The following is a 48,478-nucleotide window of genomic DNA, read 5'->3' on the forward strand; positions in this document are numbered from 1 at the left end:
ATCGCATCCTAGAAAGAGCACAACACCGATTAGAAACGATGACGCCTCTTCCGAAAAAAGCACTCGCTTTTGTTCGACGCCTTCAAAAACGAAAGGAAGAAGCGCTGCGTTTCTTACGTGAAGTACATGTTCCCTTTGACAACAACCAAGCCGAACGCGATCTTCGCATGGTCAAAGTCAAAGAGAACATTTCGGGTACGTTTCGCGAAGAAACATTCGCGCAGTCGTTTTGCATCGCAAGAAGCATCGTTTCCACACTGACGAAACACGAAAAAAACGTGTGGGATTCGTTATGTCTTCTGTTGGCAGGCGAAACGATCGATCGAGTTCTTTCCGCTACCTAGGGCATTTTCTATGACCGAAATGCCCTATTTGTGCTGGGCTTTTTTATACACTAGCACTGGGGTGAATAGTTACCGATTGTTTCTATATTATTAGTTGAATATTATATATTGAGAAGACAAAAAGTGAATGTTTCAGATTTATACAAAGAAGACGGCCCATTTGCCGGGTATAATCCAGCCGCAATCCTCGCTATGTTTATTGGTGCTGGCGCAGCGTTTATCGAAGTGGATTTGGCATGGATCATCGGCTTTGTTGTGGCTGGAATTGCTTATTTCCTTCTTATGAAGTTCGCTTTTAAAGATTCGAAATTCAAAAAGGGAACGATCTTCGAAGTAGAAGATCAGGATATTGCACCGAAAAAATTCTGAATATAATTAATAATATTTAAATTATCAAGGAGGGTTCGCATATGCAGTTTGATCTTATTATAAAAAACGGGCTGGTTGTTTTCCATGATGAAGTCAAAAAGGCTGATATTGCCATCCGGGACGAAAAAATTTGCGGTATCGGAGAAGAGATCAACGGGAACGGCGCAGAAATCGTCGATGCTAAAGGACAATACGTGCTGCCCGGCATGATTGACATCCACGTTCATATATGTGAACCCGGACGCACGGAATGGGAAGGATTCCGAACGGGATCCATGGCGCTCGCCGCCGGCGGCACGACCGCCTATGTCGACATGCCTTTAAATGCCCTTCCTGCAACTACCACAAAAGAGGCATTAGAGTTAAAGATCAAGGCAGCCGAGGGGAAAAACTATATAGATTATGCTTTTCATGGCGGCCTCATCCCTGGAAACCTCGCTCATCTTCAAGAACTCTCCGATAGCGGGGTCGTCGCGTTCAAATGTTTTCTATCCACTTGTGGCAGCGACATCCCCGGCGATTTTAAAAACGTAGACGACTACACGCTCTATCAAGGGATGAAGAAATTAGCCGAACTGGGCCATGTATTATTAATTCATGCTGAAAACCCATCGATCACAGATCGCCTGGCTGAAGAAAAAATAAAACAAGGAAAAGTGACGGCCAAAGACTACGTCGACTCGCGCCCCGTTATTGCAGAAGTAGAGGCGGTGAAACGCTCCTTGTTATTCGCAAGAGAGACGGGATGCAAGTTGCATTTTGTCCATATCAGCAGCAGAGAAGCGGTCGAAGAAATTGTGAAAGCACGAAACGAAGGCCAGGATGTCACGCTTGAATCATGCCCGCATTACTTTACATTGACGGTCGAACAATTCGAAGAGCTGGGCGCTATCGCCAAATGTGCTCCCCCTTTGCGGGATGAAGCAGAACAGAAAAAACTATGGGAAGCGTTGAAACAAGGAAAAATTGATATGTTGGCATCCGATCACTCTCCATGCCCACCGGAAATGAAACAGAGCAATACCAATAATATGTTTGAAGTTTGGGGCGGGATTTCCGGTTGCCAAAACACTGTGGACTTAATGTTTGACGAAGCCGTCAAAAGGCGCCATGTTCCAGTTCCTCTTTTTGCCCGGATGATTGCGACGAATCCGGCCAAACGGTTCAATTTAACGACAAAAGGCGAGATTGCTATATCGAAGGACGCTGACATCATCCTAATTGATCCGAACCGGTCCTATACTGTGTCTGACGAACATTTATACTACCGCCATAAGCATAGCCCGTATATCGGCCGCACCATCCATTGCCAAGTAACAAAAACATTTGTTCGTGGTCATCTCGTCTACGACGTTGAAAAAGGCATTTTGGGAAAACCGGTTGGACAGTTGCTGAGAAGCAGAAAAACATTGCAAAGCATAGGGTAAATGAGTGCATTTTTAGAAGGCTAGTGCAAAACAACCTTGTTCCTTAAATCGAGGGTTATTGCGTGAAGAAAGGAACAGATGTCGCATAGTTTCTCAAATAGAAAAACCTTACTGTTGAGCCATTCCGTTAAATCAGCGGCCTTTTAGATTTCAAATGACAAATCTATTTGCTCGCTTGTATGCGATTGCTCCATTTTCGACCATTCCAATACACCTTTTGTACAGGCCGACATCAAACTCGTCTAATAATTTTAGAGGGATAGCAAAGCAAAGGCAATGGTTGCAGAAAGCTATGGACAATATAAACACCCGCCCCTTAACGATGCAGGGCGGGTGTCGTTCCACATTCAACAGCAAGACGAAAATAAACGCCACCACCGAAATAATCGTCTCCATCGCCGTCCATGTCATGAGCGTTTCTTTCACCGTCATGCCGAAATACTCCTTGATCATCCAGAAGCCGGAGTCATTGACGTGCGACAAGATCAACGAACCCGCGCCGGTCGCCAAGACAAGCAGTTCCATATTCGTTCCCGGCATGGTAGCCGCGATGGGGGCAACGATGCCGGCAGCGGTCATCATCGAGACGGTCGCCGATCCCGTCGCTACGCGAATGAGCGCCGCAATGCCCCAGCCTAACAGGAGCGGAGAGAAGTGCGAGTGTTTCGCCACTTCCGCGATTTGTTCGCCGATGCCGGAATCAAGCAGCACTTTGTTGAATGCGCCGCCCGCCCCGATGACAAGCAGGATGTTCGCGACCGGGCCGAGGCAGTCGTTGGCAAATTTCAAGACAGCGTCGCGGTTGAAGCCGCGGGCGTAGCCTAAGCTGAAGAACGAATAAACCGTCGCGATCAAGAGCGCAACAATCGGGTCGCCGATAAAGCGCAACACTTTCGCCGCTTCTGACTTTTGATCAAGCGTCACGTTTGCCACAGAGGCAATCAACATCAAAATGACCGGAAGCAAAATCGTGAACAGCGTATTGCCAAAGCCAGGAAGCTCACGTGCTTCTTTATGCTGCACAAGCTGTTCGGCGATTTCCGCCGGCACTTTTTTATACATGCGCGAGCCAATCCATTTTCCGTACAGCGGGCCAGCAATGATCGCCGTCGGCAGACCGACGATGATTGAATAGAGAATCGTCTTTCCGACATCCGCCTTAAAAATGCCGACTGCCGCCATCGCCGCCGGGTGCGGCGGGACAAGGCCGTGCACGACAGACAAACCGGCGACAAGCGGAATGCCGATCGTGACCAGTGAAATGCCTGTTTCCATCGCAATCGTAAAAACAAGCGGAATAAGCAAGACAAACCCGACTTGGAAAAAGACCGGAATCCCGACTAAAAAGGCGACGACCATCATCGCCCAATGGACGCGTTTTTGGCCGAAGCGGTCGATCAACGTTTTCGCAATGCGCTCAGCGCCGCCCGATTCAGCCATCATTTTGCCAAGCATCGTCCCGAGCGCCAGAACGATCGCTAGAAAGCCTAGCGTATTGCCAAGCCCTGCTTTAATCGAATCGATGATGCCCGGCGTTTCCGGCGACGGCGCGATAAGCGGCATGCCCATCGCCAGCCCGACGCCGACGGACACTAAAATAAGGGCGACAAACGGATGCATTTTCGCCGCCGTAATGAGCAATAACAAGACAATAATAGCGGCCACAACAATGGCAATTCCCATCATGCACTCCTCCTTAGCTTTGAGATAAATCGATTTAGTATACAAAGCAAGCGGTTTCAAGCTTTCGGAGAAAAAGAGGGGGGATAAATCGATTTAGTCGCCCCCATTATAAGGCTACACCGATTTCGTTTCCGACCTCTTTTCCCCATTCCGCCGTTGAAACGCAGCGATGATGTCAAACTCCTCTTTCAATCGCTCATACAAGCGGGCATACAAATCAAACAGTTCAGCGTAAATGAGCGTATGTTCTTCCTTCGGCTCATGGCGGGCCGTTGTGTCGATCCACGTTTTCACCGTTTCCAGCGACGGCAGCTCGCCTAACGCGTAAAGCGCCACGGCAGCCGCCCCTAGCGCCGACGCCTCGTGCGTCTGCGGCGCGATGAGCGGTTTGCCGAGCATATCAGAAAGCATTTGCCGCCAAAACGGCGACTTGGCGAATCCGCCCGAGACACGGATTTCCGACATCGGCCCCGTGACATCGCGAATGGCTAAAGCGACTGAGAGAATGCTGAAGCAGACGCCTTCCATGACAGCGCGGATGAAATGCTCGCGCTTATGATGAAGGCCAAGGCCAAAAAACGTCCCACGCGCGTTCGCGTTCCAGTACGGCGCCCGCTCGCCCGACAAAAACGGCAAAAACACCAGCCCCTCGGATCCAGGCGGGACGCGTTCCGCGTATTTCGTCAACAACTCATACGGATCGATGCCGAGCTTTTTCGCCACTTCCCGCTCGTGGGCGCCGAACTCGTCGCGCAGCCAGCGAAGCAAGATGCCGCCGTTGTTCGTCGGCCCGCCGACGACCCAATAGCCAGGCGTCAACGCATAACAAAACGTCCGCCCTTTTTCGTCGGTTGTCGGTTTTGCCGCAATCGTCCGCACCGCCCCGCTCGTTCCGATCGTGATGGCCGCTTCACCTGGGAGCACCGCCCCGACGCCGACGTTGGCGAGCACGCCGTCGCTTGCTCCGATCACAACAGGCACATCCGGAGCGACTCCCATTTTTTCCGCCCATTCTCTTTTCATGCCAGTCATGATATGCGTGGCGGGAACGAGCCGCGGCAGCTGGTCGCGGCGGATGCCGACAAGGGCGAGCGCCTCCTCGTCCCAATCGAGCGTGTCCAATCGGAATAAACCCGTCGCCGATGCCATGGAATGGTCAGCGACATAGTCGCCATACAGACGGTGCAACACGTAATCTTTCACCGACACAAACCGCCGTGCTTGCTGAAATACGTCCGGCTGCTCTTCCTTGAGCCAAAGCAATTTCGATAGCGGCGACATCGGATGGATCGGCGTCCCCGTCCGCCGATAAATATCAAGCCCGTTCTGTTCTTTCAACAGCCGCTCCGTTTGAGCCACGCTTCGGTTGTCCGCCCAGATGAGAAGGCGGGTGAGCGGCCGGCCCGACTCGTCAAGCGCCATAATCGAGTGCATCGCCGCACTCAAACCTATCGCTTTCACTTGTTCTGGTCGGATGCCGTGGCGGACCATCACCGCCCCGACCGCTTGAACGACCGCCGCGAACAGTTCATCGGGATCCTGCTCGGCAAATCCCGGATGCGGCTGGATGATCGGATAGTCGACAGCGTGAGAAGCCAGCACCTTCCCCCGCCCGTCAAACACGACCGCTTTCGTACTTGTCGTTCCAATATCAATCCCAATGACGACGTCCCCATGAATCGCCATCGTTTCTCCTCCCTTCCTCATGCCTTCTCCCGTTTGATCGATGTCCGTTCCATCAATACCGGGGAGAAACGAAATACGCGCGGACCGTCGGCTTTTTTCGCTTTCATTTGTTCAAACACGCGCTCGGCTGCTTTCTTCCCCATCTCAAACGTCGGCTGGGCGATGGTTGTCAGCGCCGGCGTGTAAATGTCGGCAAACGGTACATCATCGATGTTGATGATCGCCACCTCATCCGGCACACGAACCCCTGCGTCTTTCACAAACCGCAAAACCCCCATCAACGTCAAGTCGTTAATCGCAAACAAGGCGTTCGGCCGCTCCGATTCCATGAACCGCTTCTTCAGCTCCCCAGGCAGCGCGGCAGGTTCAGCGGCGATGACGTTTTGATCGCCAACTTCAAATCCCCTTTTCTCCATGGCCGCCCGAAACCCTTCAAATCGCTCCATCCGCGGCACGTTGTAAGGGACAAGCGGCGGGGTGACAATGGCAATCCGCTCGTAGCCATAGGAAGCGAAATACTGAACCGCCATTTCCGCTGCACCTGCATTATCAAGCAGCACGCTGTCCACCTCCACTCCCGGCACCATCCGGTCGACAAACACAAGCGGAAACCGTTCCTCGACAAGACGGCGGTAGACGTCCTCGTTCTTCCCTGTCGGAAACACGATCAGTCCGTCCACTTGCTTCGCTAGCAGCGTATCAACATATGTTTTTTCCTTATCCGGATCATCGCCGGAATTGCAGACAATGACTTGAAACCCGCGCTTTTGGCATTCCTCTTCAATGGCGTGCAGCACTTGCGTTGTCATCATATGAAGCATATTAAAAACAATCACGCCAATGGTCGCTGTCGTCTTTTGCTTCAAACTGCGGGCGATGATGTTCGGCTGATACCCAAGCTCTTCAATCGCCTCGGCGATGCGCTTTCTCGTTTCCTCACTCATATATCCATAGCGTTTATTCAAATATTGCGAGACCGTGCTTTTGGACACGTTGGCCAATTTCGCGACATCGGCCATCGTTACTTTTTTCAAAAGGGATCCCTCTCTCGCACTAAATCGATTTAGTTCAAAAGCGCTTTCATAAACCGGTTTAGCTTTATTATAAACCAAGTGAAAGCGGTTTACAATAGTTTTGGATTGAAATCCTAAAGCGTCAGAGAAAGTTCGAAAATCCAATGTTCTTCTTCGTTTTCGCACCTTTTGAATCAAAACGTCTGGTCAATCGATGAGTTCTTTGATAAACGGAGAATACATGCGAATGTTCCTCCAATGGGTTGGTTTGGTCACCTTTACCATACAGGAACATTCGCATTTTTTGCACCCTCTATTTTTCCTATGCATACCTATCTTAAAATCTCAAGTACAACTTGTGGTGAAGAGCCGATATTGGTTCATCACCAAAAGATGTACTTGCACCTGCCATTAAAGTATGGTAGCTGTTTCTAACTGAACCTGCAATGTAAGCTGTAGGGTTTTGACACGAAAGCACATTGTCGTCGATCCCCCGGGGTTTTTGCACGATTGGAGGTCGACGACATTTGAAAGGCGGTCAGCTTTTGTTTTTCTTCATTCTTCCGTACTCGTCCTTCACCGCCGCCACAAGCGGGTGCGCACTCTCAAGCCCCGCGTATTGCCGAAGCGCGCCTTCGATTCCGTGGTGTGCGATCGTTTGTTGCAGAGCGGCGGCTTCTGCATCGCTCGCATCATCAAAGCGCAACAGCGCGGCAATTCCTTTGGCGAGACCAGCAGGAACGTTGCCAAATAGTGTGCAGTATTGCGTCGCCGGAGCGATGAGCCGGTCGTTCGGCCCGAGCTTGCGGATCGGCGAACGGGCGACGCGGACGATATCGTCGAAAAGGGACGGGTTGGTGAAACGCCCGATCGTCGTTTTGATATAGGAACGGTGCTCTTCCTCATGCCATCCGTGCTTTTTCACTAAGACGGCTCCCGACTCACTGAGCGCTTGCTCGACATTCAATCGAATACCTTCATCGTTCATCGCTTCCTGGACGGTTTTGTAGTTTCGCAGATACCCTAAGTAAGCGGCCAACGCATGGCCGGTATTGACCGTAAAGAATTTGCGCTCGATATACGGCTCTAAGTCAGCGACAAAATGAGCCCCTTGAATCGGCGGAACAGTGCCGATGACGTTGCGCGTTTCAATCGCCCATTCGAAAAACGGCTCGACCGTCACCGCCAGCGGATCATCGTTCGTTTGGTTCGGCACGATGCGGTCAACCGCACAGTTGAGAAAGCCAACCGATTCGCCCGCCAACTGTTGTTCCGCTTCAGAAAGATGGGCAAATACGTACTGCTTCAACGTCTCCGTACCGCCAATCATGTTTTCGCACGCGATGACATGAAGGGGAGTTTGCTGAACGCCCAGCCGCTGCTTGAGCCCATCGGCAACAAGGGGGGGCGATGGCCGGCAAAATGTGCGGGCCGACGGCGGTCGTGACCAAATCAGCGGCGGCGATCGCCGCGATGACTTGCTCCCGCTCTGTTTGGCTGTTCAGCGCCGAAACGCCGCGCACCCATTGCTCCTCTTGCCGCTCGCCGGCAACAATGACCCGATACTCCCCCCCGCTCCTTGAGCAGGCGGACGATTTGTTCGTTGACATCGACAAAAACGACCTTATATCCCGACGTAGCCAGCAGACTGCCGATAAAGCCGCGGCCGATGTTGCCAGCGCCAAAATGAACCGCCTGCATCAGCCGTTCACCTCATGGAGCAGCGCAAGAATGTCTTCTTCTGTTTTGGCGTTCGCCATCGCTTCGACATTGTCCGCTTCCGCACAGACGATCGCCAGTTTTGACAGAATATCCAAATGCTCCCCGTCTTTGCCGGCAATGCCGATCACGATCAGAGCCGTATTGCCGCCGCCAAAATCGACGCCGCCCGGGACTTGCACGATCGAAATGCCGGACTGTTTCACGAGCGCTTTGGCTGCTTCCGTTCTGTGCGGAATGGCAACGTTGTTGCCGATGTAGGTGGTTGTCAGTTCTTCCCGCTCAAGCATCGCATCCACATACGCCGGATCGACATACCCCTGCTTGACGAGCACTTCGCCAGCAAGGCGGATCGCCTCTTCTTTTGTTTTGGGTTGGGCATTTAGCACAATGTTTTCTTTGTTTAAAATCGAATGGGTTACCATCGTTTTCACTCCTTCGTTGATGTCCAGTAATGATCAAAAAATTGCTCCAAATGGGCGCTGACAAGTGAATATACTTCTTTCTAGCCGCCATGCGCCAAAACGGCAAGGATTTGCTCATCCTTCACAAGCAAGGAGCTGACTTCGCTTAACACAGCGAGCATCTCCTTATCGGTATCTGACGGCCCGAGCAGCAGCACAACCGTGTTGATCTCCATCGGCTCTCCGTCCATGCCGGGCACCGTTTGCGGCGCATCAAGCCGGTACATCGTAAGCGATGGGCGAAAAACTGCGAAGCTTCGGGCGTGGTACAGCGCCAATGTAGTGCCGGGGATGCCAAGCCCGCCAAGCGACTCGCGGCGCCGCAGCTCCTCGATGACGACATCGGCATCAACGATGACGCCACTTCGTTCAAGGCGGCGGCACGCGTCCGCCAATAGTTCATGAACAGAGCGCCTCTTGACCACCTCCAGGGAAAAACCGTCCAAAAGGTGGACGATCGTCTCGCTGATGCGCCGAACCGCCTTCATCGCCTCGAGCGCTGGCCTGTTTCTCTGTGCGGTTGACTCTTTCCTCATCCGCTTTTCAGCGGCCGATTTTCGCTCTAAAAATTCACGAATCGCCCGCGCTTCCTCTTCCGTCAGCATCGGGCTGACGGTGAAGTACGGGCCGCCTTCATCGGCCAGCGGCACGGTCGAGACGACAAGATCATACGCACTTGCATCTTTCTCTTTCCATTCAAACACGGACGCTTGTTCCAGCGAAACGATGTCCGGAATCTCTTTTTTCAGCCTCGTCGCCAAGATTTTCGCCGTCCCAAGCCCGCTCGAACAAATGACGAGCACCCGCCACCCTTTTCTCTCCCGCATAAGCGCGGCCGCAAAATGGAGCACCAAATAGCCAATCTCCTCTGAACACTCCTCACCCGCGCTCACGTAGAGAAGTAGGGGATTCTCGGGAACACCCTAACATACGGTAAGCGGTCAGCTAAGCCATCCGTGTGCATCCTACCGTTAAGCTTCCTCAAAAAGATCGCAATCGAAGCCCTTCCTTTGTTCTTTTGGTGCAAGGGGAAGATCGTTGGTGGAAGACGCCGGTTCATCCCCCACTTACGCTCATGCTTGGAAGTTGAGACCTTCTCGGTTCGAGGTGATAAAAAGGGGACTGACCCAAAAGGGTAATTTTCCTTAACAAAACACAACATATTGTCTATATACGGTAATAAGAAAGGGTGTCCCGATCCTTTTGGGACACCCTCACCTCTTTTACGCCAAAATCCCCTCAATTTTCTCGAGCACATCTTCGCTGAGCACGACATCGACCGCTTTGACGTTCTCTTCGACTTGTTCCGGGCGGCTGGCGCCGATTAAGGCGCTGGCGACGTTCGGCTGGCGCAGCACCCAAGCGAGGGCAAGCTGGGACAACGTAATGCCAAGCTCAGCCGCGATTTTTTCGAGTTGTTCCACTTTCGTTAACACTTCGTCATTGAGCAATCCTTGGATAAACGTATTCGCTCTTGGATCAGCGGCGCGGCTGTCAGCCGGCAACGCTTGACCTCGTTTGTATTTGCCGGTCAGCACCCCTTGGGCGAGCGGCGAAAAGACGATTTGACTGATGCCGTTTTGTTCGCACACCGGGATGACTTCCTTTTCAATATAACGGTGAAACATGTTGTATTGCGGCTGATTGACGACGATCCGATCGAGCAAGTAGCGGTCGGCCACGCCGAGCGCCTCTTGAATTTGCTGGGCCGTCCATTCGCTCACGCCGACATACAGCACTTTTCCTTGGCGGACGAGATCATCGATCGTACGCAACGTCTCATCGACCGGCGTTTCTTTGTCATAGCGGTGGCAGTAGTAGATATCGACATAATCCAGTTGCAGCCGCTTTAAGCTCGCATGGAGCTGCTCAAACACATGCTTGCGCGACAGGCCGCGGTCGTTCGGGCCGTCGCCCATCGGCCAAAACACTTTCGTCGCGATGACATACGATTCGCGCGGATATTTGCGCAGCGCCTCGCCGACGATTTTTTCCGCTTCCCCGCACGCGTAGACGTTCGCTGTGTCAAACGAGTTGATGCCAAGTTCGTACGCCTTGTCAATGACGCGGATCGCGGTTTCTTTTTCCACCGAATTTCCATATGTAAGCCAGCTGCCTAAACTAATCTCACTGACTTTCAGCCCCGTGCGGCCGAGTTTTCGATACTTCACCTTCGCTCCCCTCTCCTTTTGACGGCAATCAATGCCAAATTTTTCATGTCCTCATTATAATCCTCGATCGCTGATTTGCAAAGAGATTTGCCTTACTATTCAAAAAATGACTTCCCCTTCTTTGCGTCCATCATCGTCTTTTTCAATCGATTCACAAAATTTTTGTAGATTTCCGTAGATTTTCGTAGATGCGTATTTACAATCAATTCGAAAAACATTCACAAATTTGTCACAAAGGAGGGGGGCTATTGATTTATTTCCACCAAGTCAACAAATACTACGGCGATTTTCATGTGTTGAAAGACATTAACTTGACGATCAACCAAGGGGAAGTCGTCGTCATTATCGGGCCATCCGGCTCGGGCAAAAGCACGCTCGTGCGCTGCATCAACCGGCTCGAGACGATCTCAAGCGGTGAATTGATCGTAGACGGCATCAAAGTGAACGACAAACACATCAACATTAACGAACTGCGGCGCAATATCGGCATGGTGTTTCAACATTTCAACTTATACCCGCACATGACCGTCTTGCAAAACATCACGTTGGCGCCGCGCAAAGTGCTCGGCATGTCTGAAAAAGAAGCGAACGAGATCGCTATGTATTACTTGGAAAAAGTCGGAATCCCAGACAAAGCGAACGCCTATCCATCCGCGCTGTCCGGCGGCCAGCAGCAGCGCGTCGCCATCGCCCGCGGATTGGCGATGAAACCGAAAATCATGCTGTTTGACGAGCCTACATCAGCACTTGACCCGGAAACGATCGGCGAAGTGCTCGATGTCATGAAGCAGCTGGCGAAAGAAGGGATGACGATGGTTGTCGTCACCCACGAGATGGGGTTTGCCCGCGAGGTGGCCGATCGCATCGTCTTTATGGATCAAGGGCGCATTTTAGAGGAAGCGCCGCCTGAGGAGTTTTTCGCGGCCCCGAAAGAAGAACGGGCGCGCGTCTTTTTAAGCCGCATTTTAAACCATTAATTCCGGTCAATCAAAGGGGGTTTTGTTCATGAGAAAGAAAGCATGGAAATGGTGGATCGCCGTCGCCTTGACGGCCTTATTGAGCGCTGTTGCTTTAACGGGCTGCAGCACAACGGACAAAGGAGAAGGCGGAACATCGTCGGAAACCGCCAAAGCGACCAATACGCTTGAAAAAATTAAACAACGCGGCAAACTCATCGTTGGCGTCAAATATGATTTGAACTTATTCGGGTTGAAAAACCCGGAAACCGGAAAAGTCGAAGGATTTGACATTGATATTGCCAAAGGGTTGGCGAAAAAAATTCTCGGCGATGAAAACAAAATTGAATTGAAAGAAGTGACGTCAAAAACGCGCATCCCGATGCTGAACAACGGGGAAATTGACGCCATTATCGCCACCATGACGATCACCGAGGAACGGAAAAAAGAAGTGGATTTCTCGGATGTGTACTTTATGGCCGGGCAATCGTTGCTCGTCAAAAAAGACAGCCCGATCAACAGCGTGAAAGACTTGAAAAAAGGCATGACCGTTCTGACAGCGAAAGGATCGACATCGGCGGAAAACATCCGCAAAGTCGCGCCGCAAGTCAACGTGCTTGAATTTGAAAACTACGCGGAAGCGTTTACCGCATTGAAAGCCGGCCAAGGCGATGCGCTTACGACCGACAACGCGCTGCTTTGGGGGATGGCCAAACAAGATCCGAACTATCGCGTCCTTGATGAAACGTTCACCGAAGAACCGTACGGCATCGCCGTCCGCAAAGGAGACAAAGAACTGCTGCAAGTTATCAACGAATACTTGAAAGAAATTAAAGAAAACGGCGAATACGATAAGATCTACGAAAAATGGATCGGCAAAAAGCCGCAACAATAACAGGCGAAACGGTGGGCGGAACAATATCCGCCCACCTGTTTGCCCAAAGGACAGGCCATGAGTCAGCGAGGAAAGGAGGCGTTTAGCCTTGTTGCGCTATTCTATTTTAGTTGAACATTGGGATTTGTACATGCAAGGGTTTGGCCATACGATCAAGGCCAGCGTGCTGGCGCTGATCGGCAGCTTGGCCCTGGGGACTATCATCGCCATTTTCCGCATCGCGCCGATTCGCCCGCTCAATTGGATCGGAATGGCGTACGTGGAATTTATCCGCAACATCCCGCTTGTGTTGATCGTGTTCGTTTTTTTTATGGGCTTGCCCGCCGTCGGCATTCGTTTTGACTCGTTTACCGCTGGAACGCTCGGGTTGATGGTATATACCGCCGCCTTTATCGCCGAAGCGATCCGCTCGGGGATTCAAGCCGTTCCGAAAGGACAAATGGAGGCGGCGCGCTCATCGGGGTTGACTTACTTGCAGGCGATGCGTTACGTCATCTTGCCACAGGCGGTGAAAATCGTCATTCCGCCGCTTGGCAACCAGTTCATCAACTTGGTGAAAAACTCTTCGGTGCTTGGCGTCATCGCCGGGTTGGATTTAATGTATTACGGCGACTTGATTTCCTCGAAAACGTTCGTCACCTTTGACGTTTACATTTTCGTCGCCTTGTTTTACCTCGTCTTAACGATCCCGCTCAGCCTTGGCGTCGGCTACTTAGAACGCCGGCTGCTCAAGGCGCGGTAGGAAAGGAGGCCAAATGATGGATTTTGCCGGTGCCTATGCGCCCGCCCATTTGAAGTTTTTGCTTCAAGGGTTTCTCGTCACGTTGGAAGTGGCGTTCATTTCCATTGTTTTGAGTTTTATCTTCGGCATTGTCATCGGGGTCATTCGCTATACGAAAATCCCGGTGCTTTCCCAACTGCTGGCTGTGCTGGTCGAAACAATCCGGAACTTGCCGCTGCTCTTGATCATTTTCTTTACGTATTTCGCCCTTCCGGAAGTCGGATTAAAGCTGGATAAACTATATGCCGCCATTTCGGCCTTGGTCATTTTTGAATCGGCCATGTTGTCGGAAATCGTCCGCAGCGGCCTGCAGTCAATTGATAAGGGACAAATCGAAGCGGCGCGCTCATCGGGGCTTACGTATGGGCAGACGCTATGGTACATCATTTTGCCGCAAGCATTGCGGCGCATGGTGCCGCCGATCGTCAGCCAATTCATTTCTTTATTGAAAGATACGTCGCTCGCCATTGTCATTTCGTTGCCGGAATTGATGAACCATGCGCAAATCATTAACGGCCGCAACGTCAATTTTGTCATCCCGATTTTCATTCTTGTGGCGTTCATGTACTTTATCGTCAACTATTCACTGTCGCTCGTTTCGCGCCGGTTGGAATACCGCCAGCGATAAGGAAACCGTATCCCCTTTTTTCAGCTGGGGCATACGGTTTTTTCTTGCCATTCGCGGCACCGCTGGCTCCCTGAGCGTCCATTTCCATCGCTCGTTGAGGCGTCAAAAGGGGAATGAATATTTTTCACGAAAATCACCCGTTGTTTCCGCTTTCCTGTTATATAATAGAATTGGAGATTCGTTCACGACTTTCACAAAGGCGGTGACGTCCACTGACACCAACAAAAAAAGAACCGCTTTGGCTCTTTTTGCTTTTGCTTTCGGCTGCCGCGTTTCTAGGCGAAATGAAAATGAACCCGTTTGACAGCCCGTTTCGCGTCTCGCTCGGCAGCGCTGTCTTTTTTCTCGGGCTTGTCGCCTTTCGCTCCCTTTCGCCGTTTGTCATCGGCGCCAGCACGGGAGCAGCAGTCGTTGGATTTCGCGTCTTTCTGGACTCGTTGACCGGAGAAATGTCGACTTCTGAGAGTCTGCTGACCCATCTCCCGGCAGCCGGGTATTATATCAGCTTTTCCATAATGGCGGCTGCTGTTCGGTTTCGCCAGCGAATGGCCGCACCGATTCGGGCTGGAGTGGTTGGAGCGGCGCTTGATTTTTTGGCGAACGCCTGTGAACTAGGGATCCGGTATTGGATGGGGGAGCCGTTTGCCTTCAGCGGCCAAACAGTCATCGTCTTATGGTTGTTCGCCATTTTGCGCAGTTTCTGCGTCATCGGCGTTTACAACATGTGGGTGACAAAACATGTCCGCTCGCTCGCCGAAGCGAGAAAGCAAGAACTCGAGCGGCTCATGATGGTGAGCAGCGGATTATATGAAGAAATGTTTTACTTGCAAAAATCCATGGCTCTCATGGAAGACATGACGCGCAAAAGCTATGACCTTTACTCGCAGTTGATCGAACGAAAGCACGTTGAACCGCGCGTCGCCCTAGAGCTTGCCGAACATATTCATGAGACGAAAAAGGATATGCAACGCATTTTCGCCGGCCTTTCCAAGCTCATCGGGCGCCAATCGGTGCGCGGACGCGTGCCGATTGCCGAGCTGTGCGCCATGGTCATTCGCGCCAATGAAAAATACGCCAACTTATCCGGAAAAACGATCACATTTTCGTACAACGGCCATATCGATCTCATGACCGACCAATTGTATCCACTTCTTTCCGTGTTGAACAACTTGGTATCGAACGCCGTCGAGGCAATTGAGAAAATGGGGGCTGTCACCTTGCATGCGCGTCTTCACGGAAGCGAACTGATCATCGAAGTGGAAGACACCGGCCCCGGCATTGCGGCCGATGACATCACTTGGATTTTTCAGCCCGGATTCACAACAAAATACGACCGCCAAGGCAATCCGTCAACAGGCATCGGTCTCACCCATGCACGCGATATCGCCCAAGCGCTTGGCGGACATCTCCAGCTCGTCAAAAGCGAGCCGGGGCAGACGGTGTTTCGCCTTGCGGTGCCGACAGTCCGCCTCCTGCAAAGCACGCCGATCACAGCCGAAATGTCCGATCACGAGGCCGACAGGCAAGGGAATGCCGTCATATAAGCAAGTCAAGGAAGGGAGAGAACAGGAAGATGGCGCTTCGTTTTTTTCTAATCGAAGATGACCCTGTTGTCAGAAAGATGCTTGAAAAATTGATTCATGAATCCGAACTTGGCGAGGTGGTCGGCTGTGCCGAAGATGGACTGCACGTTCGCGCGGCCGACTTGCTTCACGTGGATGTGGTGCTCATTGACTTGTTAATGCCAGGGCGTGATGGCATTCAGACGATCAAGGCGTTGCGGGAAGAAGGATTTGCCGGAACCTTTATCATGATTTCTCAAGTTGAAAACAAAGAAATGATCGGCCAAGCCTATTTGCATGGCATTGACACGTACATTCAAAAACCGATCAACCGCTATGAAGTGCTGTCCGTGCTGAAACGCGTCGCCGATCACATGTCCGCCGTCCGCTCGCTCGAGTCGATCCGCCAGGTGCTCAAAGGGCTTGAGCCGCAAACGGCCGATGCCGCCGTCTCCAAGCCGTCCGCCATGGAACAGCAGGCTGAGCAGCTTCTCCTTCTTCTCGGGGTCGCCGGCGAAGCGGGCAGCGCGGACGTGCTTCTTGTGGTGCGCTGGCTGGCCGAGCAAGAAGCAAAAGGCCTTCCCGTCCGCGAACTGCCGCCGCTGAAAGAGCTGTACGCCGAACTCGTCCAGCGGGAATACGGCCTGTCCCCGACTGAAACGGCCAAGGAAGCGCGGGCGATGGAACAGCGCATCCGTCGGCTCGTCTTGCAGGCGTTCACCCATCTCGCTTCCCTCGGCCTGACTGACTACACGAACCCGACGTTTGAGCATTTCGCACCTAGGCTGTTTGATTTCGGTGACATCCGTCGACGGATGAAAGAGCTCGAACGCGGCCAAGCTGAGACGGAATGCCGGATGAATGTGCGGAAGTTTTTAACGGCTTTTTTTCTCGAGCTGAAGCGCGTCTAGAAAGTTGGTGATTTAGTGAAGAAGGCTGATGGCCCCGCCTATTTTTCAATTAGAGAAACCTTGCCGGACGGGCTTGCGATTCTGATCCAACGCCGTTGATTTGCGCGCGACGCCCCGTTTTTCACTAGGCTTCTAGGGGTGGGGAATCCACCATCCCCTTCACTTCACGACCCGCAAATGCGAAAAACTTGGAACTCGGGATGAGGAAGTTGCGTTTCCTGTTAAATGGCCAGTCTTCTACATGATGATGGGGCTGCCTTTAGGACAGGTCAACCTTTTTCATTCCTTATGCCAACTGCGCCGCTCTTCGCTAGCAACGAATGAGACAAAACGAACGACGCTCGCTTCGCTTGTGTCAGACGCCTGGGCCAAATCCTTCGTCGTCATATTCGGCACGAGTTCGGCATGGTCGAGAATGTAGGCGGCTACCTTTTTTTCCGCCGGTGAAAACCGTTCCATTTGCTGTTTGATTTTCGCTAAAAGGCCGATTTCATTCATCTTATTCTCCCTTTCCGCACATCATTTTTCTTTCATCTTATCATGGAAAGCCCCCTGTGCTCCATACTAATAATCTTTAATAAAAATATTTGATTTCGAGATATACATTTGTTATGATAGTGGTGCGAATATGAATCATCAAGAGGAGGAAAAGCGATGACAACATTCCAACTCGACAAAGCGCACAGCTCTGTCGCCTTCCAAGTAAGACATATGATGATCTCCAAAGCGAAAGGGGAATTCACCAACTTTGACGTTGAGGTCGAAGGCGACATCAACGAACTCGAGTCGCTGAAAGTCAAAGCGACGATCGATGCCGCCTCGATCGACACGAAAAACGCCGACCGTGACAACCATCTCCGCTCGGCCGACTTTTTCGATGTCGAGAACTATCCAACCATTACGTTTGTCAGTGAATCCGTGCGCAAGCTGTCCGACACGGAATATGAAGTGACCGGGAAGCTGACGATCCGCGGCGTGACGAGAACGGAAACGTTCAAAGTCGAATACAACGGCCAAGTGAAAAACCCGCTCACCGGCGGCATCTCGGTCGGTTTTGATGTCGAAGGAACGATCAACCGCGAAGACTACGGATTGGTATGGAACGTCGCACTCGAAACCGGCGGATTCCTTGTCGGGAAAGAAGTCAAAATCCTAGCCAGCTTCGAATTTGCCTTGAGCTGAGCGACTCGAATCGAAACGCCCGTGGCATGTGCCGAGGGCGTTTGATCATCATCCCGAAAGGAAGGCTCTCGCTTCAAGCAAGGCGAAGAGAGGGAGTTTACTGCGCCGTATACCCGCCATCGATCACCACCGCCTGGCCAGTGATGCCTTTTGCTTGTTCGCCCGCCAAAAAGAGGACATAATGGGCGACTTCTTCCACTGACAGCAGCCGCCGCTGCGGCACAAGCGGGTAAATCACTTCCTCAAGCACCTTCTCAAGCGGCACGTTGCGGGTTGCCGCCAAATCCGCGAGCTGGCCGCGGACGAGCTCGGTGTCCACATAGCCCGGGCAAAGGGCGTTCACCGTAATGCCGTATGGCGCCCCTTCTAACGCTGCCACTTTCGTTAAGCCGATCACCCCGTGCTTCGCGCTGTTGTACGCCGCTTTGCCGGCAAACCCGACGAGTCCGTTGATCGACGCCATGTTGATGATGCGGCCATATCGCTGCTGTTTCATAACGGGAAACGCATGCTTGATGGCCAAAAATGGGCCGACAAGCATGACGCGGATGAGCTGTTCAAATTTTTCCGTCGGGAGATCCTCGATGTTCGCCACATGTTGCAATCCGGCGTTGTTCACGACAACATCAAGGCGCCCCGGTTGACGGCCTCGTTGATCGCTTGCTTCACCTCTTGTTCAACCGTCACATCACATTTCACGCCGACCGCTTCATAGCCCAACTCCCGAAGCGAACGAGCAGCTTGCTCGACTTCTTCCTGACGCAAATCAACGAGCACCACGTTTGCACCATGTTCCGCCAGCGTTTTCGCCACTTCATAGCCGATTCCCCGCGCTGCGCCGGTGATGAGTGCTGTGCGATGTTCCATCATTCCCCTCCCCCCTGCTTCATCTGTTCGTACACCTCATCATACTGCTTCGCCAAGTCAAAATCGAGCTTCGTCAGCCCTTTCGCCCGCCATGAAGACAGTTTCACGGTAATGAGCTTGTAGTCGATCGAAATGAACGGGTGGTGGTTGGCGTTTTCCGAAATCGCGGCGATGCGCCGGACGAATTCAATGCCTTGCAAGTAGTCTTGGAAACGGTATTTTTTCACAATCCATCGTTCATCCGTCAACTTCCAGCCGTCCGCTTTTTCAAGCAGCGCTTGCACTTCCTCTTCCGCTAACCGCATCGTTATCCCTCACCCTCTATATTTTGAAATATGCCAGCCAGCGAAACCGTCAAATCAGCGAACAAAAACGAGACGAGCACATCGCCTTCGCCAAAGACGCTCCGCTTCTCATACCCTTTCTCACCGCGGCCGTACACTTCCACCGTCCGATGCAGCGGGTCGACGATCCAATATTCCTTGACGCCAAACTGTTCGTACAGCTTATATTTTTCGTTCCGATCTTTCAGCGCAGTGCTCGGCGAAAGCACTTCCACCACCAAGTCAGGTGGCCCATCGCAGCCTCGGCTGCCGATTTTGCTTTGATCGCAAATGACGGAGATGTCTGGCTGCACGACATGCTTGGCTTGTTCATAGTCGGCCTGTTCATCGAACCGCACATCAAACGGCGCCATGACAACCGCACATCCTTTTTCGCGAAAAAACGCTCGCAAAGCGACATACCATTCACCGACGATCGACTGGTAGACAAATGAAGGGGCCGGTGCCATGTTGTAAGGTACGCCGTTGATCAACTCCCACCGTCCGTCCCACTTGACATAATCTTGATACGTATACCGTTCCTTTTACCGCTCAGGCGGCTTCACGTCCATTCCCCCATCCGCTTGCTTTGCCCCTATTATACCATCGGACATCCGCAGCCGTCATACAACTCAAGAGCTTGCTCCTCAAAAAAAAGAGCCATCCGATCGAGATGGCTTTTTCGCAAAATACTCGTTTTAAGGCCGCAAACTCGCCAAGTCGCAAATAAAAGGCGCGAATAGTGAACTACCCACCACCTACGCTTCGCTTAGAGGTGGGGGCTTCAAGCGACTTGTGTGTGTTCGCTGAACGGTAAGCCACACACAAGAACCCTTTACGCTTCCCTTCGTTCCGAAGGTGTCCGTTCTAGCCATATTCTATCCTATTCGTTGGCTAACGCCAACCGAAATTCATCTCCCACTTTCACTGGTGCTGGCGCACCTTCACGTTTAGAAGTAGGAGACTTCTTTCGGAGGGAAGTTAAAATCGTATATTTCGCTTGTGTACGGCGCGTTGCTGGCGACAGCCACCGCTTCCAGCACTGCTTTTTGCAAGTCAAAAAAGCGATTGGTGAAATCAACCATGTTGACAAGCGTCGTTCCGTCATGAGGGGTGGCGATGGTCGTCACGCTCAACACAAAACGATGTCCGCCTTCAAACAACGGCGACAACGACACGTTGTGCTCCTTGGCGTACTCCCGCTCTTCTTGGCTTCCGTTCTCCAGGAGCGAGACAAGCATACGGGCCGTCTGCCCTCCTTGGCTGTGGGCGATGATATGGACGCGGCCTCCTCTTTTCAATTCCGGCAGCAACCCCGGATACGTGCGGCCAAACCGCGCATGGCCGTGCTTTGCCGCATGGGCTGCCCCATAATCGACCGTTCCGCCGACAAGCTGGGCGTACGCTTCACACGCCCGGTCCCAGTTGCTCGAGAGCGGTCCGACCGCCAGCGTATACGTTCGATATCCGTTGTCGTTCAGCCATTGTTCGATATCGCCGCGTACGCCGCCCCAGTACTTGAACCCAAACATTTCTTCTCTTCCCCAGCCAGTAAAGCCATGGAGAAGTACAATCGGCGCATCGTTGGCGCGTGAAACTGCCGCTTCAGCTCGCCCTCCCGAGACTGATAGGCCGAACACAAGCCATAATCCGAGCAACACAAACATAACCCGACAGCATTTCATCACGCTCTCCTTCTCCTCCCCTCGAATCGACTGAACCCCTTTATTCAGAATTACCTGAATATTCTATACTAAATAACCAGGCTATTCAATCCCGGCAATTGTCGGGTTTTCTGATGAGGGAAAGAGAAAAATGCACTTTTGTGCCGTCATATTTCGTTTCTCGCCGACAGCGAGAGGGTGATGCACTATGTCATGGCAGCGTTCCATCACGGCCTCGTACGGATGGTTGGCTATTCTTCTTTCATGCGCGCTAGCCGCCGCGCCTACGTGGCTTCAGCGCTGCTTGCATCTTGGACGGGGACGTATTTGGATTTGTATTTCGTGGGAAAAGGGCTGTATGCGTTCCCGAAACGGCCCTTTCCTTCTGTCTTTTCGATCGATATTTTCTTTACGGCCGTCGTTCTTCCGCTCGGCACCGTCTTCTTTCTTGCCCTCATGGAGCGGCTTAGCCGCCTTGGGCGCATGGGGCTCATCGCTGCATTGTCGGCATTGGCGGCCGCATTGGAGGCCAAAGCCGAGACGTACGGTTTGTTCACCCACACGGCCGAATGGAGCCATTGGTATTCAGTTGCCGGTTACGGTCTTTTTCTTTCAATAATATGGGAATTTTACCGCCGATTCCAAACGGTGGACTAGCACGAATGGCGCATAAAGGCAATGGCAGCGAGCAACGATAACGGGGAACAAACCGAAAAGACGAGCAGCTGCCGGATAGGAGGAATCCGATTGAGAAGAAAAAAAGCCGCATTCCTTTGCTTGGCTGTCATCGCCGCCAGCGTTGCCCTCATCGCCCAACCGGACACGGATGGAAAAGCATCCAAAACGGGCGGACGGGCCGTCATAACGATCTATTTGGCCGGCGACTCGACGGTCGCCGCCGCTCCCCGCTCCCGCGCACCGCGAGCCGGATGGGGGGAAATGCTTGACGGCTGGTTTGACGATCACGTAGTGGTCAAAAATATGGCCGCTTCCGGCCGAAGCGCGAAAAGTTTTGTCGAAGAAGGACGGCTCTCCCGCATTTTGCGGGAAATGAAAAAAGGGGATTACTTGTTCATCCAATTCGGTCACAACGATGAAAAGGTGAACGATCCGGCACGCTACACCGAACCATTCACCTCCTACCAATCATACTTGAAACGGTATATTGACGGCGCCCGCACGAAAGGAGCAACCCCTGTCCTCATCACTCCGGTCGAGCGGCGGCGCTTTTCTGCCGACGGACGGGCGCTCGATTCCCACGGACGCTATCCTGCCGCCATGAAAGCGCTCGGAAAACACGAACGTGTCCCAGTGATCGATTTGACAACGAAAAGCAAACAACGGTTTGAACAGCTTGGACCGGAACGGACGAAGCGGTGGTTTTTATGGCTTGAGCCGGGCGAACACCCCAATTATCCGAAAGGCATCAAAGACAACACCCATTTTCATCAGCGCGGGGCGAAAGAAATCGCCCGTTTGGTCGTCGAAGGCATCGTCGAACTGAATCTCCCTCTTCGCCGCCACCTCATCCGTTCGCCATACGAGACCGTTCAGACAGGCGGTCACTAGACCGCCTCAGCGGCGAAACACCGTGACACCGGCAGCGCCTCGCCTGCTTTTTCCCGCCCCCGTCCCACCTAGGGCGGGTGTGTGCTCCCTTTTTGCTCCCGCCAGGCGCTGCATACCGCCTGCCCTTTCCATCCCTACCGGGCGCTTCCAGCGTATGGCGCTCTGCCGCTCGTTGGTGAATGGTACGTTTTGTTCAACAAGCGGTGGTATAGGGACGCGAGCACTTGCTGAAACAGCATGCCGAGCACGACCGGCACGCTCACTGGCGGCGGAAAATAGGTCATGGCAAGCACCGCGCCGGCGCTGATGTTGCGCATCCCGCCGGTAAACGTTAACGCAATAATATCCGACGGGGCAAACCTGAGCCATCGGGCCGCCATCCAAGAAAGAAAATAGCCGGAGCTCGCGATCGCCAAGACAAGCAGCGCCATGAAAAACAGCCGGGCGTCAACACGGCCAAAATACGGGGCGACGACTGCGCTGTTGATCATGACGACAAGCGCCAGCGCCAGCTTGGAAAACGGGGACAGCACCACCGCCAGCTGCTCGTTCGCTTGAGCAGACAGCCGTTCGCCCACGAACATGCCGGCTAGTGACGGCAAAATAATCATAAAAAACAAGCCGAGCATCATCTGCCAAACATCGATCTCAACCGCGCTCCCAGCGAACAAAAGCAATGTCAACGGCACAACGACCGGCGACAAAAACGTATCAATCAAAATGACGGACAGCGCCAACGCCAAGTTTCCCCGTCCGATCGACACCCAGATGAAGCTCGTCACCCCAGTCGGAATGGCTGCGGCCAGCACAAAGCCGATCACCGTCAACCGGTCGCCGCCAAAAAATAGATGCCCAAGCCCAAACGCCCAAAGCGGAATGACGAGGTGAAGCAAACATAGCGCCGCCGCGATCGGACCGGGGTGAATAAGCACCTCTTTCAAATCAGCCAACCGCAGCCGCAAACTGCCGCTGAACGTCATCAACGCAAACAGCCACGGCACAAGCGCGGCATAGCCGTGCAGTTCGTCCGCCAGCCAGATGCCGGCCGCCACGCTCGCCGGCGTAAGAAACGGCAGCGCCTTCTCAAGCCGACGGTTGATCGATTGCCACATCGGTTTCATCTCCCTGTCTCACCATTCAAGGGCTCTTTTGCTATGCCTACACCTCCCCCATTATACACCGTAATCGCCCCATTGGAGCGACAAATTTTCATGAAACCGATGGACAACGGTTGACCAGCCAGCTCCTTAGGCTATTTCGCTGCTTTTCCCCCTCACCATTCAGCAACAAAACGACATCGCCTCGCTTCACATCATACAGCCCAGTCATTGCTTTTTCCATCCGTTCAAGCCTTTCTTTGTTCGTCCATGCGCCACACAATAATACAAAAAGATTCCAACTCTCTAGCAGCTGGACATCGGTCATTGCCGATAAACGATTGCATGTCGATGCTCCTCTTTTTGCAATTCACCGACAGACACCAAATATTCCAAATGCGCCAATGTCTCAGCCACCGCAAACCGCCATTGATGCGCCGTCAACGGCTTATGGCCGAACACAAGATGGGCCACTTCATAGGCGGTGCGCCCCGATGTTGCTAGCGTTTTCATTTTTTGCAACCGTTGTTCGTGGTGGCGGAAAATGTCGCTGATCCGCTCGCGAAATTGGCGAATGACCGCGCCATGGGCAGGAAGAGCCACATCCACCTCCAGTTCCTCCACTTTGCGAAGCGAGGCAAAATATTGCTCGAGCGGATTTGGATAAGCGCCGGGCCATACACTAATGTTCGGAGTAATGCGATCAAGCACATGATCTGATGCAAGCAACTGGCGCGATTCCGGCTGATAAAAGCTGATCAATCCATCGCTGTGCCCCGGGACCGGGATGACCGCCCATCGCCGCTGCCCCAGCACAATTTCCGAACGATCCAAAACGGTTAGCACCGGAAACGGGCTAACGCGCAACGACAGCTTCCACATGCTCTCCTCAATGTCCGTTACCAACTCATCCGGCACACCATGGCGGCGAAACATGGCACCCACTTCGCTCGCTTGAACGCTCTCTTCCCCCCACACTCGTTCCGCCATCGCATAATCCGGCTCGCTGATCCAGACAGGCGCCTCCGTCTGCTGTTGCATCCACCCAGCCAAGCCAAAATGATCCGGATGAAAGTGAGTGATGTAAATGGCCTGAACATGCCGCGGTTTGATTCCAAGCTGCCGAAACACTGCTTCCCAAGCGCTAATCGCCTCTGGATAGCGAAAGCCGACGTCGACAATGCTCCATCCATCCGTTTCTCGGCATACATAACAATAAACATGCTTCATCGGAAATGGGACTGGGATCGGAACGCGGTACATTTCATCTCCTATCCGCTCCATTTCAATCTGCGTCATCCATTCTCTCCCCTTTTCTTTACATCAACACCTCTTTTTTTCACCAAACAACAAAGACAACTTAGTTTTATTTTATATTTCTGAATATTTAGTTAACAAAAATATTATGCTACAACCCTTCATCTTTTTCAACTTTGAAAACCATGGTTCTAAAACAAAGAAGGCGCCCCTCCCTATAATCGGGGCACCTTGTTAAGATCATCTTATATAGATCCAATACTAGGCCAATATACAGCGAGTCGCTGTATTTTATTATTTTGGATTTTTCTGATCGTTGATCTGCCAAGAAGCCATTTCTTCGGCAAACTCCGCCGCAGCAGGCTGCATCGTTCCCATCCGCCGGCTCATCCAGCGGTTGAGGCCGCGAATCACGTTTCGCATCGGTCCTTGCGTCATCGGCGCCATGCGTCTCCCTTGTCTCGCCCCCAACATCGCGGCTGCCACCGCTCCTAAGCTTACGCTGACGAGCGTCCAAATGGCGTTATGGTTTCTTCGCCGTCTAACAACCCCCAACCATGGATTCCACAACCCGCGGCCGCGCTGAACGCGGAACAGACGGAATAAGCGGTCCATTGTACCTCCACCTCCTTTTGCTCGACAGCTCCCGTTCAACGGTTAGCATACGTTTCCTCTGAAAAAGTCATACATGGAAAACATTCGATGCCAACGGGAAGTTCTTTCTATATAAAAAATTCCATATATTTCACTATTTTCAACCTTTTCATGTTCCTATATACTGAATTCGTATATACAAACAAACGGAGGTCACGACATGAAAAACATCGTTCCTTTTGCCTTGGCCGCATCCATCACCACTATATGGCCAGCTTCAGCGTTCGCCATTGAACGCAACGATCCAGCTTTAGAGCAGTATTTAAATGAAGCAGGGATCACAGTCGAAGAGCTGGAAAATTATTTGGACTATGAAGGCTATTCGCTCGATGAGTTTGACAGCGTGGACGAAATGCGCCGTGAGTTCGGCGAGCCGCTCACGGAAGAAAATTTAGCTCAGTTGCTCGCCAAACACGGATTGACCGAACAACAGCTTCGACAAATGCTCATCGACAATGGAGAAATGGAAGAGTCACAGGCCATTACTGATGTGTTTTTATTTTACAATGATCTGGAAGAATATATCGAACTGTTTAAAGATTACTCCGTTCCAATCACGGATGAAACGCTGGCCGCCTTTCTAAACGAACGCGGAATGACAAAGGAAGAGCTCATCGCCCTTCTTGATCGGCATGGCGAATCGTTGGCCGATTACCACTCGATCGGCGAGCTGAAAGATATCGTCGATTATTATCGAAATTTGACGCCGTTGACCGAAGAAACATTAAACAAATTTTTACAAGAAATTGGCATGACGAAAACGCAATTGGAAAAACTGCTGTCTAAAAACGGCGATTCGCTTGACAATTATGCGACGGTCGAGGAACTGTCGGAGGCCGTCATCGACTACTTGCTTCCGGATTTAGACGAGCTTGGTTTGACGGACGCAGAGTTGGAAAAGCTCTATCACCATTTTGAATCGCTTAATATGGAAGATCCACAATTCGCCGAGAAAATGGAAGAAATCGGCCAACGGCTTGAGGCGATCGGTGCGTACGATTTTACAAGCGTTACGGAGCTATCGCCAACGCAAATCGCTGAGATCGCCAATGTATGGACCGACCTGCTTTCCACATTTCAGCTGGAAGCGAAGTTTTATTTGACAAAAGGTGGCGAGAAAAAGCCGCTCAGCCTGTCGACGCTGCTGACAATGGAATCAGCGAACGGCTACGATTTGCTTGTTGAAATTTACAGCACCGAAGGCGAGCTGCTGGCTGATTTTGTCGTGACCGAAGAGATGTTTGCCTCCGACATATTCGATGAAATCGGCGAAGACTTGCAACAGAGCGGCCAGGCAGCGAAAATCGAAAAAGTGGTGAAACCGGCGCCGCCGAAACCGCTGAAGCGGACCGAAGCCGGAGCGAAACTGCCGAAGACGGCATCCCCGTATGCCGCTTATATGCTTTTTGGTTTGACCTTAATCGGTGCTGGCGCATTCCTTGTCCGCTTCCGCCAAGGAGCCGAGGCGAAATAAATGAACCGGAAACGGCTCGTGCGCTTTTTTGGAGCAAGCTTGATCGCAGCAGGAATCGCCGTAGCCGCCGTTAGCGGCTTGAAGTGGAAAAACGGCTTGGAAGCGGTCAAGCCGCTGTCTGTTGAAATAGAGAGACAAACAGGCGCTGCGCCGATGCAAATCCAAAGTTCACTCTACCCAAAACAGCCCAAAATCGGCGAACAAATCGGCGAACTCATCATCCCGAAGCTCAACATGAGCCTAGCGATTTACCACGGTACAGATGAAAACGAGTTGGAAAAAGGGGTCGGCCATTACGCCGGCAGTGTCCTGCCAGGAGAGGCGGACAATTGCGTGCTTTCTGGCCATCGCGACACGGTCTTCCGCCGTCTTGGCGAAGTCGGCCAAGGCGATATCTTGATCGTCCGTACGTCCGCCGGCACATTCACCTATAAAGTGCGCAAAGTGCGCATCGTCGACGCCGACGACCGGACGGTCATCGTTCCAAAGCCGAAAGCGACACTCACCGTTTCCACGTGCTATCCGTTCCGCTACGTCGGCCCTGCTCCGCAGCGGTACGTGCTTGTTGCCAACTTAATCAATGATCGCTCTTAACCTTGCAAAAAGCGAAAGGATGGCCAAAACAAGGGCCATCCTTTTTTACTTCACTTCGTACGCGGTCCAAGTCGGCTTTTTGATTTTCGCCGACAGCGAGACAATTTTCCGTTTCACTCGGGCTGCTTCCCCTCCCGCTAACGGCATCGGCTGATAATTGTTTCTTGTCGTCACCGATGAAATGCGAAATGGGATGACGCGGATTTCTTTTTTGGCCGTCCGCTTGCCGTTTTGAAAAGAGAACACTTGCTGGAAGACAAACGTATCTTTGTCGCTCGGATTTTTGTTTCCGCCGAACATAAAATTGCCGAGGCTGTAGACGATGAACTTCCCTTTATACTCCTCAATCCCTTGAATGACATGCGGATGATGGCCGACGACCAAATCGGCGCCGCTGTCAATCGCAAAGCGGCCGAGCGCCTTTTGCGTGCTGTTTGGCACATAGCTTCGTTCCACTCCCCAGTGGAAATGGACTAGAATGATGTCGTCTCCTTGTTTCCGAAGCGTGCGAATATCGTTGGCGATTTGCTTGCGCAACGTGCTGGTATTGCTCCAACCTTCATAGCCGAGCGCCCCGACTTGAATGCCTTTGACCGTTTTCATGAGCCGAAGCGTACGGCCGAAATAACCGATCTTTTCTTTTTTTAGACTGGCGATCGTATCGTTATATCCTTTTTGCAAGTAATCGTATGTATGATTATTGGCCAGATTCACAGCATCAATGCCGCCATAAGTTAAGATTTTCGCATAACTCGGGTGGCCGCGGAAACGAAATGTCTTGCTTGCCTTGCGCGTCGAGGTCGTCAGCGTCGTTTCCAAATTGACGGTCGTAAAATCGTCCTTTTTGAAGATCGGCTCAATGTATTTCGTAAAATAGCGCAAGCCGTGCTTCTTTGCTTCTTCATCAAACGAATACGCATAGCCATAATTTTCATCGCGCCCGAGCGTCACATCCCCCGCCGCGCTGATGGTGATGCGCACCTCGCTCGGGTTCGGCGCCGCTTGTTTGGCAGAGGCTGACGCTATCACCATCTTATCGATCGGACTCGGCAGCGGTGGATGCTCGATGGTTTGCCCCGCCAGTTCGTTTGGCGCTGCCAGCACTTCCTCGACGCCGCGATCAGCCGCATTGCTGCAGGAAAATAAAAAGACGGACGCCATACACATAAGCGCCACATTTCTTCCCTTGATCCATGCGTTCATATTCCCTCTCCTATCAATCTATTTTCTTCAAACTACCACAACTTCTGCTAATGACGTATTCAACACACCCCCTATTTATCCCTTTTCTTTCCCTCAATTTAGGAGTGATGACCTAGCCAAGCCATGATATAATGAGCTTGTAGGCGTTTCCTCTCCTATTTCCACATCTTGGACTCCTCACGTTTCATGGTCGAAACGCCCCAAGTGAATCCCATCTTTAATAATGTAAGGAGGTTTCTTCATGGAAGAGCTGTTGCGGCAGTTAACCACACTTGTTCAAGGGCTTGTCGATGACATGTCCGTCCTGAAGCAAGACATGCAAACGGTGAAGCAAAAATTGGGCCAACTTGAACAACGAATGGACAAACTGGAACAACGGATGGACAAACTGGAACAACGGATGGACAAGCAGGAAGAAGAGTTGCGCTGGCTGAAAGAGCAGATGAAAGAAAACACGGACATGATCAAAGCGATCCGCGACAATCAACTCGAACAGCGCAGCATTCAAGACGGCATGCGCCATGAAATCGCCAGCCTCCGCGGAGAAATGGCCGGCATTCGCGAGCAAATGGCGACAAAAGAAGACATCTCCCTCATTCATCAGCGGCTTGATTATCAACTTGGCCGCATCGCGAAAGTGGAGGAGGAGATGTATTTGCTGAAGAAAGTAGATTGACACTCCACACGCTTAAAGGCATGGGATTCTTGGATCGTTTGCGTCCTCATCCATTTCTGGTTCGGACAACGCAAAAGCTTCGGGGGGTGTCATCACCCCGTCCCATCGGGTTAGGATGTACCCCATGGGCGGCGCACCTGTGACCAGTGCGCCTGCTAGTACGACATAGACTCCTGCAGCAAACGTGATTCCTTGCATAAGAGAGAAGAAAAGAAAATTGACACCGCCGCTTAACTCCTTCTCGATAAACGATTTTCCGGCAAACGGAGCAACGACAAAAAATAACAGCACCATTGTCAACGACATAGCCACCGGTGTATCACGAAGAAAACTCTATGATTTTGGCGCTTTAATATCTTCAATATCTTCCCTAAATCCGTGACAAAACATCTTTACAATAGTCGCAAACTGTTGATACGATAAAAGAAGACGACGTTAACGACTTTTCATCAAGGAAACATTTCTAGAGGGAGGCGATGGACGCTCCTTTCCAAAATAAATGAAAGAGGCGGAAAAACCGCCTCTTTTGATTCTGATCGTCTAATGGCGTCCCTCGAGCGCTTGGAAGGGGACAACGCTCTTACAGAAATCCGCTAAATCCTCATAATCCCCCCCGTGCTCGCCGAGGTGACGTGTTTCGAGTAGCGGGCGAGATAGCCGGTTTTCACTTTTGGTTCAAAGCCTTTCCAGTTCGCTTTCCGGCGTTCGAGCTCTTCATCGGACAGCTTGACGTTGATCGTTCGTTTCACCGTATCGATCTCGATGATATCGCCGTCTTGGATGAACGCGATCGGTCCGCCTTCGGCCGCTTCCGGTGAAACGTGGCCGACGGATAGGCCGCGCGAGGCGCCGGAGAAGCGGCCATCAGTGACAAGCGCCACTTTGGTGCCGAGCCCCATGCCGACGATTTGCGACGTCGGCGCCAGCATTTCCGGCATCCCTGGGCCGCCTTTTGGCCCTTCGTAGCGGATGACGACAACATGTCCCGGCTTGATTTTCCCGCTGGCAATGCCCTCGAGCGCTTCCTCTTGGGAGTCGAAGACGATCGCGGGCCCTTCATGGCGCGTGATGCCGCCTTGCACCGCCCCGGTTTTAATGACGGCGCCGTCCGGCGCCAGGTTGCCAAACAAAATGGCGAGCCCTCCCGTTTCCGAATACGGGTTGTCAATCGGCCGGATGACGTCATAGTTTTTCACTTCGCAGCCGGCGATGTTTTCCCCGAGCGTTTTGCCCGTGACGGTGAGCGTATCTAAATGAAGCGTACCTTCTTTTTTCGCCAGCTCGTTCAACACGGCCGAAACGCCGCCCGCTTCATGCAAGTCTTCGATGTAATGGATGTCCGACGCCGGGGCGAGTTTGGCCAAATGCGGCACGCGCGCCGCCACTTCGTTGATGCGCTCAAGCGAGTACTCGATGCCGGCTTCGTTGGCGATCGCCAGCGTATGCAGCACCGTATTCGTCGAGCCGCCAAGTGCCATGTCGAGGGCAAACGCATTGTCGATCGCTTTTTCGGTGACGATGTCGCGCGGTTTGATGTCATGTTCGATCAAATACATCAGCTGCTTTGCCGATTGGCGGACCAGCTCTTTGCGCGCTGGGTCAACCGCCAAAATCGTGCCGTTGCCCGGCAGTGCAAGCCCGAGCGCTTCAGCGAGACAGTTCATCGAGTTGGCCGTAAACATGCCCGAGCACGATCCGCACGTCGGACAGCCGTACCGTTCGAGTTCTTCAAGCCCTTTCTCATCGAGCGTTCCCCCTAAATACGCCCCGACGCCTTCAAATACAGATGACAGTGAAATTTTCCGCCCATCCTTCGTCACGCCGGCTTTCATCGGTCCCCCGCTGACGAAAATCGTCGGAATGTTAAGACGCATCGCCGCCATCATCATTCCCGGCGTAATTTTGTCGCAGTTCGGAATGCACACCATGCCGTCAAACCAATGCGCCGAGATAACCGTTTCGATCGAATCGGCGATGATTTCCCGGCTCGGCAGCGAATAGCGCATCCCGATATGACCCATCGCAATACCGTCGTCAACGCCGATCGTGTTCATTTCAAACGGCACGCCGCCCGCTTCGCGAATCGCTTCTTTCACGATTCTCCCAAACTCTTGCAAGTGAACGTGCCCCGGAATAATGTCGATGTATGAATTCACCACCGCAATAAACGGTTTATCAAAGTCTTCTTCTTTTACGCCCGCCGCTCGCAATAGGCTTCGGTGCGGAGCACGGTCAAATCCTTTTTTGATCATGTCGCTGCGCCGTTTTTTCATCATCGGTCCCTCCATCATGCGGTTTGATTGATTGCTAGTATTGTACCACTTTTTCTAATAGAAAGACAATTACCTTTATTATGAATTCGTTTTCAAAATCCACTTCGAAAAAACAAGTCAGAAAAATCAGCCTTTCCTCTTGACAACCGGAGCATTTGGCGTCATAATTTCTTACAAATTGCACTCCTTGACAAGAAAACAACAGGAACGGCACGGGACTAGTAAACCGAGGGAACGCGCCAGAGAGTGGAACCCATAGGCTGGAAGGTTCCTCGCGGGAAGCCGGTTGAACCTGCCCTAGACGGCCGCTTATGCAAACATAAGCCGCACGCCTGCGTTACAGGCTCGAGGGGGCGCTTTAGGCGCCAAAAAAGGTGGTACCGCGGAACGCTTTTCCGTCCTTTTGCGATAAGGAGGAAAAGCGTTTTTTATTGGCCGGCCGCTTCGCAGGACGGCTAGGCAATCCAACTCATGCCATTCAACACGCAAAGGAGGGAGGAACGCGATGAAACGGCAGCGCGTAGTGGTCAAAATCGGCAGCAGCTCGCTCACCGATCCGAAAGGTGGCCTTTGCCGCGACAAGCTGCACGGCCATGTTGAAGCCATCGCCTATCTGAAACAGCTCGGCCATGACGTCATTCTCATCACGTCCGGCGCTGTCGCCGCCGGGTTCGGGCCGCTCGGCTACCCGGCGCGGCCGACGACGATCGCCGGCAAACAAGCCGCGGCTGCCGTCGGGCAAAGCTTGCTCATGCAGGCGTACAGCTCGGCGTTCGCCCAATTCGGCTTTACGGCCGCTCAGCTGTTGTTGACGCGCAGCGACTTTTATAGCCGCGAACGGTTTCGCAACTTGTTCGCCACGATGACGACGCTGCTCGAACACGGGGCGATCCCGATCATCAATGAAAACGACTCCGTTTCCGTTGAAGAATTGACGTTTGGCGACAACGATATGCTGTCGGCGCTTGTCGCCGGCTTTTTGCACGCCGATGCGCTCATGTTGCTTACCGACATTAACGGGCTGTATGACGCCAACCCGAAAACGAATCCACAAGCGAAAAAATACACCTTTTTGCCGCACATTACCGACGAAATGATCGAAGCGGCCGGCGGCAGCGGCTCGGCAGTCGGCACCGGCGGCATGCGCTCAAAGCTTCTCGCCGCTCAAAAAGCGTTGTCCTTCGGCGTCAGCGTCTTTATTGGCACCGGGCGAGGCAAAGAAGCACTCGCCGATATTTTAGCCGGAAAAGGTGATGGGACGTACATCGGCGCCCCATTTCCGAAGCAAATGCAAATGCACAAGCAATGGATCGCGTATCACGCGCCTGTCGCCGGCACGATCACCGTCGACAGCGGCGCGGAGGAAGCGCTCCTTGCGCGCGGCAAAAGCTTGCTTCCCGCCGGCGTCACGGCCGTTTCCGGCGACTTTCATGCGATGGATGTCGTCGATGTTGTCAATGAGAAAGGGATCACGATCGGCCGCGGCCAAGTGTATTATGCCGCCGCCGATTTAGAAAAAGTAAAAGGACTTCCGAGTGAGGAAGCGCGGCAATACTCTTACCTTCACCGCCCGGAAGTCATCCACCGCGACAATTGGGTCACGTTGCGAAAGGAGAGTGTATCGAAATGAGCGAACTGCTCGAAAAAGCCGAACGGTTGAAAACGGCGTCACAAACGTTAGCCATGCTGTCTACGAAAGAAAAAAACGCCGCATTGGAACAGATCGCCAAAGCCATCGACCGCGAACGCGCCTTCATTTTGCAAGAAAACGAAAAAGATATGGCCCAAGGCCGCGAGCAAGGGCTGTCACCGGCTCTGCTCGACCGGCTGCAGCTCACCGACAAACGAATGGATCAAATCATCGACGGCGTCCGCCAAGTCGCCTCGCTTCCTGACCCGGTCGGAGAAATCATCGCAGAGTGGACGCGGCCGAACGGGCTCCGCATCCAAACGGTGCGCGTGCCGCTTGGGGTCATTGGCATGGTGTACGAAGCGCGCCCGAACGTGACGGTCGATGCGGCGAGCCTTTGCTTGAAAACGGGCAACGCGGTTTTGCTTCGCGGCAGCACATCAGCGCTTCATTCGAACAAAGCGCTCGTTCGCGTCATGAAAGAAGCGCTCCGCACGACGACCGTTCCGGAAACGGCGATTGAACTGCTCGAAGACACGAGCCGGGAAACGGCGCAGCGTATGTTCCGTCTCAACAACTACTTGGATGTGCTCATCCCGCGCGGCGGAGCCGGGCTCATCCGCTCGGTCGTCGAAAACGCCACCGTGCCGGTGCTTGAGACCGGCGTCGGCAACTGTCATATGTTCATCGACGAATCAGCCGAGCGGCAAATGGCGATCAACATCGTCCTGAACGCCAAATTGCAGCGTCCGTCCGTCTGCAACGCCATCGAAACGGTGCTCATCCATGAGCGTTGGCCATATGCCGCCGACTTGCTTGAGGCGCTGCACGCCCGCGGTGTGGAGCTGCGCGGCGACGACCGCCTCGCGTCATCGCACCCGTTCATCAAACCGGCGACGGAAGACGACTGGCATGCGGAATATTTGGCGCCGATTTTAGCGGTTAAGCTCGTTGCCGATGTCGATGAGGCGATTGCCCATATCCGCCGCTACGGGACGAAGCACTCAGAAGCGATCATCACCGAAAACGAAGCGAACGTCCGCCGCTTTTTCCAAGCGGTCGACGCGGCGGTCTTGTACCATAACGCCTCCACCCGCTTCACGGACGGCGAACAGTTCGGCTACGGAGCGGAAATCGGCATCAGCACGCAAAAGCTGCACGCCCGTGGTCCGATGGGGCTTGTCGCCATCACGACAACGAAATCGCTCGTGTACGGGACGGGGCAAATTCGGGAGTCATAACGATGGCTGCAACGAAGACGGCTTCCTTTTTCACTAAGTTTCTAAAGCATAAAACGATCCGGACCCAACGCATGGCTTCCGGATCGTTTCCTTATTTTTCCATTTCCACAAACACCCAATAGCGGCTGCCGATAAAGTTTACCGCCATCCCGGCGATTGTCGCCGCCAGTTTCGCCAGCCAGAGCGATGCAAACCGTTCCGCGGCCAGCAAAACGGCAAGCGATGCACCGAACGACAGCCCGTTGACGACAAGAAAGCGCAAAACTTCCTTTATATTGGCTTTCCGTTTGACTTGAAACGTCCAACGCCGATTCCAAATGTAGCTGTTCGCCATCCCGGCGCCGTAGGCAACGGCTTGGGCAACCGCCGCCTTAGCGCCTGCAGCAGTCAACAAAAAAAAGACGGCGAAGTCCACCGCGGTATTGCTCACCCCAACGAGGCCAAACCGCCATACGGCTTGTTTTTCTTTACGGAATATACGAAGGCTTTCGTTCATGTTTCGTTCCGACTCCCCACGTTTCATTGACAATATAGAGCGGACGCTCTTTCACTTCATCGTAAATCCGGCCGATATATTCGCCAATCGCGCCGAGCATGAGCAGTGTCACCCCGTTGCCAAGCAGCACGGCCATCAACAATGACGCCCAGCCAGCGACCGTTGAATGAGCAAACCATTTAAGATAAAGGACAACGAGCATCTCTACCACACTGGCCGCCGACAACAAGAACCCAAGCCAACTCGCCAGCTTCAGCGGCTTGTATGAAAACGAGGTGATGCCATCAAGCGAAAACCGAATCATCTTTTTGAGCGGGTATTTCGTCTCGCCGGCGAAACGCGGCTCCCGCTCGTATTCAACCGCCGTCTGCCGGAAGCCGACCCAACTTACCAGCCCCCGAACAAACCGGCTTCGCTCTCTCATATAGCGTAACTGATCGCACACTTTCCGGTCAATAGCAGGAAAACACGAAGCTTGCCCAGCGCGCCGCTATCCGCCCGCCCACGGCTTGACGATCACGTACATCATCCACGTCGAGGCAACCCCCGCCAACGCTTCCGGAAGAAGCACGCTAAAATCGCTCACTCCGAACACTTTCACGCTCAACGCCTGCAGCCAAAGCGCCGCCGGCACTTTCCTGCTTGACGATCGGTTTGGCTTCTGCCTTCTGTTGTTTGAACAGGCGCCTGCTTTGATGAATGATCATGATGTCGAGAGGAGGCAAGCCCTTTTCTTTTTATTCCACTCCCTGCTGCTTTGCGATGTCCACGCGTGAAAACGCCTCTTTCATCACCTCATACGACTGCTTCAGCCGCTCATGATAGCGCGGCGCCTCCCACACCGGCCACGTGTACTCATAAAATCGCGCGGCCGGCAGCACATTCCCGTTCATCGCCGGGAAAGAAAACGAATCGTCTCCATCCTCAACGTACAAACCAAGACGAATGCCTTCAACGATGACACGGCTTTTGAGCCCGCCTTTCGACCACATGTCGCCCATCACCTCGCGCCGGCTCGGATCGGTCACGTTCAAAAGCGCCCATGGCAGGCGGATTTCGTACATATCGCCATCGCGGCTGACGCTGATATCCGTGAGTGAATCGTATGCCTCATCGTCGGGGTTGGCCGTGCCAAACCGCAACACCCCTGTTTCATATGAGTCGAACGGCACAGCCTTGCCGCGGACTTCCTCCAATTTTTTGTTCAACGTCAGGCGAATCGGGTGGTAGACACCGTTATCTTTGCGATTGGCGTACGGGGCCGCCGGCATCATATGCAGCTCTTTTCCGTAATGGAAGTAAAACGTGTCATAGTAGCTGTCGACAAGCAGCCGGGCGCTCTGTTCTCCATGAATGACCAAGGCAAAGTCAATTCCCGCTGTCCGGACGCCAGACAGGCCGGGCAGGAGCGATTGCCCTTGGTTCGGAATCGTGTCAAACGCCATGTAGACCGTCGTCCGATCGGTGATGCGTCCGCTGTCAAGCCGCACATACAAATACCCTTCATCGCTTGTGACGTACAGCGCCCGCTTGCCCTCTGTCCAAGCCGGCCGGATTCCGTTGAATGTCCAATCGTCTTTTCGGCCGTCGACCTTCATCATCGCGGCTGCGCTTGGACCTGGCTCAAACCGAAGCAATCCAAATTGTTGTTCGTTCGTCTGCACGTTCAGCCAAAACGGGCGGCGGTCCCGGTTGTCATAATCCATTGTGTTCCATGTCCGCTTGAACCATTCATCCTGCCAGGAAAACAACAGCCCTCCCGCCATCCACTCATGGACGATGTCCTCAAACAACTCCCGGTCGATCGTTCCTTGTTCTTGTTCCGACAAAAACCCCTGATTTTTCCCGTATACATTTCGATGCGCCATGCCGCGCGAAGAAGGAACGCCAAATTCAGCGACCAAAATCGGCATCCGGTGCGCCGCCTTCATGTCATGCAAGTAGGCGGCATAGCTGTTCTGCTCGCCGCGTTGGTCAACATAGCTGACGTATTTTTCCTCACGATTCAAAAAGTCAGGGTAATACGGATAAATATGGTATGACGCAAACAGCCCGGCCTGCAGCTCGTCAGTGGCGTACATGACATTCGGGTTGACGGAAACAAAATCTTCTTTCACAAACGGTTCGGCCGGATGGCGGAGGAGGTCGGTCGTCACCCAATTCGTAAAACTGACCGGCCGCTGCCAGCCGTATGTTTCCGTTTCATACGCCACCGCTTCGTCGATCATACGGGCCAGCCATGCCTCAAACGGGCTGGCTCCTTTCGTGTATACGTATTTGCCGCGGTAGTCGCCCTGCTTCGGGTGTTTTTCGTTCGTCGCCGCCACAACGTCCGGATCCCACTCGACACCGAAAATCCAGCCGAGAACATACGGAGAAAGGTCGTATCGGTACATCCCGCCGGCATGCCCAGGCCGTTTTGCAATGCGGGCCTTGCCATGAACGAGGTCAATCGTACGGCGAATGTCCGTGCGAAACGCCTCACTCACCTCAGGCGCCCACACATCCTTCGTCCGCAGCATCGTCCTTTCATCGATCCAGACGCCATGGAACAAATAAAGCGGCTGCTTCGCTATTTGGTTGTACTCGTAAAGCGCCTCGTAAAACGCCGGCGGATGGATCGTATAGACGCGGATGGCATTCGCCCCCATCGCCCCGATGTACTGCAGCCAGCGGAAATATTCTTCCTTCGTAATCTTCACCTCTCCCGGAAACGCGCCGGGTTTGCTGATGCCGAGGTTGACTCCTTTGATGAGCAGCGGCTCCCATCTCCCGTTGCGGTATACTTGCAAATAGTCGCGCCCGACCGTTCCCGCCAAGCGGACGCCGCTTTGTTCCACCGTTTGAACGGCGTCCTGCAGCTTGCCATCTTCCTTATATGCCTTGATTTCCCGCAAAATCGCTTTCATCATCGGCACGTACGCCTTCCAGTAAAAGGCCGCGCCGTTGTCCGAGCGGCCGTCCTCCGTCCATTTGCGCCATACATCCAGCCCCACGGTCTGATAAACGGAAGGCAGTTCCCCTTGATCAGCGTAATCGCCGCAAAAGTAATACGACTGATACGTCTTTGTCTCATAGCGGACAACGGCCGGAAAGGAAAACGGCAGCCCGATCGCCCGCAGCTTCTCTTTCCCGCGCTCAGACAGCGACAGCGTGTACGTTGCGAGCACCATGCGCTCATCAAGCGGCTTGACGATGTCAAACCAATACGAATACGATGTGCGCATCTTGCCGCCCCAACGGGCTTCCCCCGCTTTTGTGGAGGAAAACATGACGCCACCGCCGCCAAGGTCGCGCCGATCGAGGACAAGAAGCCGATCCGACTCATCGACCAACACCATACCCGGCCCGCGGAACGAAAACGCCTTTCCGTATTGCGCTTTGTAGTTTTCTTTCACCCACACTGGCACTTCCTGGCTGTTCAAATCAGGAAAATAACGGCCGATCCAGCCGGTCCACTCAAGGCCGAACAGCTGGGCAAACGAGGCGCGCACTTCTTTTTCTGTCGGATGGGCCATCGAATTGAACTCGGCGATCAACGTTTTCCCGCCTTGGCGGGCAAACCGCCAAAGCGACTCCATCTCCTGCCGCTCAAGCCCGCCGTACACTTTCGCCCGCGCGCCGTCCGTTTGCTTGTGGACAAACTCTTCCTCATATACCCCATATGTGTCAACGATATAGACCGCATCGTACCGTGCCATCTCCTTTGGCAGCGGCCGCACCTCGTACGTTTCATCCTGTTTCGGCGCAAACCCGGCGTAATCGCGCGCAGCTTTGTATCGCTTTCCGTTGCCGTGGACGTATTTTTGCTGATTCAAGACCCAAACGAGCCCTTGATGCTCGTGATACGACCGATCGGGCACCGTTTTGTCGACAATGAGCAAATCAAGCTTTGTTTCTGGTTTCAGCCACCAAAGCCAATAGGGCGCGAACAGAACCAGCACTGCCAAGACCATATACACATAAAGCCAGCTGAACACCCGCTTCTCCATCTCCCCACTCTCTCAATCTTTCACCTATTTCCCCTATTTATAACACACGAAACGATTGTCCGGCAAGAACAGGCGGATGCGGCATTCGAAATTTCTTTTTTGATCAACCGAAGTCCATTTCCAATCAAGTGGCGGCAACCCTTGCCAATGAGGAAATCAAAAAAGCAAGCCCCTTTGCCTAGGAGCTTGCTTGCCCGCGGCTAAATCCTCTCAACGGTTCGGCTCGTACACATCCCATGTCCATTTAATCGACTGAACAATTTGGTCCGCCGCCTGTTCAGCCTCGAGCTCATTGATAATGACGCGGGAATGATGGAGCGCATAGGCTGATTGGCGCTGGAAAAAGAGCTGCTCCACTTCTTCCAACGTTTTGTTTTTCAACACCGGCCGGCTGTCGGCAATAAGCGGCAGCCGCTCTTCCTTCCAATGCTCCCACGACAAGTCAAGGAAAAAGACGATGCCGTGGGCCAAACAGGCGCGCCGCACGTCTTCCTGCAAATACGCACCGCCGCCAAGCGAAAGGATTTTCAACCTCGTATTCGTACATAAATCAACGATCAGCTCCCGCTCAACCTGCCGAAAATACGCTTCCCCTTTTTGCGCGAACATCTCCGGAATCGACATCCCGTGCCGCCGCTCGATTTCCGCATCGACATCGATAAAGTCGCGGTATAACTTCTTTGCCACGAGCTGCCCGATCGTTGTTTTCCCCGCTCCCATAAAGCCGATCAAAATGATATTTCGCTCGCGAAGCGGGATGACCGTCTGCCTCTCCACGCTGCTTCACCTCTTTTCCTCTCTCTTCCCAGAAGACTGGCGAATGACAAGCTCTGGATGCAAAATCGTCCGTTTCGGTGCACTCGCATCCCCTTTCATGCGTTCATGCAGCTGCTTGGCCGCATAGGCGCCGATCTTCTCAGGAAACGCGGCGACAGTTGTGAGCGGCGGCTGAAACAGCGCCGATTCTTGAATATTGTCAAACCCGACGACCGCGATGTCGCGCCCTGGAACGATCCCTTCCTCTTTTAAGCCAAGCATCGCCCCAAACGCGACGACATCGTTGTAACAAAAGAGCGCTGTCGGCGGGTTCGGGTGCTGCAACAGGCGTTTGACCGCCATCCGCCCGCCTTGCCTTGTCGTCGCCGATGGCACAAGCAGCGTGTCATCCATCTCGATGCCCGCCGCACGCAACGCTTCACTGTACCCCGACCGGCGCGCTTTCCATACGGACGATTGCGGAGACCCACCGATAAAGGCGATGCGCCGATGGCCGCCTTCGAGCAAATGCTCGACCGCCATCCGCCCGCCGGCTATATTATCGATCCCAATATAATCAAACTGTCCGGCCGGAAGTTCATCACGGGCAAACAATACAACAGGAATATCCCACTGCCGCAGCCGCTCGAGCATCTCTGCCGAACATCCAGGAACCGGGCTCATGATCACACCGCCCACCCGATGCTCCAGCATCGTCGACAATAAGGCGTCTTGTTTTTCCGGCCGGTCAAACGTCGTGCCTAAAATGACCGTATATCCTTCCTGATCGAGCGCCTCATGGACGCCAACGAGCAATTCGAAAAAAAAAAAACGGGTTGTCAAGTTCGGTGATAATAAGACCCACTGTCGACGAACGCTGCGAACGCAAATTGGCCGCCACGCGGTCATAGACGTAGCCAAGCTCTTTCATCGCTTGGAGCACTTTTTTCTCGTTTCTTTCGAAATATTCGGACTCCCACGGACGACAAGAGAGGCGGTCGCCCGCGACACGCCGGCGTGTTTGGCGACTTGTTCGAGCGTCACGCGGGAACGCTTTTTATCTGACACCGTTCGAATCACCTGCTTTACCGTCGCTTTCACCTATCAAAAGTATAAAGGCTGGCGGCAAGCAGTGTCAATGCAAGTCGTGGGCTACCGGGAAAACAAACTTCGAAACAAAAAACCCGGCAGCCTCGCACAAGGCAAGGAGCCGGGAAGGTGGCAAGCCGCCGTTCGTTCATTCATATGATCTCGTTTTCTCGCAGCCGCTCAATGTCTTCCTTGGACATGCCAAGCATCGTTTGCAAAATCTCTTCGGTATGCTCGCCTAAATCCGGAGCAGTGCGGCGGATGGCGCCTGGTGTTTTTTCGAATTTCGGCACAATGCCGGGCATTTTAATTTTGCCAAGGCGCGGATGGGCGACTTCGATGATGTTTTCCCTTGCTTGGTAATGCGGATGCTCAAAAATATCTTTAATGCTCAAAATCGGGCTGACCGGCGGACGGTCCGGATACCCTTGCAAATACGTAAACCCGCTGAACGCCGTCGCCGGCGTGCCGAATCCGGCTTTCTCGCGAAACGGACCTGTTTGCCCGTAGCCCGAGACGCGAATCATCACCAGCTTCGGATTGATCCGCTTCAGTTCTTCATATCCGCCGCCCCATTTTTCGAGCGTGCCGGAGCGGAAATTTTCGATGACAATATCGACGTGGCGGACAAACTCTGTGAACTACCCACCACCTACGCTTCGCTTAGAGGTGGGGGCTTCAAGCGACTTGTGTGTGTTCGCTGAACGGTAAGCCACACACAAGAACCCTTTACGCTTCCCTTCGTTCCGAAGGTGTCCGTTCTAGCCATATTCTATCCTATTCGTTGGCTAACGCCAACCGAAATTCATCTCCCACTTTCACTGGTGCCGGCGCACCTTCACGTTTAGAAGTAGGAGACTTCTTTCGGAGGGAAGTTAAAAATATTCATCTGTAGATGAGCAAATTCACTTACATAAATTGACAACTAAACAAAAAAGGAGACATGAACCCGATTCCTTGGTTAGAATAGATGTACCACCAACTATCCACAAGGAGGTTCATGTCTCATGAATAGATTAGCACATCACCAAGGAATCCACAAGTTTTTCTTCACGCTGGGGTTGACGCTGCAGCTTTCCAAACCGGTCATCAAGCATCTCATTCATATTGTCGATGCCTTGACCACCAAGGGATTCTCGGGAACATTGACTGATATTCATTACTGGAGCTTTCAYCCGAATCATCGAACGACGCTCAGTCACTTTTTCACGAAAAGCCCTTGGAACGAGGAAAGGCTGCTTGGGAAGCTTCAAGAGTGGATCCTTTCCCAGGTCGAACGACTGGCCAAACGGAAGAATCAACCCCTTTTTGTTTCGATTGATGATACGATTTGCCAAAAAACRAAGCCTTCGTCACGGGCTGTGCACGCCATTCAAGGGTGCGACTGGCACTACTCGCATAAAGATCATCAATCGGTCTGGGGGCATTCGCTCGTTTGGCTGATGGTGCACACCTTCACGCAGGCGTTCCCATTTGCGTTCCGCCTGTATGACAAGAAAGCGGGAAAAAGCAAGATCGACCTGGCGATCGAGATGCTTTCCTCGCTCAAGGTGAAGCGGGCTCAGCSGGTGTATGTGCTCATGGATTCGTGGTATCCGTCTAAGAAGCTCATCGAAGCCTGTCTGAAACAGGGATTCCATGTCATCGCGATGCTCAAGACGAACCGGATTCTCTACCCGAAAGGCATCGCCATCCAAGCCAAGCAGTTTGCCCGCTATATCGAGTCCAAAGACACCCGCCTCGTCACGGTGGGGCAGGAGCGTTATCGCGTGTATCGCTATGAGGGGGCCATCCATGGCCTCGATGACGCGGTGGTGCTGCTGGCTTGGAAGGCGGATCAGCCGATGGCGCCGGAACATCTTCATTGCATCTTGAGCACCGACCGGGAACTCGGGGACGAAGACATCTTGCGTTACTAYGCYCAGCGYTGGACGATCGAGTGCTTTTTCCGGCAGGCGAAAGATCAACTGAAGCTGGATGGATACCGCGTTCGCCACATTCGGGCGGTGAAACGGTATTGGGCGGTGGTGCTGCTCTCCTGCGTGTACAGCATCGCCGAATCCCGCCAAAACCTCTCCACCGGGCTGGAGCTTCTTCGGTCGCGGAAAGACCACAGCGTCGTCGAGTTCATTTATGACGCTGCAAAGCAAGAGATTCCCATTGATGTGATCAAAAAACAGCTCCGTATCGCGTAAGGGGTACCCTGTTTGTCTCTCTAACCATGGAAATTATTGTAATGAAAAATGCTCATCTACAGATCCTATTATAAAGAAACATTCTTTCTATGTTTCTAAAAATCAGAATCCTTTATTTTGGAAAACTCGTAAAATCGTTGGGGCAACCATTCGTTGGCATGGACGCCCTCTCTCGTTTTATTCTTGTCATCTTGGTTGGTGGCATGATGAAGAAGAACCTTTCGGCGATCAGTTTGATACACTTCTTAAAAAAATTGAATATGAAGACGCTTTCTTCCTCATGGGCGATTTTAATAACGACGCCCACATTCGTGGAGAGGGCTATGATTACATGATGAGTAGAGGGCTTTATGACACATACGTACTAGCAAAAGAGAAGGATAGCGGCACTACGGTTCAAGGGAAAATTGATGGTTGGAATGAAAACGAAAAAAACTTACGCATTGATTTGATTCTATCAAACAAGCTTTTACACGTAAAATACTCTAAAACCATTTTTAACGGCCAAAATGGCCATGTCATTTCTGACCATTTCGGAGTAGAGGTAGAAATTGAAGACGGACTCGCCTAGTTGTGTCCGTCTTTTTCTTTTTCTTTTACAAGATCGACGAGCTTTGCACCCGTCATCTTCTGCAAATCATCGACGCACAGTTCGATTTGCATGCCAATCTTTCCTGCACTGACAATGATTTTTTTAAGTTGAAGAGCCGTTTCATCAATAAACGTGGCATATTGCTTCTTCATTCCAATCGGTGAACATCCGCCGCGAACATAGCCTGTGTGCTTTTCAATCTCATGAACAGGAAGAAGCTCTACTTTTTTCTCTTGTGCCGCTTTCGCTGCTTTTTTCAAATCAAGTTCCGCCTCTACAGGAATGACAAATACGTAAATCGTTCCGCTGCTTCCTTTTGTCACTAACGTTTTATAGACGGTTTTTGGGTCTTTTCCGATTTTTTTCGCTACGGATACCCCATCGATTTTTCCATCGTTGTTTTCATATGTCCACACATCATATAAGATGCCTTCTCGGTCTAATAGACGCATCGCGTTCGTTTTTGCTTGTTTCATCTCATTTCCCCTACCTATTAAGTAGCTTCATGTTTAGTTTACCTTGAACCGCTTTTCTTAACAACTTTTACGGACCAAGGGAAGCGAAGAAGTCTTTGATCATGATAAAAAGGGACATCCCCGCGGGACATCCCTGTTTCTTCATTCAACCCCTTTATACGCTTGGCGATAAATGTCGGCAAGGTCGCTGACTAATGGTAATTTTGGGTTGGCTGTTGTACATTGATCTTCAAAAGCTAGTTCAGCAAGTTGTTCGACTTTGCTTTCAAACTCTTCTTTGCTGACGCCTGTTTCCGCGATGCTTAATGGCATTTCAAGCTCTTTTGCAAGCTTGATAATCGCTTGAATGAGGCTTTCGACTCCTTCTTCCGTTGTGCGTGCTGGCAATCCTAAAATGCGTGCGATTTCCGCATAGCGTTTATCCGCGATAAAATGTTCATATTTAGGGAACGCTACAAATTTCTTCGGTTTTGTCGCGTTATAACGAATGACGTGCGGCATTAAAATCGTGTTCGCACGTCCGTGCGGAATATGGAATTCTGCGCCAAGTTTATGCGCTAAACTATGGTTAATGCCTAAAAATGCGTTCGCGAATGCCATACCGGCAATCGTTGATGCGTTATGCATTTTTTCGCGCGCCACTTCATCGTTGCCGTTTTTGTATGCGCGTGGCAAATATTCAAAGACGAGTTGAATGGCTTTTAGTGCTAATCCGTCTGTGTAGTCGTTTGCCATGTTCGATACGTACGCTTCAATCGCATGTGTTAATACGTCCATACCTGTATCCGCTGTAATATGTTTTGGCATCGTCATGACGAATTGTGGGTCAACGATGGCGACATCTGGTGTTAACTCGTAGTCAGCAAGCGGATATTTGACGTTATTTTTCTTATCTGTAATGACCGCAAACGATGTCACTTCTGAACCTGTACCAGATGTTGTTGGAATCGCGACAAATTGCGCTTTTTGACCGAGTTTTGGATATTTAAATACGCGTTTACGAATATCTAAAAACTTTTGTTTTAAGCCATTAAAGTCGGTATTTGGATGTTCATAGAACAGCCACATCGCTTTCGCCGCGTCCATCGCCGAACCACCGCCGAGCGCGATGATGACGTCTGGCTGGAACGCATGCATCATGTCGGCACCTTTCATCACTGTTTCAATTGATGGATCTGGTTCAACTTCTGAGAAAATTTCGCAATGCACATAATCTGGACGTTTACGCAAATAGTATAACACTTTATCGACATAGCCGAGCTTCACCATACCTGGGTCTGTAACGATAAAGGCACGTGAGATGTTTGGCATTTTCGCTAAATATTGTGTCGCATGTTTTTCAAAATAAATTTTTGGTGGAACTTTAAACCATTGCATGTTTACATTCCTTCTCGCTAATTTTTTAATATTAATTAAGTGTGTCGCACCCACGTTTGTCGAAACGGAGTTGCCTCCAAACGTACCGCAACCGAGCGTCAATGACGGAATGTATGCGTTGTAAATGTCCCCGATCGCTCCTTGTGAAGATGGTGCATTAGAGATGATTCGTCCTGCTTTCATTCGCTTACCGAATTCAAGAATGACGTCTTGATTTTCCGAATGAATGACAGCGGAGTGGCCAAGTCCACCAAATTCAAGCATTTCTTCTGCTCGTTTTAACCCTTCTTCTGTGCTATTCACCTTATAGCACGCCAATACAGGACTTAATTTTTCACGAGAAAGCGGCTCTTGCGGACCGACGCTTTTTAATTCTGCGACAAGAATTTTCGTATCAACTGGAACGTCCACACCGGCCATTTTTGCAATTTCATATGCTGGTTTACCGACGATATTCGGGTTTACTGCACACGTATTTTCATTAATGACAAGCTTTTCGACTTTTTTCTTTTCTTCTTCATTTAAAAAGTAACATTTGTTTGCGATCATTTCGTTTTTCACCGCATCATATATTTCTTTATCAATAATGACCGCTTGTTCAGATGCACAAATCATTCCGTTATCAAACGTTTTTGAAAGAATAAGGTCGTTCACCGCGCGTTTAATATTTGCTGTTTTTTCAATATAACAAGGTACGTTACCAGGTCCAACCCCTAATGCTGGTTTTCCTGAGCTATATGCTGCTTTGACCATGCCTGCTCCACCTGTCGCAAGAATAAGCGAAACACCAGGGTGATGCATAAGTTGTTGCGTTGCTTCAACGGAAGGTGTTTCGATCCATTGAATACAATGTTCTGGCGCACCGGCCGCAATCGCTGCATCACGTAAAATGCGTGCCGCTTCACTGCTGCATTTTTGCGCGGACGGATGGAACGCAAAAATGATTGGATTGCGCGTCTTGATTGAAATAAGCGCTTTAAACATCGTAGTTGATGTTGGGTTTGTTACTGGTGTAACCCCAGCGATGACTCCAACAGGCTCAGCAATTTCAATAATACCTTCTTGTTCATTTTCGCGAATAACGCCGACGGTTTTATCATATTTGATGTTATGATAAATGTATTCTGTCGCAAAAATGTTTTTAATGATTTTATCTTCATACACGCCACGTTTTGTTTCTTCAATCGCTAACTTCGCTAAATACATATGTTTGTCAAGTCCAGCTAACGCCATTTGCTTGACGATATGATCAATCGCTTCTTGATCGTAATCACGAAACGCTTTTAACGCTTTTTGCGCATTCGCGACGAGCGTATCGATCATTTTTGTAACTTCTTTCTTTTGGTCTAATACTTTTTCATCAACAGCCATATAAGACCCTTCCCCTCCTGTATTGTCCTTGTGAAGTTTTTCACAAGTTAATTGAAAATAAAAATATGATTGTTTTCACATTCACATTATAACGGGGGTAAGCCTGTTTGTGTGTGTCAGTTTTGTGAAATATTGAGCAAATATGTTGTATAAGAGAACCGCTTCTTATAAAGAAGGCGGTTACTCACACACTGGATTGCGTGGAATCTTTTCAAACGAAATATCGTTGTACCCGTGGTGCTAGTTGAGCTTTAGCGCTCAACTAGCCCAAGTGTAACCAGGGAATAAGCTAACAATATACCGTCTAGTGCCACTTCAAATCCGATAATCGAATTGGCTCGGATCCCCGTGATGCGATAGTGGTCAACCAGGACCGAGAACACCGTCTCGATCACTTTGCGTTTTTGTTGGATCCACTGCTCCCATGTCTCAGACGCACGATGTTTCTGGTTTTTTCGAGACGGAGTCCAAAGCGCCATTTGGTATTCTTCGTACAGCCTTTTTTGCAAGTCACGGCTAATGAATCCTTTGTCCCCAAAGTTATACGGGTGGGGAATTTGGGTCATCACGCTTTCGGCTGCGATTCGATCGTGGCAAGATGCTTCCGTCACCACATACCCCATTGGCAGCCYTTGATCGGTCACTTGAAGGTGCAGCTTCAACCCGTAGTACCATTGCTTTTTGGAAGCGCAATACCCGATGTCGGCGATCTCTTGAAACCGTTTRACGCGATGCATTCTTGCCGTATGGCACAACGGGAGCGGCAAGCTGTCMACGACGGCATAGGCATGATGTTGACCGCGTTTTGCCAGCTCATGCCGGATCCATTTGATGGCGAAACCAAGCGCCCGGCAACGGCGGTTGTATCGGGAGCGTTCAAGAAACGAGCCGTTTGTGAACAAATTTCCCGTGACAAAACGATGCCATGCCCGTTCGGATGTAAAACCGAGCAGCTTTCCTAAAAGATGAATGGCGATGATGACAGCGTCCTCTTGCTTGACCAAATGGCGATTTCGACGATGAAGATGCACCTGAATGCATGAAAGTTGAGCAGAAACAAAAACGAAAATGGCGGCATATTGCTTTTGAATCTTGGCCCGATCTGTAGTAAAATGAAAGTGCTCTTGCATGGGGATTCTCCTTTCGAATGGCAGGTCGCACTTTCATTCTACAGGAGATCCGCCAGCAAGGGCTATTTTTATGCTTGTTTGAGTTTATCTAGCACCACGGGTTTACACAAACATAATCTTTCTATGGACAGGCGTGTTGATTATCCAATAAAATCCAAAGGGTATAGAAAAAAGAGCACCTTTCCTGTAGAATGTGAGTAACGACACAAACAAACCCAGGAGGTGCTCTCTATGAACAAGCATACCACACTCCCGAATTTGATGCAAAAACTTGTTTCGGATGGAGTCAGTCAAGACTTTGTGGAGAACATTTTTTCGGTTCACTACGGGTGTTGTCAATCACTAGTTAGCGAACCATTTTCAGGAATTGATATCGTAAGCGCTTTCGGACTCTCATCCCTCATCTTGAAGTGATGATATTGTATTCCATTTTTTTACACCCAACCAAAATCCCGAAGCGCCGACAACGCTTGATGGATCGGCGTCCCGGATGACCGCTGCAGACACGGTAGATTCTGACGCACCACATCTGCCCACAACCGTCCTGCCTTCCGTTTGGCCTGTTCAACCCGCTTGGACTTCGTCGAGGCCGAGGCTGCCGTTCGGGTCTCTTCTTCCTCCACCAACTGCCCATTTCTCCGCCAAATCCCGTCGATTCGGGCTGCCATCGCCCTCAGAAACGCCCGAAGCC

36 protein-coding genes and 13 pseudogenes are annotated in these 48,478 nt (G+C 51.9%); 19 read left to right on the forward strand and 30 right to left on the reverse strand.

Annotated features, from left to right (window positions below; genetic code table 11):
* The 3 genes and pseudogenes from AP057_RS04330 to allB form a co-directional block, all read left to right on the forward strand.
* Positions 1-344: transposase (locus AP057_RS04330; RefSeq protein ID WP_152968859.1), on the forward strand; the 344-nt coding region annotated here is incomplete at its 5' end.
* Between the two features lie 72 nt (positions 345-416).
* A pseudogene (locus AP057_RS04335) lies at positions 417-713 on the forward strand (allantoin permease); the annotation flags it as partial.
* 41 nt (positions 714-754) lie between these two features.
* Positions 755-2,140 carry an allantoinase AllB gene (allB, locus tag AP057_RS04340; protein WP_055358144.1) on the forward strand — a complete coding sequence of 462 codons (1,386 nt, stop codon included), beginning with the start codon at positions 755-757 and terminating at the stop codon, positions 2,138-2,140.
* A gap of 342 nt (positions 2,141-2,482) precedes the next feature.
* On the opposite strand, the pseudogene AP057_RS04345 reads toward allB, so the two are convergent.
* The 7 genes and pseudogenes from AP057_RS04345 to AP057_RS04375 all read right to left on the reverse strand — a co-directional run.
* Positions 2,483-3,823: pseudogene (locus AP057_RS04345) on the reverse strand (GntP family permease); the annotation flags it as partial.
* Positions 3,824-3,937: 114 nt separating this feature from the next.
* On the reverse strand, positions 3,938-5,509 hold the full coding sequence (gene gntK / locus AP057_RS04350) for a gluconokinase (RefSeq protein WP_055358145.1): 1,572 nt from the start codon (positions 5,507-5,509) through the stop codon (positions 3,938-3,940).
* A 17-nt stretch (positions 5,510-5,526) separates the two neighbouring features.
* The gene (locus AP057_RS04355) at positions 5,527-6,543 is read right to left on the reverse strand and encodes a LacI family DNA-binding transcriptional regulator (RefSeq protein ID WP_055358146.1); all 1,017 of its coding nucleotides are present in this window, start codon (positions 6,541-6,543) and stop codon (positions 5,527-5,529) included.
* A 517-nt stretch (positions 6,544-7,060) separates the two neighbouring features.
* Positions 7,061-8,223, reverse strand: a pseudogene (locus tag AP057_RS04360) (mannitol-1-phosphate 5-dehydrogenase).
* Positions 8,223-8,666: a PTS sugar transporter subunit IIA gene (locus tag AP057_RS04365; RefSeq protein ID WP_055358147.1), complete on the reverse strand. Its 444-nt coding sequence runs from the start codon at positions 8,664-8,666 to the stop codon at positions 8,223-8,225. Before AP057_RS04365 ends, AP057_RS04360 begins: the two are co-directional and overlap by 1 nt.
* A gap of 80 nt (positions 8,667-8,746) precedes the next feature.
* Positions 8,747-9,556 (reverse strand): PTS sugar transporter subunit IIA, encoded by an 810-nt coding sequence (locus tag AP057_RS04370; protein WP_235468463.1) that lies wholly within the window; start codon positions 9,554-9,556, stop codon positions 8,747-8,749.
* Between the two features lie 372 nt (positions 9,557-9,928).
* Positions 9,929-10,876: an aldo/keto reductase family protein gene (locus AP057_RS04375; protein WP_055358148.1), complete on the reverse strand. Its 948-nt coding sequence runs from the start codon at positions 10,874-10,876 to the stop codon at positions 9,929-9,931.
* A 248-nt stretch (positions 10,877-11,124) separates the two neighbouring features.
* Between AP057_RS04375 and AP057_RS04380 the strand changes: the two genes are divergently transcribed.
* The 6 genes from AP057_RS04380 (at position 11,125) to AP057_RS04405 (ending at position 16,609) form a co-directional block, all read left to right on the forward strand.
* Positions 11,125-11,853: an amino acid ABC transporter ATP-binding protein gene (locus AP057_RS04380; protein WP_013145090.1), complete on the forward strand. Its 729-nt coding sequence runs from the start codon at positions 11,125-11,127 to the stop codon at positions 11,851-11,853.
* A 28-nt stretch (positions 11,854-11,881) separates the two neighbouring features.
* Complete coding sequence (locus AP057_RS04385) at positions 11,882-12,727, forward strand: glutamate ABC transporter substrate-binding protein (RefSeq protein WP_011231463.1); 846 nt, start codon at positions 11,882-11,884, stop codon at positions 12,725-12,727.
* Between the two features lie 88 nt (positions 12,728-12,815).
* The gene (locus AP057_RS04390) at positions 12,816-13,469 is read left to right on the forward strand and encodes an amino acid ABC transporter permease (RefSeq protein ID WP_055358149.1); all 654 of its coding nucleotides are present in this window, start codon (positions 12,816-12,818) and stop codon (positions 13,467-13,469) included.
* Positions 13,470-13,485: 16 nt separating this feature from the next.
* Positions 13,486-14,136, forward strand: coding sequence for an amino acid ABC transporter permease (locus tag AP057_RS04395; protein WP_015375051.1), 651 nt, complete (start codon positions 13,486-13,488; stop codon positions 14,134-14,136).
* Positions 14,137-14,426: 290 nt separating this feature from the next.
* Positions 14,427-15,680 carry a HAMP domain-containing sensor histidine kinase gene (locus AP057_RS04400; RefSeq protein WP_235468459.1) on the forward strand — a complete coding sequence of 418 codons (1,254 nt, stop codon included), beginning with the start codon at positions 14,427-14,429 and terminating at the stop codon, positions 15,678-15,680.
* A gap of 29 nt (positions 15,681-15,709) precedes the next feature.
* On the forward strand, positions 15,710-16,609 hold the full coding sequence (locus AP057_RS04405) for a response regulator (protein WP_055358150.1): 900 nt from the start codon (positions 15,710-15,712) through the stop codon (positions 16,607-16,609).
* A 327-nt stretch (positions 16,610-16,936) separates the two neighbouring features.
* Here AP057_RS04405 and AP057_RS04410 read toward each other — a convergent pair.
* A pseudogene (locus AP057_RS04410) lies at positions 16,937-17,107 on the reverse strand (MurR/RpiR family transcriptional regulator); the annotation flags it as partial.
* Positions 17,108-17,263: 156 nt separating this feature from the next.
* On the opposite strand from AP057_RS04410, the gene AP057_RS04415 reads away from it, so the two are divergent.
* Positions 17,264-17,791 (forward strand): YceI family protein, encoded by a 528-nt coding sequence (locus tag AP057_RS04415; RefSeq protein ID WP_015375055.1) that lies wholly within the window; start codon positions 17,264-17,266, stop codon positions 17,789-17,791.
* 97 nt (positions 17,792-17,888) lie between these two features.
* Here the strand turns inward: AP057_RS04415 and AP057_RS04420 are convergent.
* The 4 genes and pseudogenes from AP057_RS04420 to AP057_RS04435 all read right to left on the reverse strand — a co-directional run.
* Positions 17,889-18,661, reverse strand: a pseudogene (locus tag AP057_RS04420) (3-hydroxybutyrate dehydrogenase).
* Complete coding sequence (locus AP057_RS04425; RefSeq protein ID WP_055358152.1) at positions 18,658-18,963, reverse strand: 4a-hydroxytetrahydrobiopterin dehydratase; 306 nt, start codon at positions 18,961-18,963, stop codon at positions 18,658-18,660. Before AP057_RS04425 ends, AP057_RS04420 begins: the two are co-directional and overlap by 4 nt.
* 2 nt (positions 18,964-18,965) lie before the next feature.
* Positions 18,966-19,553, reverse strand: a pseudogene (locus tag AP057_RS04430) (Uma2 family endonuclease).
* A 411-nt stretch (positions 19,554-19,964) separates the two neighbouring features.
* Positions 19,965-20,666, reverse strand: a pseudogene (locus tag AP057_RS04435) (esterase/lipase family protein); the annotation flags it as partial.
* Positions 20,667-20,846: 180 nt separating this feature from the next.
* Here AP057_RS04435 and AP057_RS04440 point away from each other — a divergent pair.
* Both AP057_RS04440 and AP057_RS04445 read left to right on the forward strand, forming a co-directional pair.
* Positions 20,847-21,302 (forward strand): CBO0543 family protein, encoded by a 456-nt coding sequence (locus tag AP057_RS04440; RefSeq protein ID WP_235468461.1) that lies wholly within the window; start codon positions 20,847-20,849, stop codon positions 21,300-21,302.
* A gap of 90 nt (positions 21,303-21,392) precedes the next feature.
* On the forward strand, positions 21,393-22,214 hold the full coding sequence (locus tag AP057_RS04445; protein WP_081106648.1) for a rhamnogalacturonan acetylesterase: 822 nt from the start codon (positions 21,393-21,395) through the stop codon (positions 22,212-22,214).
* 134 nt (positions 22,215-22,348) lie between these two features.
* On the opposite strand, the gene AP057_RS04450 is transcribed toward AP057_RS04445, so the two are convergent.
* The 3 genes from AP057_RS04450 to AP057_RS04465 all read right to left on the reverse strand — a co-directional run bounded on the left by AP057_RS04450 (position 22,349) and on the right by AP057_RS04465 (position 25,183).
* Positions 22,349-23,326 carry a bile acid:sodium symporter family protein gene (locus tag AP057_RS04450; protein WP_055358153.1) on the reverse strand — a complete coding sequence of 326 codons (978 nt, stop codon included), beginning with the start codon at positions 23,324-23,326 and terminating at the stop codon, positions 22,349-22,351.
* Positions 23,327-23,635: 309 nt separating this feature from the next.
* Positions 23,636-24,610, reverse strand: a complete 975-nt coding sequence (locus AP057_RS04460) for an MBL fold metallo-hydrolase (protein WP_055358154.1) — start codon at positions 24,608-24,610, stop codon at positions 23,636-23,638.
* 252 nt (positions 24,611-24,862) lie between these two features.
* Positions 24,863-25,183, reverse strand: coding sequence for a hypothetical protein (locus AP057_RS04465; RefSeq protein WP_015375079.1), 321 nt, complete (start codon positions 25,181-25,183; stop codon positions 24,863-24,865).
* Positions 25,184-25,382: 199 nt separating this feature from the next.
* Here AP057_RS04465 and AP057_RS04470 point away from each other — a divergent pair, with 199 nt between their 5' ends.
* Entirely contained in the window at positions 25,383-26,696 is a 1,314-nt protein-coding gene (locus AP057_RS04470) for a processed acidic surface protein (RefSeq protein WP_055358155.1), read from the forward strand.
* Positions 26,697-27,290, forward strand: a complete 594-nt coding sequence (locus AP057_RS04475; RefSeq protein ID WP_014196058.1) for a class D sortase — start codon at positions 26,697-26,699, stop codon at positions 27,288-27,290.
* 45 nt (positions 27,291-27,335) lie between these two features.
* On the opposite strand, the gene AP057_RS04480 is transcribed toward AP057_RS04475, so the two are convergent.
* Positions 27,336-28,493: a CapA family protein gene (locus AP057_RS04480; protein ID WP_055358156.1), complete on the reverse strand. Its 1,158-nt coding sequence runs from the start codon at positions 28,491-28,493 to the stop codon at positions 27,336-27,338.
* A 241-nt stretch (positions 28,494-28,734) separates the two neighbouring features.
* On the opposite strand from AP057_RS04480, the gene AP057_RS04485 reads away from it, so the two are divergent.
* Positions 28,735-29,169 (forward strand): hypothetical protein, encoded by a 435-nt coding sequence (locus AP057_RS04485; RefSeq protein ID WP_055358157.1) that lies wholly within the window; start codon positions 28,735-28,737, stop codon positions 29,167-29,169.
* A gap of 150 nt (positions 29,170-29,319) precedes the next feature.
* Here AP057_RS04485 and AP057_RS16025 read toward each other — a convergent pair.
* Positions 29,320-29,529, reverse strand: a pseudogene (locus AP057_RS16025) (PTS transporter subunit IIC); the annotation flags it as partial.
* Between the two features lie 233 nt (positions 29,530-29,762).
* Complete coding sequence (gene ilvD, locus AP057_RS04495) at positions 29,763-31,442, reverse strand: dihydroxy-acid dehydratase (protein WP_049624951.1); 1,680 nt, start codon at positions 31,440-31,442, stop codon at positions 29,763-29,765.
* A 505-nt stretch (positions 31,443-31,947) separates the two neighbouring features.
* Between ilvD and proB the strand changes: the two genes are divergently transcribed.
* Positions 31,948-33,072 (forward strand): glutamate 5-kinase, encoded by a 1,125-nt coding sequence (proB, locus tag AP057_RS04500; protein ID WP_055358159.1) that lies wholly within the window; start codon positions 31,948-31,950, stop codon positions 33,070-33,072.
* The gene (locus tag AP057_RS04505; RefSeq protein ID WP_033017089.1) at positions 33,069-34,313 is read left to right on the forward strand and encodes a glutamate-5-semialdehyde dehydrogenase; all 1,245 of its coding nucleotides are present in this window, start codon (positions 33,069-33,071) and stop codon (positions 34,311-34,313) included. The genes proB and AP057_RS04505 overlap by 4 nt, the downstream gene beginning before the upstream one ends.
* Before the next feature lie 91 nt (positions 34,314-34,404).
* On the opposite strand, the gene AP057_RS04510 is transcribed toward AP057_RS04505, so the two are convergent.
* From AP057_RS04510 to AP057_RS04535, 8 genes and pseudogenes are all read right to left on the reverse strand, one after another.
* Positions 34,405-34,809, reverse strand: a complete 405-nt coding sequence (locus tag AP057_RS04510; protein ID WP_014196089.1) for a GtrA family protein — start codon at positions 34,807-34,809, stop codon at positions 34,405-34,407.
* Positions 34,781-35,275, reverse strand: a pseudogene (locus AP057_RS04515) (glycosyltransferase); the annotation flags it as partial. The pseudogene AP057_RS04515 and the gene AP057_RS04510, both read right to left, overlap by 29 nt.
* A pseudogene (locus AP057_RS16030) lies at positions 35,268-35,446 on the reverse strand (glycosyltransferase family 39 protein); the annotation flags it as partial. The pseudogenes AP057_RS16030 and AP057_RS04515, both read right to left, overlap by 8 nt.
* Before the next feature lie 100 nt (positions 35,447-35,546).
* Positions 35,547-38,801: a hypothetical protein gene (locus AP057_RS04520; protein WP_053532256.1), complete on the reverse strand. Its 3,255-nt coding sequence runs from the start codon at positions 38,799-38,801 to the stop codon at positions 35,547-35,549.
* A gap of 210 nt (positions 38,802-39,011) precedes the next feature.
* Positions 39,012-39,578 (reverse strand): shikimate kinase, encoded by a 567-nt coding sequence (locus AP057_RS04525; protein WP_053532257.1) that lies wholly within the window; start codon positions 39,576-39,578, stop codon positions 39,012-39,014.
* A gap of 6 nt (positions 39,579-39,584) precedes the next feature.
* On the reverse strand, positions 39,585-40,400 hold the full coding sequence (locus tag AP057_RS04530) for a substrate-binding domain-containing protein (RefSeq protein ID WP_255350127.1): 816 nt from the start codon (positions 40,398-40,400) through the stop codon (positions 39,585-39,587).
* 84 nt (positions 40,401-40,484) lie between these two features.
* Entirely contained in the window at positions 40,485-40,625 is a 141-nt protein-coding gene (locus tag AP057_RS18015) for a LacI family DNA-binding transcriptional regulator (RefSeq protein WP_255350128.1), read from the reverse strand.
* Positions 40,626-40,798: 173 nt separating this feature from the next.
* Positions 40,799-41,287: pseudogene (locus AP057_RS04535) on the reverse strand (CoA transferase); the annotation flags it as partial.
* 366 nt (positions 41,288-41,653) lie between these two features.
* Between AP057_RS04535 and AP057_RS04540 the strand changes: the two are divergent.
* Complete coding sequence (locus AP057_RS04540; protein ID WP_055358160.1) at positions 41,654-42,841, forward strand: IS701 family transposase; 1,188 nt, start codon at positions 41,654-41,656, stop codon at positions 42,839-42,841.
* Between the two features lie 67 nt (positions 42,842-42,908).
* Positions 42,909-43,412 (forward strand): annotated as a pseudogene (locus tag AP057_RS17755) (endonuclease); the annotation flags it as partial.
* On the opposite strand, the gene ybaK reads toward AP057_RS17755, so the two are convergent.
* From ybaK to AP057_RS04570, 4 genes and pseudogenes are all read right to left on the reverse strand, one after another.
* Positions 43,409-43,909: a Cys-tRNA(Pro) deacylase gene (gene ybaK, locus AP057_RS04555; RefSeq protein ID WP_033017071.1), complete on the reverse strand. Its 501-nt coding sequence runs from the start codon at positions 43,907-43,909 to the stop codon at positions 43,409-43,411. The pseudogene AP057_RS17755 and the gene ybaK overlap by 4 nt on opposite strands.
* A 141-nt stretch (positions 43,910-44,050) precedes the next feature.
* Positions 44,051-46,657, reverse strand: a complete 2,607-nt coding sequence (gene adhE / locus AP057_RS04560; RefSeq protein ID WP_033017072.1) for a bifunctional acetaldehyde-CoA/alcohol dehydrogenase — start codon at positions 46,655-46,657, stop codon at positions 44,051-44,053.
* A 251-nt stretch (positions 46,658-46,908) separates the two neighbouring features.
* Entirely contained in the window at positions 46,909-47,787 is an 879-nt protein-coding gene (locus AP057_RS04565; RefSeq protein WP_055358161.1) for an IS982 family transposase, read from the reverse strand.
* Between the two features lie 434 nt (positions 47,788-48,221).
* Positions 48,222-48,478, reverse strand: a pseudogene (locus AP057_RS04570) (UPF0236 family protein); the annotation flags it as partial.

This window comes from Geobacillus sp. Sah69, from assembly GCF_001414205.1.
GTDB lineage: Bacteria > Bacillota > Bacilli > Bacillales > Anoxybacillaceae > Geobacillus > Geobacillus stearothermophilus.

Coding starts and splice junctions, on each gene's coding strand:
- AP057_RS04365 (WP_055358147.1), bottom strand. CDS start 8,666: ATGGTAACCCATTCGATTTTAAACAAAGAAAACATTGTGCTAAATGCC.
- AP057_RS04505 (WP_033017089.1), top strand. CDS start 33,069: ATGAGCGAACTGCTCGAAAAAGCCGAACGGTTGAAAACGGCGTCACAA.
- AP057_RS04470 (WP_055358155.1), top strand. CDS start 25,383: ATGAAAAACATCGTTCCTTTTGCCTTGGCCGCATCCATCACCACTATA.
- AP057_RS04450 (WP_055358153.1), bottom strand. CDS start 23,326: ATGTGGCAATCGATCAACCGTCGGCTTGAGAAGGCGCTGCCGTTTCTT.
- AP057_RS04395 (WP_015375051.1), top strand. CDS start 13,486: ATGGATTTTGCCGGTGCCTATGCGCCCGCCCATTTGAAGTTTTTGCTT.
- ybaK (WP_033017071.1), bottom strand. CDS start 43,909: ATGAAACAAGCAAAAACGAACGCGATGCGTCTATTAGACCGAGAAGGC.
- AP057_RS04405 (WP_055358150.1), top strand. CDS start 15,710: ATGGCGCTTCGTTTTTTTCTAATCGAAGATGACCCTGTTGTCAGAAAG.
- AP057_RS04415 (WP_015375055.1), top strand. CDS start 17,264: ATGACAACATTCCAACTCGACAAAGCGCACAGCTCTGTCGCCTTCCAA.
- AP057_RS04385 (WP_011231463.1), top strand. CDS start 11,882: ATGAGAAAGAAAGCATGGAAATGGTGGATCGCCGTCGCCTTGACGGCC.
- AP057_RS04425 (WP_055358152.1), bottom strand. CDS start 18,963: ATGCGGTTAGCGGAAGAGGAAGTGCAAGCGCTGCTTGAAAAAGCGGAC.
- AP057_RS04400 (WP_235468459.1), top strand. CDS start 14,427: ATGAACCCGTTTGACAGCCCGTTTCGCGTCTCGCTCGGCAGCGCTGTC.
- AP057_RS04460 (WP_055358154.1), bottom strand. CDS start 24,610: ATGACGCAGATTGAAATGGAGCGGATAGGAGATGAAATGTACCGCGTT.
- allB (WP_055358144.1), top strand. CDS start 755: ATGCAGTTTGATCTTATTATAAAAAACGGGCTGGTTGTTTTCCATGAT.
- AP057_RS04480 (WP_055358156.1), bottom strand. CDS start 28,493: ATGAACGCATGGATCAAGGGAAGAAATGTGGCGCTTATGTGTATGGCG.
- AP057_RS04465 (WP_015375079.1), bottom strand. CDS start 25,183: ATGGACCGCTTATTCCGTCTGTTCCGCGTTCAGCGCGGCCGCGGGTTG.
- ilvD (WP_049624951.1), bottom strand. CDS start 31,442: ATGAAAAAACGGCGCAGCGACATGATCAAAAAAGGATTTGACCGTGCT.
- AP057_RS04520 (WP_053532256.1), bottom strand. CDS start 38,801: ATGGAGAAGCGGGTGTTCAGCTGGCTTTATGTGTATATGGTCTTGGCA.
- AP057_RS04440 (WP_235468461.1), top strand. CDS start 20,847: ATGCACTATGTCATGGCAGCGTTCCATCACGGCCTCGTACGGATGGTT.
- proB (WP_055358159.1), top strand. CDS start 31,948: ATGAAACGGCAGCGCGTAGTGGTCAAAATCGGCAGCAGCTCGCTCACC.
- AP057_RS04475 (WP_014196058.1), top strand. CDS start 26,697: ATGAACCGGAAACGGCTCGTGCGCTTTTTTGGAGCAAGCTTGATCGCA.
- gntK (WP_055358145.1), bottom strand. CDS start 5,509: ATGGCGATTCATGGGGACGTCGTCATTGGGATTGATATTGGAACGACA.
- AP057_RS04485 (WP_055358157.1), top strand. CDS start 28,735: ATGGAAGAGCTGTTGCGGCAGTTAACCACACTTGTTCAAGGGCTTGTC.
- adhE (WP_033017072.1), bottom strand. CDS start 46,657: ATGGCTGTTGATGAAAAAGTATTAGACCAAAAGAAAGAAGTTACAAAA.
- AP057_RS04510 (WP_014196089.1), bottom strand. CDS start 34,809: ATGAACGAAAGCCTTCGTATATTCCGTAAAGAAAAACAAGCCGTATGG.